Origin of the sequence: Streptomyces sp. MspMP-M5 (genome assembly GCF_000373585.1) — a bacterium.
Lineage (GTDB): Bacteria > Actinomycetota > Actinomycetes > Streptomycetales > Streptomycetaceae > Streptomyces.
This window is the reverse complement of the sequence record NZ_KB891906.1, coordinates 1-56988: the sequence shown is the minus strand read 5'-3', so window position 1 is coordinate 56988 and position 56988 is coordinate 1. Positions and strand designations below refer to the sequence as shown.

The window sequence follows — 56988 nt, the reverse complement described above, 5'->3', positions numbered from 1 at the left end:
GGATCTTGCGGTTGTCGGCCGTGATCTCGTAGTGGAAGCCGTCGGGAACACCGCGAGCGGGGGAGTCGCGGCCCGGGGCCAGGGCGCGGTGCGCCAGGGCCTCGAGATGCGTGGCGTCGGGCCGGCCGGAGGTGTCCAGCTCGGCCCGACGCTCGATGCCGGCGAACCCACCGGTACGGGTGATGACGATCCGCATGCCACCATTGTTGCCCGGTACGGACCGGGTTACGAGACGGAGACCCCACCTGGGCCCATGCCTTGTGCACCGCCCGGGTCTCGGCGCCTGCCGCCCTCCCCCAGAAGGAGAAGGAGGCTCGACTCCATGAGCCAGGCCCGCCTCGATCGCTGGTCGAACGGGCGGGTGGCGCTCGTCGGCGATGCGGGCTACTGCCCTTCACCACGCTCCGGCCAGGGCACCAGCATGGCCCTTGTCGACGCCTACGTGCTCGTGAGCCAACTCGCCGACAGCCACGGCGACCACCGCGTGGCCTACGCCCACTACCAGCAGGAGATGCAGGGCTAAGTCGGCAAGAACCAGCAGATCGCGCGGGACAAGGCCCAAGGCAGGACGGTCACGCCCGCCGACCTCGCCCGCGCGGCCAACGCCATCGCCCTCGGCGGCCTCCCCGACCGCGGCTGACAGCGACTGACGGCGAATTCCTCCTGAACGGCAACCGACTGGCGAACCTGCTTGAAGGAAGCGGGCCGACGGAGTGCGTGGGGTCCGACGGGATGGAACACCTGCCTGGGCCACGGGCACCTCACACCCTCACCGCCGCCGTGGCGCTTCACCCACCGACGCGTTGCCCCTCCGATTTCCCCCTAAGCCCCCTCGACCCCCCTAAGTGCCGCTTTACCCCCCTAACTTGAGCCACCAGGCATATCGCGGGGCCTTGAAGATCCTAGGATCGAACCTCTGTGCGTACGGCCCGCCTCGTTTCCGAAACCCGTGGAGAGCCTCCGATGGAGAACCTATGAGCGCCGCCCCGCCAGTCCCCGGCTTGGACCGGACGCAGCTGGTCGAAGTGGCCGCAGCCGACCTACCGCGTCTTGTCCCGCTGTTCGACCCCGACCATCCCAACCTGGCCTTCGTCCACGCGGTCGTCGACGGAGCCATCCCGGGCAGGGCCTGGGCGCACTTCCAGAACGACGTGCCGGTGTCCTGTCTGGTCGCCACCACTGCGCCGTTCTGCCTGGCCGCCGGGGCCATGACCCCCGCATTCTTCACTCAGGCCAAGGCACTGCTCGCCGGGCACGGCGAGGTACAGCTCGTCTATCCACCGGGCCCTGGCACCGGTGCCTGGGCGAAGCAGGCCGGCTTCGCTGCCGGTCGGCGAGTCCATTTCACCCGCACCCATTTCGCCTTCATCGCCCCCGCGCCGGCCGTCCCCGACGGCTACGCTCTGGTGCGGATCGACGGGGAGACGTTCTCCCGCCTCGATTCCCCGATGGCGCGGAGCATTTTCGGTACGCGTGCCCAGTACGCCGAAAAGGCGGTCGGCTTCGCCTTGGTCAAGGACGGCCAAGTGGCGGCAGACGGACACGGCGTCATCGGCGGCGGGCTGATCGAGCTCGGCGCCAACACCCACCCCGACCACCGCCGCAAGGGCCTGGCGTTCGTGGTCCTCGCCGCGGTCAGCCGGTGGGGCAGCGGACAGGGCCTGCGCTCCGTCATTACGTGTCACGCGGGCAAGACGCCGAGCATCGCGCTGGCCCGGAAGCTCGGCCTGACCGAGGAATTATCCTACCCGATAGCGAAAGCCACATGCTGAAACCCCATTTATCCGAGGCCATTTCACCCGCCTCGGTACGGCGCATGCGCGAACTCATCGACCCGCATATTCGCCGTACGCCGCTGTTGCAGGCGAATGCCCCGAGCCCGGTGGACATTCACCTGAAGTGCGAGAACCTTCAGATCACCAATTCCTTCAAGGCCCGCGGTGCGCTCAGTGCGCTGCATGCGTACCGGCGGTTCCGTCCAGAGGTATGGACCCGGATCGTCCGCGAAGGCGTCGTGACGGGCAGCTCGGGAAATTTCGCGCAGGGCCTGGCGCACGTGACGTCGGAGCTGGATCTGGCGTACACGGTGGTGGTGCCGGATTCGATTCCGGAGGCAAAGCGGTCGCAGATCCTGGCGTACAACCCCAGGACGCAGATCGTTGCCGTCCCGTACGCGATCTGGCGTCGCACCATGGTCTCCTCCTCCTTCCCCGACCTGCCGGGTTTTTTCCTCTCCTCGGAGAGTGATCCATACGTCTCGCTGGGCATCGCCACGATCGGAATGGAGATCCAGGACGATCTGCCGAACGTGGACGCGGTGCTGGCGCCGTACGGCGGCGGGAACCTCGCCTACAGCCTGGCGACCTACTTGAAGGTCCCCGTCTACGCCGTGGAAATCAGCACCGGAGCCCCCCTGTCCGCATCTTTGCGCGCGGGCCGCCCCACGGAAGTGCAGTACGAGCGCTCATTCGTGGACGGCATCGGCGCGAGTTTCGTCATTCCAGCACAATTCGAGCGGCTGAAGGACAAGTTGGCCGGGGTGTTCACGGTGACTCCGCAGGAAGTCGCGGAGGCGCTGTCGTCGCTGGCCTTCGACGACAAAATCGTCTGCGAGGGCGCAGGAGCCGCGGCGTACGCAGCCGCGCTGAAGCACTCCGCCTCGTACGGCTGGCGCAATCCCGTGGCCGTCGTCAGCGGCGGCGTCATCGATCCCGACGTCCTGCTGCACACTCTGTCCACCACCGGTCAGCCGCTGACCATGCCCATTTCGCAGTGAGGAGCAGTATCACCATGAGCAAAAGCCTGCCCGTCGTCGAGCCGGTAAGCCCCGCCATCGGGGCTCGGGTCACGGGTCTCGATTTGTCGCAGGAGCTTTCCGACGAGGCGTGGAAGACGGTCCAGGACGCCTTCCACCAGTACAACATCCTGGTCTTTCCGGGACAGGGCATCTCGGTCGAGCAGCAGAAGACGTTCACCGCGCGATTCGGGCCGCTCCTGACGCACAGTCACTTACTGCCGATGACCGTTGAGGGCCATCCCGAGGTGATGGTGCTCCACAACAACGAGCAGAAGCCGCCGGGGCTGAACGACTGGCACACCGACAACAGCGGCTGGGCCGAACCCCCGCTCGGCACGGCCCTCTACGCCAAGATCACGCCCAAGGTCGGCGGGGACACCCTCTACGGCAACATGTACCTGGCGTACGAGGCGCTGTCGGCGCCCATGCAGGAGCTGCTGCTCCAGCTGACCGCGACGCACGACGTGCGCAAGGCGTTCGGCCCGGACTACGGCAACCTCCAGAGGTCGCTGCGCAAGAAGGGCATCGACCCGGACCAGCAGTTCGGGGACCAGGAACCTGTGGAGCACCCGCTGATCCGTACGCACCCCGAGACGGGGCGCCGGGCGCTGTACATCTCCAACCCGTACGTGACGCGGATCAACGGCGTGACCGAGTCCGAGAGCCGAGCACTGCTGGCCTTCCTCTGCCGCCACATCGAGACCAACGAGCTGATCTACCGGCACCGTTGGACCCAGGGCGACCTGGTGATCTGGGACAACCGCTGCACTCAGCACCTCGCGGTCGCGGACTACTTCCCGCACGAGCGCCTGATGCACCGCATCAACATCGCGGGAGAGAAGCCCTTCCTGAAGCTCTGACCACCTCCCCCCTCCCCCACCCGCCACGTCGCGCCCCCACCCCACGCAGGGGCGCGACGTGGCCGGGGCTACGAGAGAGCCTCGTCAGGGCACCAGCGGCCAGGTGCCGGTCGGACGAGGTTCAGGATCGGTGTCGAGCTGTCCTGTGGAGGTGGATACCTCGAACGACAACAACAGCGGGCGGATGACTGCGGCCGAGGCGAGAGTTGGGGTGCAGTCACAGGACGGTACGAGGTGCCTGCGCCTTCGCTCATGACCGACCGTTTACCGGCCTCCCGTTTCGGGTGTGCGTCGCGGAAAAGTTGTCGTGCCAGGCAGCCTGGGCTCCCGAATCCCCGATGCGGTAGGTCTGCACGACCGCACCGGCCCCCAGCACCAGCGACAGCACAGGGCATCGCTCGCGGCCCTGTCCCCAAACGCAGTCCTGGAGCCATGGGGTCATGGGTCAGGCTTTGACAGGGACACCGGAGGCAGCCTCATATTGCCTGGCACCGCTCCCCTTACCTGTCGGCTGGGAAGTCGTCGCCGATCTGCTCGCGGAGCCATTCGTCGTCGTACACCTTGCTCAGATAGTTGCGGCCGGAGTCCGGAAGCACCACGACCACCAGGTCGTCCGGACCGAGCCCGGCGGCGACCCGGAGCGCCGCGGCCACCGCGGTCCCGGCCGATGCACCGACCAGCAGCCCCTCTTCACGAGCCAGTCGGCGGGCGGTCAGCAGCGAGTCGCGGTCGCTGACCCGCTCGAACCGGTCCACCACATCGGTGTGGAACGACTCCGGCCAGGAGTCGTCCACGGTCTCCGGATGACGGAACAGGCCGATGCTCTCCACTGCGTACGCGGTGCCGGGGCCGCCCGAGTAGACGGACGCCTCCGGGTCGGCGCCGATCACCCGTACTCGGCCGCCGCTGACCTCCTTGAGGTAGCCGCCGGAGCCGCTGATCGTGCCGCCGGTGCCGATGCCCGCCACCAGATGCGTGATCCGGCCCTCGGTCTGGCGCCACAGCTCCGGGCCCGTACCGCCATGGTGCGCCTGGGGGTTGGCGGGATTGTTGTACTGGTCGGCCAGCCACGCACCGGGAGTGGTTCGGGCGATCCGCTCGCCCGCCGACCTGGGGTGGTCGGGGTGCTCGCGGGGCACGTCGCCGGGGCAGACCACCACCTCGGCACCGTAGGCGCGCAACACCGCCACCTTCTCGGCGCTGCTCTTCTCCGGCAGGGTGAACACACAGCGGTAGCCGCGCTGGGCCGCCACCATGGCCAGCCCCACGCCGGTGTTGCCCGAGGTGGTCTCCACAATGGTGCCGCCCGGCCGCAGCAGCCCGGCGTCCTCGGCGGCCCGCACCATGGACAGCGCGATGCGGTCCTTGACGCTCCCGCCCGGGTTGACGTACTCCAACTTCGCGTAGACAGGCGCGGAAAGGCCCGCGGTGATCCGGTTGAGCCGTACCAACGGGGTGTTGCCGACCACGTCGACAAGGGATTCGTAGACGTCCATCGCAGCAGTCTGCCGGAAGGCCCGAAGCCGGAAGGCGACTCCCGGCCTTCGACGTCGAATGCATCGGGCAGGCGGTGTTGGCGGCCGCAATCCACGGAAGGCGGTTCTTGTCGGTCGTCAAGGCGGCGGCCCAGCAGCTCTTCGGTCACGTCGTGGGCCACTTGAAATATGCCGCGGTTTCGTGGAACCCCAGATCTCGATAGAAGTCGGCCGCCCTGCGGGTCGGTACGGTCACCTCGACGTCCTGTGCCTCGCGGGCCCTTGCCTGCGCGGCCCGGATCAGCGCGGAGCCCGTGCCGCGGCCACGCTCGGGCGTGTCCACGGTGAGTTCCAGCAGTTCGAGGATCGGTCCGCCGGCGAAAAGGGTCGGCATGCGCAGCGCGAGCAGGTAGCCGACCACGCGGAAGTCCTGCTCGGCGACCAGGAACTCGGCTTTGCCGTCTGCGGCGGCCTTGGTGATCGTTGGGCCGACACAGCCGGGGGAAGGTGACGTCGTCGAAGACCGCTCGTTCGGGCTGGTAGCTCGTCACGAAGCCGCTGAGCAGACGGTAGATGTCAGCGGCGTCCGCGGGTGTGGCGTCGCGGATGGTCATGCCGGCTCGTCCGCAGGGACGTCGGCGATCGGGGCCGTTTTGGCCGCCGGAACAGCGGCCAGGAGATGCGCCGCTTCGATCTCGATACTGCTGTCGGGCCGACCGCTGCCGCAGTGCACATGGCCGAGGCTGCTGACCGTCTCATCGAACACCACCACCGCAGCCCCGTCCGCGGACACCGGGCACACCCCGCCCGGCCGCATCCCCGCCCGCGCCAGCCGCCCGGCGTCGGCGGGGGAAAGGTCGGTGCGGCGGAGTCCGGCCGCGCGGGCGAGGGCGCCGTACCGCAGCCGTGAGTGGCCGGGCAGGGCCGCCAGCAGGAGGCGGTCCTCGGGGGTGACGAATGCCAAGGTCTTTACGGTCCGTTCCAGCGGAACGCCCAACGCGGCGCACACCTCTACGGGGGTGATCACATCAGGGTGCTCATGCAGCCGAAAGGAGATGCCGAGCGCGGCGAGGACCTCCGGCGGACCAAGGGGAGCGGGAGCATTCATCTCGCCGAGATTACCGCGATTACCGCGCGTGGGCGGGAGTTGATCCCCCGTTGCGGAGCGGCAGCGGACGCCAAGTGCTCCACGCTCGGCTCGGAGCGGATCGCTCTCGACGGCGTCCCGGGTGTGTGCCAGGGCGTACCGCAGTCCGTGCCGGCCGCAGCGGAGCACGTCATCACGCTCGGCCGACAGGTGCGGCTCGCCTACGAGCGGGTCGACGCCCAGCTCCACGGGGATCTGCTGCGCGCGGGCACCCTGGCCTTCGGCATCCTGCGCATGCCCGTGGACACCTCGGGCCTCCAGCTGTGCACGGTCAACGACGAGCCGCTCGGCATCGTCCTGCACGGCCGCCATCCGCTCGCCGGCCGACCGGCACTGACCTGGACCGAACTGCGCGGTCAGCGATTGCTGTGGTTTCCGTCGGATCGCGCGCCCGGCTGCGCGGCCGCCGTCCTGACACGCCTAGCGCGGATGGGCCCCGGACACGGTTCCCGACGACCACGGCAGCCATATGCTGTTCCGTCACCCGCTCATCGGCGAGGGCAATCTGGTCGCTCTTCGGCCCCGGAGCAGCTCGGCCGGTGATCCGGAGCTCGTCCGGCGCCCGGTCGGCCCGGAACCACCGCGTGAACGTCTGGTGCCGGCCGCGGCTGCCGACATCCCCTGGGGCCGGCAACTGGCGGCGAGGAGCACGGCGGCTCCGCCCACGCAGTAGCACGGCGTCGAACTCTCCGCCAGGTCCTGGCCGTGTGGTTGCTCGCGGTCATCGGCGTTGACTGCGCCGCCGGATAGGGTCGGGGCGTGGAGCACAGCAGTAGGCAGCCGGACGGCGATGCATTCGCCGGGGAGGCGTGGGGCGAGCCGTCGCGCCGGTCGGTTCGGGCGCTGTGGTGGGGGTCCGGCGGTCTGGTGCTCGTCGTCCTCGGTACCTCGGTGCTGATCGCTGGTGCGGAGCGCGGCTGGCGACTGCCCGTGGCCCTGGCCCTGGTTCTCGCGCAGGTCTGTGCCCTGAGGTGGCTGGTGCGCGCGCCGCTCGCCGTACTGGCCGTGAATGCGGCGACGGGGCTCGCGGTGTGGGCGCTGCTGTCTGCGGTGTCCTTGACGGGGGCGCTGCTCGCGGGGCAGGTCGCGTTGTGTGTGCTGTCTGCCATCAGGCCGCGGCGGATGTCGGTGTGGGCGCTCGCGGCGATGTGTCTGCCGGCGCCGCTGGCGTTCGGGGCGGGTGGTCCGGCGGGCCTGGCGGCCTATCTGCTGATGGTGGTCCTGGCGTGGACCGCGGGGCAGTGGCGCAGGGCGCAGCAGGATCGGACGAGGGCGGAGATGCGCCGGGCGGTGGTGGAGGAGCGCGCGCGGATCGCCCGCGAGGTGCACGACGTGGTGGCGCACACCCTGTCGGTGATGGTCGTTCAGGCGGGCGCGGCCGACGACGTGTTCACCGAGCGGCCCGAGCAGGCCCGTCAGGCGCTGCGGGCCATCGAGACCGGCGCCCGTTCGGCGCTCGGCGAACTGCGTCTGCTGTTGCGTGCGTTCCGGCCCGATGCCGGTGAGCGCGAGGCTGGCGAGGACGAGGCCGGCGAGCAACGGGAGCCCGGGCCCTCACTTGCGCGCCTGGACCAGCTGGTCGACACCGTGCGTGCGACCGGGATGACCGTGCATGTGCAACGGGAGGGCGTCACCGACGGGCTGCCGGCCGCGGTGGACCTGGCGGCGTACCGGATCGTTCAGGAGGCCCTGACCAACGCGCTGCGCCATGCGGTCGGTGCTGACGAGGTGCGTGTGCGAGTGCGTGTGCTCGTGGCGGCCGGAGGGAAGTTTCTGGAGGTCACGGTGGTGGACAACGGGCGCACCAGGCAGGGCGGTTCGGCCGCGGTGGGAGCGGGGCGCGGTCTGGTGGGGATGCGGGAGCGTGCACGGCTCGTGGGCGGCAGTCTGCGCGCCGGTCCGCTGTCCGGAGGCGGGTTCGAGGTGGCGGCGCGGCTGCCGGTGGAGGGCGCGTCATGACGCTGCGCGTGGTGGTGGCCGACGACCAGACTCTGGTCCGTACCGGATTCCGCATGATCATCGACGCCCGGGACGACCTTGAGGTGGTCGGTGAGGCGTCCGACGGCCAGGAGGCGGTGCGGTTGACGCGGGAGCTGGCGCCCGACGTGGTGCTGATGGACGTACGCATGCCTGTCGTGGACGGCATCGAGGCGACCCGGCAGATCGCCGAGTGCGGCAGTCGGGCCCGGGTGCTCGTGCTGACCACCTGGGATGTGGACGCGCACGTGGTCGACGCCCTGCGGGCCGGGGCGAGTGGCTTCCTGCTCAAGGACATCCGTCCCGCCGAACTCGTCGACGCGATCCGTCTCACCGCGCGCGGTGACGCGCTGCTGGCGCCGACCGTGCTGCGGCGCGTCCTCGACCGGTTCCTGCGGACCACGCCGGACCCGGCCCCGCCGCCCTCCCTCAAGGATCTTTCCGGCCGTGAGCGGGAGGTGCTCACCCTGATCGGGCAGGCGCTGTCGAACGCGGAGATCGCCGAGCGGCTGCGCCTGTCCGAGGCCACGGTCAAGAACCATGTCACCGCGGTGCTGCGCAAACTAGGTCTGCGCGACCGCGTCCAGGCGGTCGTCGCCGCCTACGACCACGGCCTCGTGCGGCCGCGCCGCCCCTGACGGCCCCCCTCCTCCTCAGGGAGGAGACGGGGCGGCGGTCCTCCTGTGTTCCCAGTGCCGGTCCGTTCCCCAGGCCGATCCGTGGTCCGGGTGCCCGGCCGTAGCGTCGAGGTGTGACCGACGACCTGGCCTGCCTCATGTATCTGCTCGCCCACGACGGGGCCGAAGGCCCTTATGACCGTTCCCGGACGGAGCTGCTGGTGCGTGCCGCCGCTCTGGTCGACCTCGCCTTGCGCGGCCGACTGCGGGAGGACGGCGGCACCGTCACCGTGTCCGGCACCGAACCGACCGGCGATCCCGTCCTGGACGGTGTCCTGCGTGATGCCGCCGACGGGCACGGCTGGAAGCAGCTCGTGCGCCGCCACCGCAAGCGGACCCTGACGGAGGTGGAGGACCGGCTCGCCGCGAAGGGGCTCCTCACCGTGGAGGCGCCCCGCACCCGCTTCGGCACGCGGCGGCTGACGGTGACGGACGGCGCCGTGCCCGCCGCACTCCGCGCCCGGGTGTCCACGGTGCTGCACGGCAACGGTTCCGTGCAGGAGATCCCCGCCGCCGACACCGCGCTGCTGGCGCTGGCCGCGGCGGGCGGTATCCGCTCGGTCGTCTCCCGGCAGGACCAGAAGACCTTCCGGGACCGGATCGGCGCCTGCACGGGGAGTCTGGCCGCCCTCGCGCCCGGACTGGAGAAGACGGTACGCGCTCTGCCGATGACCATGATCGCCGCGCAGGGCGGCATGGGCGGCAGCTGACCGGACGGGAGCGAGAAGTCGTAGAGAGGCCGAGGTAGGGGGATGATCAGCATGCACCGGGTCCTGACCACCCTGGGCTGCGCCCTGACCGCCGTGCTCGCGGCGGCCTGGCCCGCAGCGCCACCGACGCAGTCCGCCCGGCCCGCCGCGGCCACGACGGTACGCACCCACGACGGCTTGGTGCGGGGCGCCGCCCACGACCGCTGGGCCGTCGGGGCCGGATACCGCACCTTCGAGGGCATCCCCTACGCGGCGCCCCCGGTCGACCGGCTGCGCTGGGCGCCGCCCCGCCGCGCGGCGCCCTGGACCGGGGTACGGGACGCGACCCGGCCCGCGAACGCCTGCCCGCAGCTGGCCGGCGAGGTACCCGGCGGCAGCACCGACGAGGACTGCCTCCACCTGAACATCACCACGCCCGACGGCGCAGGACCGACCCGCCCCCGGCCGGTGATCGTGTGGCTGCACGGCGGCGGCTTCACCACCGGAGCGGGCAGCTCCTACGACGCGCATCGCCTGGCCACCCGCGGCGACGTCGTGGTCGTCACCGTCAACTACCGCCTCGGGGCCCTCGGTTTCCTCGCGCACAGCGGGCTGCCCGGCTCCGGCACCTTCGGCCTGGCCGACCAGCAGGCGGCGCTGCGCTGGGTCCGCACCACCGCAACCACCCACCCCGCCACCGTGACCGAGGAGTACCGGCAGCGCCTGTCCCACGCCTACGACTCACCCGCCGCGGTGCAGCACGCCCTCGGCCAGGTCCTGACCGCCCCGCCCTGCCCGCGGCGGTGCGCGCCACTGCGGTGCGCAACAGTCTCGCGTCCCGGCCCGCGGCCCGGCAGGAGTGGCCCCTGCACGGCATCGCACAGGACACCAGCCGCGCCGTCCGCAACATCGAGGTCCCGGTGACCGTACTGGCCGCCGAGAACGACGTGGTGGAACCCCCGCAGGTCCTGCGCGACCACCTCCTGGCCCACATTCCGCACGCGACCCTGACGACTGTCCCTGACGCCCGCCACCTGCTGCCTGCGGAAGCACCCCGCACCGTGGCCAGAGCCCTCACTGAGTTCTCACGCTCCTTCAGCACTGACTGACCGCACGGCAGCACCCCTCACCGTGCCGGGGTCAGGAGGGCACGGGGCCCTCGGCACCGGCTCCGGTGCGGGCTCGCACGGTGTGCCGTCGCCCGGCTGCCTCCACCCACGGGGAGCGCGTGCCGGTGGCATCCACCTGCATGCCTGCGCGCCCCTGGGGACAGGTGTCCCGGCTGGTCGCGCCCCTCGTTCCGTTGTGTCAGCTGTGTCAGCCCAGCAGCCCGGCCAGCACCGCCGTCGTCGCGTTCAGCAGGTCCTCGGCGGCCGGGCCGCCCGCGGCGGTACGGGCGAGCAGGCCCTCGCGCGCGGCCAGGATCACCTCGGCTGCCTGCTCGGCGGAGGCGCCGGGCGGTACCAGCTCCGGCAGGACCCGCTCCAGCAGTGCCGCCAGCGCCGCGGTCACCGTGCGGTCGTGTGCGGCGACCCGCTCGGCGAGCACGGAGGTGCGGGCGGCCAGCAGGCGGAACTCCAGGAAGAGCAGAATCCACCCGGTTTCGGCGGCCTCGACCCGTAGCAGCGCCTCGACCAGGCGCTGCGCCCGCTCCTCGGGCCCCAACTGTTCGGCTGCGGCGGCCAGTTGCGCCAGTTCGGTCATCCGCTCGGCTGCCTGTTCGTCGAAGAGCGCCAGCAGCAGGTCCTCCTTGGTGGCGAAGTTCGAGTAGAAGGCCCCGCGGGTGTAGCCGGCCGTGGTGCAGATGTCCTCGATGCTCGTCCGCGCGTATCCCGCGGACAGAAACAACTCGCCCGCCGCCGACAGGATGCGGGCTCTGGTGTGGACGCGGCGCCGCGGGGGGCGGGGCGCGGAGGGTTCGACCGGAGAGGGATTCACAACATCACGATACATGGTGTATTCAATACGGGTCGTATTGAAACGAGTTCGTGAAAGGACTCCCGCCGTGAGCCGACTGCTGATCACCGACGCCCACCTGCTCCACCCCGAGACCGGCACCCGTACCGACCCGGCCTGGATGGAGGTCGCCGACGGCCGGATCGCCGCCACCGGCACCGGCCGCCCGCCCGCCGCCGGCCAGGACGTGCAGGTGCTCGACGCCGCCGGCGCGACCGTGCTACCTGGTCTGATCGACGCCCACGTCCACCTGTTGGTCACCTCCCTCGACCTGTCCGCCATCGCCTCCTGGACCCCCGGATATCTGACCGTCCGGGCCCTGGCGGAAGCCGAACGGATGCTGCGCCGTGGCTTCACCACCGTCCGCGACGTCGGCGGCGCCGACCACGGCATGGCCCAGGCCCTGGCCGAGGGGCTGGCACTCGGCCCGCGGCTCGTCCACGGCGGGAAGGCGCTCTCCCAGACCGGCGGCCACGGCGATCTGCGCCCGCTCGGGGACGACTCGGTGCCCTGCTGCGAGAGCCGTCCGAACTTCGCCCGGATCGCGGACGGCGTCGATGCCGTCCGCGCGGCAGCCCGGGACGAGTTCCGCAAGGGCGCCGCCCATCTGAAGGTGCTGCTCTCCGGCGGGGTGGCCTCGCCGCACGACGAGATCGCGGCGGTCCAGTACAGCGAGGAGGAGATACGCGCCGCCGTGCAGGAGGCGGAGAACCACAACCGCTACGTCACCGCGCACGCCTACCATCCTCGTGCCATCGACCGGGCCCTGCGGGCCGGCGTGCGCTGCGTCGAACACGGCAACCTGATCGACGACGCGACCATCGCGCTTCTGCTGGAGCACGACGCCTTCCTGGTGCCCACCCTGATCGCCTACGAGCAGACGGCGAAGCTCAGCCGGCAGTCCGGCCTGCCGGAGTCCTCGTACCGCAAGCTCACCGAGGTCCGCGACCAGGGGCTGGCCGCCCTGGAGAAGGCCCACCGCGCGGGCGTCAACCTGGTCTACGGCAGCGACCTGCTCGGGCCCCTGCACTCGGCCCAGTTGGAGGAGTTCACGCTGCGTGCCGAGGTCCAGCCCGCCGCGGAGGTGATCCGCTCCGCCACCAGCACGGCGGCCCGCCTGCTGCGGATGGAGGGCGAAATCGGCACCCTCACGCCGGGCGCGCACGCCGACCTGCTCGTCGTCGACGGCGATCCGCTGGCGGACCTGACCGTCCTCACGCGTCCCGAGCGGCATCTGCGACACGTGGTCAAGGCCGGTGACCTCGTCCTCTGAGCAAGCCGACGCCTCGCGCCTTGCGGGCGCGTTCGGCCGGTTCTGCGCATCCGGGGTCTGGCCATCGGGGAACTCCAGGGTCACCTGGGCGCCACCGCCAACGGCGTTGCGTGTCCAACCACGATGCAGCGGCGGCTGTCCGACCGTTGACCCTGGCTTGGGTGGGCCGGCACGTGGGCAGCGACCTCCTGGGGCCCGGCGGATCTCGGTGTGGCGCACTGCTCCACCAACCTCGCACTGCTGCACGGCACGGCGTGGGGTCTGCGGTTCGCCGAGGCGTACGAGGAAGCCGGCGGGGTGCTGGCCGCGGCCGCGAGCGCGCGACTGTACTGGCAGGTACGGGACGCGCTGGCGTGCTCAGAAGAAGTACGGCAGGTCGCGCAGCCATGGCGGGAGGCAGGCAGGCCAGAGCTGACGGCGCAGGCCGTGGAGGAACGGCTGAATGGCTATGTCATCGCCCTGATGAACGCGCTGGGCTGAGCCGAAGCAGCCCGGCGCGCGGGCACGTTGGCGAGCGCCGGGCCCGGCTGCCGGTCACTTCACGAGGTCGGCGTAGAAGATGATGTTGGCTGAGCGGTGGCCGTCGACGATCTCGCCACCGCAGGTGAGCAGGCGCAGCTCCGGGCGGTCGGTGTCGCCGTAGACCTTCTGGGTGGGGAAGGCGTCCTTCTTGACCTGCTGGCGTTCGCGGATCTTGAAAGTGGCGGTGGAGCCGTCTTCGCGCAGCACCTTGATCTCGTCGCCGACCTTGATGTTCTTGACGTTGCGCATCAGGGCCGGACCGTTCTTGGTGTCGTAGTGGGCGACGATGACGGCGGCGCCCTTCTCGCCCGGGGTGGGGCTCTTGGTCCACCAGCCCGGCTGTTCGGCCTTGTCCACCGGCGGGACGCCCAACTCTCCGTCGCTGCCCACCTCCAGCGGGACGAACGGTCCGGCGTTCACGCCTGCGGAAGGGATCTGCAGGCGCTTGGGCTTGGACGGCGCCATGGGCGGGGCGGTCTCCTTGGCCGGGGTCGTCGCGGCGTTGTCGACGTTGACATCGGGACCGGGGGTGTCGCCGCTGCCACAGGCCGTCAGCCCGCCGGCGACGGCGAGGGCGAGCGCGGCACAGATCGCGGTGCGACGGAGACGGAAGTCAGGAGGAGTGGTCACGGCGGCTCCAGGTGCAGGGCAGGGCGACGGTAGAGCAGGGGGCAGGAAGTGGGCGGCCCGCTCCGGTGAGGGAAGAGCCGGCCGCCTCAACTCCTGTGAGAGGTAGGGGTGATTCAGGCGTTGTCGCCCGACTGACGTGCCCTGCGGCGGTGCAGTGCGGTGAAGCCGAGGCCGGCGGCGGCCGCGGCCGCGCCGCCGCCGGCGAGCAGCATGGTGTGGTCACCCGACCCGACACCTTCGGCACCGGCCTTGACGCCGCCCTTGGGGACGGCCTTGCCCTGGTCCTGCTTGCTCTGGCCCTGCCTGCCCTTGGCGTCCTTGTTGCCAGGCTTGTTGCTCTCCGGCTTCTTGTTGTCCGGCTTCTTGTTGCCGTCCTCGACCCAGGAGGTCATGGTGCCGTCGGGCTGCAGGACGAAGTGGGCACCGTTGTGCTGACCGTAGGCGGGCTTGCCGCCGCGGGTTTCCAACGTGTCGTACTTGACGAGCTTGCCGGTGTCGGGGGCCTTGGCGTACATGTCGGCCTGGTAGTGGTTCTGGCCGAGCCGGTAGACCTTCGCGGTGAAGCCACCGGCCAGGCTCTGGGCGCGGACGAATTTCCGCTCGCCCTTCTCGCCCTTGTCCCTCTCCTGGCTGCCCTTGGTGTCCTTGTTGCCGTTACTGCCCTTGCTGCCCTTGTCCTGGCTGTTCTCGTCCTGGGCGGCCTGCTTCTGGCCGCTGTTTTCCTGGCCGCCGTTGTCCTGGTTCCGGTCGCCGTCCTGCTTCTTGCCCTGTTCGGCATTCGAGGTCCCAGCGCTCGAAGGAGCCGGGCTGTCGGCGAACGCGGCGGCAGCCGGAAGCAGCAGCGCCGAGCCCGCGACGGCGGATATCGCGGAGGTGCGTACGAGGTTGCGGCGGCGCGTTGCCGTGCGGTGGGAAGAAGTCATCGGGAGTTCCTTTGCAGGTCCGAGTCGTTGTCGTCATCCGCTCTGTTCGGCGGCGACGTCAGGAAAGTTATTCATCCCACATCACGGCAATCCGTCGGATTTGTAACAGCAAGCCGAAGGCGAGTGCTCGGTGACAGAACCGCGACATCTCCCGGGACTTTAGTCCCGAGGAGTCCCGAGCCGCTTTTGAATTCCCTCGGCCGAAAGGCGGAGAAACACCGAGCGACGGTCAGGAATTCAAGTAAACATCCACACGGAGAAGTGGTTGATGTTTCATCCAGCTTCTCGGGGATTCCGGTTGGTCCCCTCGGTGAGCCGGCCGAAGCCCCGGTCCAGGGCGGCGTCGGGCAGCAGCCGTGACAGCAGCGCGGCCGTCCGGGCGTCGTTGCCGACGCAGTAGCGGGTACGGGGCCGGGCGGCGGTCAGTGCACGGAAGACGGTGCGCGCAAAGTCCTCCGGATGGGTGTTGCTGGTTTGTGCCCGGTGTTCGTTCATCCGCAGGAATTCTTCGAAGGGCGCTCGGTAGAGTTCGGCGATGTCCTGGGGAGTCTCGTCCAGGATCTTCCGGCCGGTCTCCCGCACCTTGTCCCATATCGGGGTCGCGATCGCGCCCGGCTTCACGACGGAGACGGAGATACCGAAGGGGCGCAGTTCCCGGCGGAGCGCGTCGCTCATTGCCTCCTTCGCGAACTGACCGGTCGCATAGGCACCGAGGTAGGGAATGGCTACGCTTCCCAGCCCCGAGGAGATGTTGACGATGCGCCCGCGACTGCGGCGCAGTTGCGGGAGGAATGCCTGGGTGACGGCGACGGCACCGACGACGTTGGTGTTGAGCTGTTGCTGCAGCCATACCGGCCGCACGCATTCCAGGGGAGCAGAGACGCAGGTGCCGGCGTTGTTCACCAGGCCCCACAGGCCGCCTTCACCTACGGACTCGGCGACTTCGGCGGCGACAGTGCGAATGGAGTCCTCGTCGGTCACGTCGACGAGGACGGGCTGCAAGCGCGCGGAGGACGCTTGGGCACGCAGCTTTTCGGCGTCTTCGGTTTTGCGGACACCGGCGAAGACGCGGAAGCCGCGCTGTTCCAGTTGGAGCGCGCAGTGTTGGCCGAGCCCGGTGGAGGCTCCGGTGATGACGACGGTGCGGCCGGCGGGGTGCAGGGGCTTGGTTTTGTGGTGCAGCATGTGGGCCTTCTTCCGTGGTGGGGTGTGTGCTCGCCGGTCTGCTGGCGCGTCTCCTTGTCGGGGCCTGTCCGGCCCCGATGTGCCGGCAGTCCTAGTGACCGGCGTCGGAGGCGTCGGGGTTGTCGGGGGTCTCGGGGTTGTCGGGGGCCTCGGCCGAGATCGCGGCGCGCAGGATGTGCAGGGATGCGTCGGCGATCCGGTGGGCTCGGGGGGTGGGGACGATGTCGTCGATGTAGCTGAAGTTCCAGGCGAGTTGACCGTGGGCGGTGAGGGTGGTGGCCACCATGGCGCCGGTGACGGAGATGCCTGCGACGAGCTGGGTGTGGGAGACGCGCCAGGGCCCTATGTGGTCGGGGAAGTCATATCGGCCCAGGTTGGAGAGGGTCAGGTTGAGTGGGCCGTGTTCGTCCATGTAGCGCATGAACGCCTCGCCGTCGGCTGAGGTCCTGGGTCCTGCCTGCTCCAGGAGGTTGACCAGGGTCAGGTGTTCCTCACGCTTACGGCGGTCCACGAGGTCCTGGTTGATGGCGCGGGCCATGGGCCACAGGGGCGCCCCGGGCCGGTACAGGACGTGGGTGGGCAGCGTGGCCGCGTAGGTGCCGGCCTCGTCGTGAGAGACGGCCGGGTCCAGGTCGGAGCGGAAGTCGAGCGGTGAGCCGATGGAGAAGTGGGCCGGTTCGTGGGTGTCCGTCTCCTGGGCGACGGCAGTGACCATGGCGGCGGCGAGGGCTCCGTGGACGGTGGACTCGTGCCGTTTGCAGGCGCTCAGCAGGAGGTGCAGTTCGTCGGTGCTGAGGGACCTGTGCACCATGCGGGTGCGCCGCAGGTGGAAGGGGACGGGTTGGCCGGGGGTGAGGCGCCGTGGGCGCAGGCGGCGGCGTTGCTCTTCGTCTCGTTGTAGGAGGGCAGTGAGCTGGGTGTTCCCCGCCTGGCCGCGGAGGTGGCGCGGGAGCAGGTCTTCGGCGGCGGGCAACGCCCGGCGTGACGTGGCCGCCGGTTCCGCTCCGGTGGTGAGCCCGGCGGCGATGTCGAGCCATTCCCCGAGCAGGGACAGTCCCGTCATGCCGTCGGCGATGCAGTGCGATGAGGTCACGAGCAGGTCGTGGATGTCCTGGTCGCGCTCGGTGCCCGTTCGTGTGATCACTACGGCGCGCAGCAGCGGGCCGGTGTGCCAGTCGATGCCTTCGGTGAGTTCGTGCGCGTTGACCTCCCGTTCCCAACGTGTGTCGGCGTCGGGGTCGTCGGCCGGCACCTGGACGTGCCGCAGGGGTATCGGCTGCCCGGCCAGCGGTCGGAACGCGGCGGGCGCTCCCTCGTCGTCGCCGCTGATCGCGGCGCGCAGCAAGGGGTGTCGGGCCTGCAGGACGTCCAGGGCGCGGCGCAGGAGTGGGAGTTCCAGGTGCCCGTGGAGCCGGGTCCGGATGATGCCGTTGAGTGGTGAGGTGCGGTCGGCGATCCAGTACCAGCGTTCCAGGGGGCTGAGGTTGCGTCGGATGCGGGGTTGGGGAGAGGGGATGCCGGGGAAGGTGAGTGCTTGGGCGTTTTGGCGGGCGAGTTCTTGACGGGGCGTCAGGCGAAAGTAATCGTCCCGCGCTTGGCGAGTTTCGGGGGTGTCGGCCTGTTCCAGGTCGCTCATCGCCCGGGAGGTGGCGACCATGGCGCGGGTGCGGTCGCGGCGGCGTTCTTCGTAGGTGCGCAGGGCGAGCGGCAGGTCATCGCGGGCACCTGGCTCGGTGAGGGTGTGTGCCAGGACCACGGCGTCTTCGATGGCCATGGCGGAGCCCTGGCCGAGGGTGGTCAGCATGGGGTGGGCCGCGTCGCCGAGCAGGGTGACGGGGCCCTCTCCCCAGCGTTCGCGGAAGGTGCGGTCCCGGGAGGGCACGGCGAGGATGGCGGTGGGCGGGGTGGCTTCGATGACCGCTTGCACTTCGTCGGCCCAGCCGGCGTATGCCTGGGTGATCTCGTCCTTGGTGCCGTCCCAGACATGGGAGCGGGCGGTGGGCATGTTCTTGGTGCCCCACCAGTAGACGCGGCCGTGGCCGATGTCGATGAGTCCAAAGCGCTGTCCACTGCCCCAGTAGTGGCGTACGCAGCCGGGGGTGAGGTGGGGGTGCTGGAAGGGGATGATGCCGAGCCAGCAGATGTAGCCGCTGTCCTGGGAGGTTTCGGGGCCGACGAGTTGGGCGCGGATGGCCGAGTGGAATCCGTCGGCGCCGATGAGGAGGTCGCCGTGTGCCGAGCGCCCGTCGGCGAAGCGGACGGTGACGCCGGTGTCGTCGGTGTGGAAGCCGGTTGCGGTGGCACCGAGGTGGAGGGGGCTGTCCGCGGCCGCGTCGAGCAGGGCGTCCTGGAGGTCGGAGCGGCTCAGGCAGACGGTGGGTGCGCCGGCCTGGTCGCAGACCTCCTTGAAGGGCAGGTCCCGGATCATTCGACCGCGGTGGTCCATGACTGTGAAGGACTCGACGGCCTGGCCGCGCTTGTCCAGTCCGAGGTCGATGCCCAGTGTGGCGAGTGCGGTGAGGGCGTTGCTGGTGACCGAGAGGCCGGAGCCGGCGGCGCGCAGTTCGGTGGCGCGTTCGTACACCGCCACGTCGATGCCGACTTTCCGGAGTGCGGCGGCGCAGGTCAGTCCGCCGATTCCGGCGCCGGTGATGATGGCCTTGAGGGGCTGTTGCCTGGGCATGGTCAGTTCTCCTGGTGGGGTCGGACGGGGTCGGTGCGGATCAGGTCGGCAACCGTTTTCGCCACGTGGTGGACGTGCGGTTCTTCCATGATCGTGAGGTGGTCGCCTGGTACGTCGATGACGTGGAGCGGGCCGTCGGTCATGTCGCGCCAGCCGTTGGTCGCGTCGGCGTGGCGGCTGCCGGCCGCGCCGTGCATCGTGGCGAGGACGTCGGGCAGGGGCTCCCTGGCGCGGATCAGGGTGAGTTCCTGGTCCGTTGCCTGGGGGCGGTAGTCGAGTGCGGCCTGCCAGTTCGCCTGGTAGACGCGGAAGAGTCGGCGGATGACGGCCCCGGAACTGCCGGCCGGAAGCACACCGGCCTCGGTCGCGAGGCGGGCGATGAAGTCGAACTTCTCCGTCAGCGAGGTCAGTTCTTCCGGTATGGCCTCCAGGGGCGAGTCTCCGCCGCGTTCCAGCCAGAGCAGTTCCCAGAAGAACCAGCCCAGCAGCGCGTCGTCGTCGTGGTGCTGGCGTTGTCCCCGGCTGAGTGCCGTGGTGTCCAGGAGTACCAGGTGGTCCACTGTCTGGCCCGCTGACCGCAGTTGGCGGGCCATCTCGAAGGCGACGAAGCCGCCGAAGGACCATCCGCCGATGGTGTAGGGGCCGTGCGGTTGTGCCTTCCGCAGGGCGGCGAGATAGCTGCCGGCGATCTCTTCGACGGTGCGCAGTGGTGTGGTGCCTGGATCCGCGCCGGCCGCCTGGAGAGCGTGGAGCGGCTGATCGCCGGGGAGGTGCTGGGCGAAGCGCAGGTAGCACAGCACGTTGCCGCCCATGGGGTGGACCATGAACAGCGGCGGGCGGGTGCCGTGCGGGCGGATGGGCACCAGGGGGTCGTAGGTGGCGATCGCGTTGCCTGCGCGCAGGCGTGCTGCGAGCCCGGCGACGGTGGGGGTGGCGATGAATTCGGACAGGGGGATGTTCACCCCGTAGCGCTGCTCGATCTGGACCACCAGTCGCATCGCGGTGAGCGAGGTGCCACCGAGGTCGAAGAGGCTGTCGTGTACGCCGAGGGTGGGCTGGTGCAGCAGGTCCGCCAGCATCTGCGTCAGGGTGTGTTCGTAGACGTCGCGCGGCTCGGCCGTGGTGGCCTCGGTGGTGGTGGCGGACAGGGGGAGGTGGCGCAGGGCGGCGTCGTCCCGTTTCCGGCTGGGGGTCAGCGGGAGGTCGGGTATCCACTGCAGGTGGGAGGGCATCATGTGGTCGGGCAGGACTGTGCGCAGGTGGCGACGGAGGGCGGTGAGGTCCGCGCCGGTGTCGTCGCCGACGAGGAAGGCCGCGAGGAGGCAGTCGCCGTTGTCGTGCTGCCGGGCCACCACCGCGGCGTCCCGCAGGCCCGGGTACTGTGCGGCCAGGCCGTTGAGGGCCAGTTCGACTTCGGCGAGTTCGACGCGGTGGCCGCGCACCTTGACCTGGGTGTCGGCCCGGCCGGCGTAGGCGATGGTCCCGTCCGGCAGGACCAGGCCGAGGTCACCGGTGTCGTAGAGCATCTGGTCGCCGCCGGCGAAGGGATGGGGAACGAAGCGTTCTTTGGTGAGGTCGGGGCGGCCTTCGTAGCCGTCGGACAGGCAGGTGCCGCCGAGGTGGATCGTGCCGCGTGCTCCGGCGGGCACCGGGCGCAGCCGGTCGTCCAGCACATGGGCCTCGGCGCCGTCGATGGGACCTCCGATCGGGGGCAACGTCGCGAACGTGGCTGGGTCGCCGGTGAGGGTGAAGGCGGTGGCGACGTGGGTTTCGGTGGGGCCGTACTGGTTTTCCAGGACGACGCCGGGGAGCGCGGCGCACAGCCTGCGGATCTCCCGGGTGATGCGGAGTTGTTCGCCGGAGGAGATCAGCACCTTCAGCGCCCGCGGGGTGATGTCCAGTGCCTGTGCGGCCTCGGCCAGTTGTTGGAGGGCCACGTAGGGCAGGAAGACCCGCTCGATCCCCTCGCGGTCGATGCGTCGCAGCAGTTGGGGCATGTCGCATCGCTCGGCATCGGCCACCAGGTGCAGCGTGCCGCCGGAGCACAGAGTCGAGAAGATCTCCTGGAAGGAGACGTCGAAGCTCAGGGATGCGTACTGCAAGGTGGCGCCGCCCGGGGCACCACTGGCGGCGCCGGTCTGCCAGGCAACCAGGTTGGCCAGGGAGCGGTGCGGCATAGTCACGCCTTTGGGCCGGCCGGTGGAGCCGGAGGTGAACAGCACGTACGCGGTGCCGTCGGCGGAAGGGTGGGCCGGAAGCTCCACAGCCGAGCCTGGGACCGCCTCGGTGACGGACTCGGCAGGCAACCGCAGGGCGGGGTCGGGGACGAGGTGGGCATGGGCGGCGTGGGTGATGACGCGGAAGGGCTGTGCCTGTTCGAGCAACTGGGCCAGGCGCTGGGCGGGGTAGCCGACGTCCAGCGGCACCACCGCCCCACCGGCTCGCAGCACGCCCAGGATCACCGCGATCGTCCAGGGCGAGCGGTCCATGGCGATGCCGATACGGGCCTGGGGCGGGGCACCCAGCGCGCGCAGGTTCCGAGCCACGGTGTCGGCTGCCTGGCCCAGTTGCCCGTAGCTCCACCGCTCCTCCCCCATCACCAGCGCTGTTGTCTGCGGGGTGCGGGTGACTTGCCGGGCGAAGCGCGCGACGACAGTGGGACGGGGTGCGGACGCGGCGAGGACCGGCTCGGCTGCGAGGAAGGCCAAGTCGGGCTGGGCATGCGGCTCCTGCACCATCGTGCGCAGGATCTGCGGGTAGGTGCGGGCATAGAGGCGCAGCTGCTCGATGGAAAGGGCGCCGCCGGCACCGTCGATGCGCAGCCACACGCGCCCGCCGTCGGGGTCGGTGATCGCGTTGACCAGGAGCCGGAAGTTGGTCTCCTCCCAGGTGCGGAAGGACCGCAGGCGCACCTCGGGCAGGCCGAGGACCTCGGCCAGTTGGTGGAAGTGCACGTAGTTGAAGGCGGTGTCCAGGACGGGGCCGCCGTGATCCTCTTGGACGGCGCTGAGCGGGTAGCGGCGATGGGGGTGGCTGTCCAGTTCCTGCTGGAAGGCTTCCCGCGCCACGTCCAGCCAGGTGGCCTGTGCGACGTCGAGCCGCAGGGGAAGGGTGTTCAGGAAGAGTCCGGCGGTGCGTTCGGCGTGGGCGAGTTCGGGCCGTCCGTGGGTGACCAGTCCGGTGGTCACGTCGTGGGTGCCGGCGAAGACGGCCAACGTCAGGCAGTGCGCCGCGAAGAGCACGGACTTCACCGGCAGCTTGCGGTCGGAGGCGAACTTCCTTACCTGGGCGATGAGTTCGTCGGGCAGGTCGGCGTGGTGCGTGTCCGGTGCGTGGCCGGTGGCGGGCAGGTGCGCGGTGAACGCTTCGATCTGCGGTGGTTCACAGCCGGCCAGCTTCTCCTTCCAGTACCGCTGTGCGCGCGGGGAGTCCAGGGCGTCGCGCTCGCGTTGGACGAAGGAGGCGGCGGAGGGTGGTTGCGGGGCCTCGACGGGGCCGATGGGCAGTCCCAGGCCGTGGGCGTAGTCCTGGAGGAGTTCCTGTAAGAGGTTGGCCACGCTTCCGCCGTCGAGGAGCGCGTGATGGAAGCTGAGGACCAGGTCGACGGTGTCGGGCCGGAGGTGTACCCGGAAGAGATACAGCGGCGTCTGGTCGAAGGCGTAGGCGTGGCGGCGGCGTTCGTCGATGTGCGCGCGGATCTCGGCGTCGGCGGTGGCGCTGTCCAACGGGCGTAAGTCGACGATGTCCAGGCCGCCGGGTGCCTGGGGATGGACGATCTGCAACGGCTCGGAGCAGCCGGCCAGGTCGAAGGCGGAACGCAGGACCGGATGGCGTGCCACCAGTCCGTCGAAGGAGCGCCGGAAGCTGTCCTCGTCCCAGGGGATTTCGAGGGTGTAGCGGAAGACGTCCTTGTAGGTGGCGGAGGTGGCGTGCTGACGGCTGTGGTAGAGCAGGCCGAGCTGGAGGCGGGTGAGCGGCCAGGCATCCTCGGCGCCCTCCAGGCGGGCACGGTCCACGCCGGATATCAGGCCGAACGGAGTGGGAGCCTCGTTCTCGACGGGCGTTGCCAGGCTCTCGGTGCATGTGGCCAGTCCCGCGACCGTGGGGTTGCGCAGGAGGTCGGTCAGGGAGAACCGCAGTCCCTGCGCCTCGGCGCGGGCGCGCACCTTGAGCATCAGGATCGAGTCCCCGCCGAGGGCGAAGTAGTCGTCGTGCACGCCGACGGTCTCCCGGTCCAGCACGCCGGCCCAGATCTCGGCCAGCAGGGCCTCGGTGGGGTTGCGCGGCTGTTGGCCGCTGGTTGCCGTCTCCTGCGGCAGGGGCAGCGCCCGTCGGTCGGCTTTCCCGTTGGGGGTCAGGGGAACGGCGTCGATACGTACGAAGGAGGCCGGGACCATGAACGCCGGAAGTGTCCGTGCGAGCAACTCACGCAGGTGTGCGGGGTCGAGGACGGCATCGGAGACGTAGTAGCCGATGAGGTGGATGCCGCGAGCAGGTGTGGTGTGGTCGGTGACGAGGGCGTCGCGGACGCCGGGGACCGCGCGCAGGGCGCTGGCCACCTCCCCCACTTCCACGCGATTGCCCCGGATCTTCACCTGGCCGTCGATTCGCCCGAGGTACTCCAACGTGCCGTCCGCCAGCCATCGTGCGAGGTCACCGGTGCGGTAGAGGCGTCCGCCTGGAGTGAACGGGTCGCGGAGGAACTTCTCGGCGGTCAGTTCCGGGCGGTCCAGATAGCCTCGTGCGACCCCGACGCCGCCGATGCACAGCTCACCGGCGACGCCCACCGGCTGCGGCAGGCCGTCGGGGTCCAGGACGTAGAGCTGGGTGTTGTCGATCGGCCGGCCGATCGGGATGCGCTCAATGCTGCGGGCGGGGGCGCCGGGGCAGTCGTAGTACGAGACGTCCACGGTGGCCTCGGTCGGTCCGTACAGGTTCACCAGCCGTACCGGGCACTCCGTACCGGCAGCCCCGAAGAGGCCGTTGAACTGCTCGACGCGCTCGGGTGGCAGGGCCTCGCCGCTGCAGAAGACGTACCGCAAGGAGCCCAGGTCTGTGCGCGCCTGTGGCGTTGCCTGGAGCAGGTCGAGGAACGGGGCGAGCATCGAGGGCACGAAGTGCACGACGCTGACGCGCTGCCGGCGGATGGTCTGCAGGATCTGCCGGGGGTCCTGCTGGCCACCGGGCGGAAGCAGGGCCACCGTGGCACCCTCGATGGCCCACCAGAAGAGTTCCCACACCGAGACGTCGAACGAGACCGGCGTCTTCTGTAACAGGACGTCGCCGTCGTCGAGCGGATAGCGTCGCTGCATCCACGCCAGGCGGTTGACGACGCTGTGGTGTTCCACCATCACGCCTTTGGGCCGGCCGGTCGAGCCGGAGGTGTAGATGATGTAGGCCAGGTCGCGGGAGGTGCTCAGCGGTGGGAGCGGGGCACCGCTCGGGTGCCGCAGTTCGCCGATATGCCGCACGTTCGATCCCGCAGGCGCAGCGGCGGCAGGCTGTCCGTCATCGAGGATCACCACCTTGGCGCGACTGTCGTCGAGCAGGAACCGCACGCGGTCGGCCGGGTAGCCGGGGTCCACCGGCACATAGGCACCCCCGGACTTCAACGTGCCGAGGAGCGCAACCAGCAGCTGGGGCCCCCGCTCCATCATCACCGCGACCCGGTCGCCCGGCCCGACCCCCTCCGAGCGCAGGGCCCGGGCGACGCGGTTGGCCCGTTCGTCCAGTTCCGCGTAGGTCAGGCTCCGGCCGGTGGCATCGACGACGGCCGGCTGCCCCGGCCGGCGCCCGGCCTGCTCCTCGAACAGGCCATGGAGCGTGGCCCGGTCCGCATAGGGCACGGTCGGGCCGTGACTGCGCACCGACGTGAGGTCCTCGTGTTCGGCGGGTGTCAGCATCGACAGGGCCGTCACGGGCTGGTCCACCATGTCCGCACCGTGCGCGAGCAGCGTGCCGAGGTGGCCGGCGACCGAGGTGACAGGCAGGTCCTGATCGAAGACGTCGAGGGCGTAGTCCAGGTCGATGTGGAGGTCGGCCGTGTCGTCGAAGGCGGACACGACGACGCCCAGGGCGTGCTGTTCGTGCGAGGGGGCCATGATGGCCGTGTGTCGCGCGATACCCGGTATGGGTGCCGGCCGCGACCAGCGCAGGTAGGAGAGCGTTACGTCGAAGAGCTGGCGGGGACCCGCGCTGTTCGTGGGCAGTTCGCGCAGGGCATCCCCCAGCGAGAGCCGTTCGTGGTGCCGCAGTGCAACGATCGCCGCCTGGGCGTCGGCGACCAGCTCTCGCACCGTCCGTCCGCCATGCGCCGCCAGTCGCAGCGGCAGCGTGTTGGCGAACTGCCCCAGGATGTCCTTGTGGTGGCCCTCCGGCCGGTTGAGGAAGGGCACACCCAGGACCACCTCCTGACTGCGGTGCAGCCGCGTCAGCCAGGTACCGAACATGGCGGTGAGGTAGGCGAACGGCGAGAGACCGGCGGCCCGGACCTGTTCGACGATGCGGCCGTCGACGACGAACGAGTGGCGACCGCGGCCGCCCCCGCCCGGTGTGCGAGTGAAGAGCGCGGGCGCCACACCGGCGAGAGCCTCCCGGTGGAAGGCACGGTCGCGGTCCCCCTCGGCACCGGCACGGTAGGCCGCCTCCTCTTCGAGGAACGCGAGGTACGAGGAAGGACTGCGATGACCGACGCCGCCGCCCGGCCAGGCACCCACGGCCCGTGCGTAGTCTTCGAGGACCTCATGACTCAGCCGATTGATGGTCCATCCGTCGGCAACGATGTGATGGGCCTTGATATGCAGATGTGCGACCTCTGCGCTCTCCCGAAGCAACGTGGCTTCGACCAGGGCCCCGCCCTCCACAAGCGGCAGCGCCCTCGCCATCGAGCGTCGCATCCACTCAGCACAGGCCACCTGCGGTTCCGGCTCGCCTGCGAGATCGACCCGACGGACCTGGATGTTCTCGCCCGACACCCACTGAAAGGGGGTGCCTTCCTCATCCCCGAACCGCAGCCGGAAGGTCTCGTGTCGGCGCAGCGCGTTCTCGACGCATCCGGCGAGCCGGTCGTGGTCGACGTCACCGTGCAGACGCTCGTGGAGAACGCAGTTGAACTGCGGCGATTGCGGAGCCTGCGAACCCGCTGCCCAGACGTCCCGCTGATACGCCGTCAGCGAGGTCCGCGGGTGTTCTTGCACCTGGGTGTCCCGGGGTATTGCTCCGGCAGCCGCTGTCCTGATCATGATCAACATCATGCCTACTCGCGAGTAGAAGCGTGACAGGCACAGTCGCGCCCCAGGCGAAGAGTGGCCAATTCACGCCAACCACCATGAGCTTCCGAACCCAGCGCACACCCCCACCACCTCCACGATCCACCACAGGATCGCTTCCATCAGCCGCAGCGAGGGCCCTCCCGACACATCCGACTCCGCGCCGGAAGTTGTCCAAATCCGCAAAGACCGCGAGCCGTACCTGCGGCCTGCTCATCGAACGCGACGGCTGCCGGAGAAAACCGTGGACGACCGAGACCCCGGCCGGCGCGTGCTCCAAGCCCCCGACCGAAGCGCGGCGCTGCACATCGCGGCATGCAAAGCATGCCATCCCCATCACGACGACCCAGGAAAACAGCGGACCGCCAACTGCCCGGGATGCGGGATGGTTGGGACGGTTGGGGTGGAGCATCCCGCCTCGGCGGTGTACTGCTCTCCCCGCTGCCGCAAACAAGCCCGGCGCAGGCGCTCCCCGCAGCAGCGCGGGGTCGGGGCCGCGCGCATCCGGCGTGCCACAACGTAGTGGCCTGCGCGCCTGACGGATGGCCGAAACCCGCCGGATTATCTGAAGTGCCGGGCCCGGTAGTGGAGTTGGCGGCATGAAGGATGTCGCAGCCAGGGCCCGCATCTCGCCTCTCGCAAGGAGTGGAACAGTGCCCGTGAACCCAGTCAACCTCTACGTGCGTCCGCAGTCGATCACATTCGCCACCCCGCCCACCCCGCCGTCGGGCACGTTGACGATCACCATCGGGAATTTCTCCAGCACCCCCACCACCTCGCCGGTGCAGGTGACCGTGGTGCTTCCGCCGTACGTGCGGTGGAATGGTGTCAACCCGCATGGCATCACGATCACGAACGTCTTCGTGTACAGCAACCCCGCGGCTCCACAGATCCTGCGCTACAACGACCCGACGATGCTCAAGAGCGGCGGGACGCAGGAGCACTCGGTGGCGATCGGGGTCACGGTCAGCCTGCCGACCAACGGCGCGGTGCCCGACCTGTGGCCCTACGGCGTGGTGAATGCGCTGCCGACGGGCAACGACAGCGACACCAACCTGTCGCGGAACATCAAGACCTACTCTGCGGAGGCCCCGCCACTGCCCGTGACGCCACCGCCCGGGTCCAACCTGGTGGACCTGTACTTCCTGCACCGCACGTCCACGTTGGTTGGCACGAACCCCGACACCACGGAGTTCGATTTGTACAACAACCTCGGGGAGACCACGGCGAACGCCCTCTTCTTCTATGTCGCCGGGCCGTTCTACACCATCACCGCCCTGCCCCCCAACGGGTCGTTGATCCACACGCACCGGGACTTCGGCGACTACGACATCGCCCTGGCCCAGGTGCCGCCACCGCTGCCGCCATTGCCGCCACTGCTCCAGTCCGTCGCGGTGAGGTTCGGGATCCAGGCCAACACCTACACCGGGCCGGACGGCCAGATGCACTCCGGCCCAGACGGGCCGCGTGACGCGCTGGCCATCATCGTGTCTACTGGCAACGACTTCGACACGAATACCAACGACAGTAGCCGCGTGGCGTCCATGACGGCCTTGAACCAGTCGTCGTAGCCGGCCGCCGCGGATGGTCGCCGATCCCCGACGGTGACGACCTTCTGCGGACAGCGCAGTGCGGTGCGGGCACAGCCCAGAGTCTTGGGCGAGCGGATGCGCAGGGTCGGAGTGGAAGTCCCGCACGGAGGCCGGCAGCAGGGAGCCACGCTCGTTCTTCACGTCGAGTTCTCTCCCCGCCGCCGACTCAGGGTGTGAGCGCGAGCCGGAGAGAGCGCACCGGAGGTATGTGTACCTCAGCCGGCGTGGAGGATCCGAAAGCGACCGGGTTGCGCCGGATCCCGGTCAACGACTCGGACGGGCGCCCAAGCCCATTGCCACATGCTGATGCCTGGCGTGCGGGAGAACCGAATCTGCCCGCGAGTGCGTAGACCTGCCAGCCGTGCGACTGTGCCGGGGCCACGCGCGCAACCCCTTCCGTCGGCTCCTCGGTGAGCGCATCGATCACCGCTGACGAGCACAGGAACGGCAGGCCCAGGGCGTCGGCCCTGGCGGCAGCCGTGCGAGCGACAACGCTGCGGTACTCCCCCACCAGGGCGGCAACGCCCAGGTCGGCCAATTCCTCCACGGTGGCCGCGGCCCGCTGCGGATCAGCCGCGGTGTCCCGGACAACCAACTCCAGCGGCTCTCCGTCGATCCCGCCGGTGTCATTGACTTCGCCAACGGCCAGCTCAAGTCCGGCGAGCAAGTGTTGGCCCGCCTCGACCCAGCCAGGCCGCGTCAGCGGAACGAGACCACCGACCTGGACGGGCGATCCCTCAGTCCGCTCCGCTTCGGACGGCAATGGTGGCGTATTCATGCGCGTGTGTCTTCCGTATGGCCAGGGCTGATGCGTTCTCAGATGGCGAGATGAAGGGTCACCGGGTTCGGTGGACGGGGTCAGTCTGGGCCCGGCGTTCGAGACGAACTGGGCTCGTCGTACCCCACCGGGGTCGCGTCCACCCCGGAGCCGACAGGGAAGTAACCGCGTGCAGCTCGGCATCGAAGAATGGCCGGGCCCCACCCGTCACCCGCGGTGAGACGGTCCCCCAATCTTCAGCAGTTGCCCGGCGCGTGGCCGCCGGCCTTTCGCCGCCGTACCGTGAGCCCTGGTACTGCCGCCGCCCTCCTCCTTCATTCGCCGGTCACGGCTGCGCTCCCGTCGGGCAGTTCACTGCAGTCGGCATAGACGACCAGCGTCAGTTCCGGCTGCTCGGCCAAGTGAAAAGCGGTGTACGCATAATCGATCGCTCCCCGTTGCGGGTGTCGTAGCCGTTTGTGACCGCTGTGCCGGGCCTGCACCTCGTACTGCGGCCACCAGTCCCGCACCTCGGGGCTGCCCTCGTTCAGCTCCTCGATCAGCCGGGTGTACCGCGGGTCGCCGGAACGGCGTGCCGACAGCGTCCGAAGCCGGCCGAGCAGGCCACGTGCTTCGGTTTCCCAGTCGACCAGAACCTCCCGGGCCACCGGTTCGAGAAACACCCAGCGGACGAAGTTGGCGGGCCGGTCCGCATCAGTGATGAGCCTCGGGAACAACTCGTCGGCTGCCTGGTTGTGGCTGAGGACGTCATAGTTGCCGCCGATGATGTACGCCGGGTTCGGCTGGAGCAACAGGGGGACGGCACCCGCCTCGGCCGGGAGCGGCTCGCGTTCCTCGGCTTCGGCCGCAGGCGCGTGACCGGCAAGCTGGAGAAGATGATCGCGCTCGTGCCGGTCGAGCCGCAGCGCCGCGGCGAGGGCGTTGAGCACCTGTTCGGAGACACGGATCTTTCGCCCCTGCTCCAGGTACGTGTACCAGGTGGCGCTGATCCCGGCCAGCAGGGCCAGTTCCTCTCGGCGAAGTCCCGGAGTCCGACGGCGACCGGTCTGGGGTAGGCCCACCTCGTCAGGAGTCAGGCGCTCCCTCCGGCTGCGCAGGAATTCACTCAGCTGACGCCGTTGGTCCGGCTGCGTGGGCATGACGGATGGCACCTTCAGTTCCAGAATAAATACGGTCTGGATACCAGGCTAAGCCCATCGGAGACTGGTGTGCGAGCACGGGCCGCGGCATGACCGACGGCCTCACACGGTCATACCGGCACCCGGCCTGCCAGTGCGCAACGGCTTGGCGGACGCTCCTCCAGGGCCTGCTAGCACTCGGCACCCCGGCCCCGGTGCCGAAGATGGAAAGGGCAACTCATGTCCGGAATCAAGGGCAAAGTGGTGGCGATCACGGGAGCCAGCAGCGGCATCGGCGAAGCGACCGCGCTGCTGCTCGCCGAACGCGGCGCGCGACTCGTCCTCGGCGCGCGCCGGTCCGAACGCCTGGCGGAACTGGTGGCCCGGATCGAGAAGGCAGGTGGCACGGCCGTGCAGATCCGCACCGACGTGACCCGGCGGGACGACCTGCAGGCCCTGGTCGCGCTGGCCAGTGAGTGCTTCGGCCGACTCGACGTACTCGTCAGCAATGCCGGAGTCGGCACCATCTCGCCTCTCGACGATCTGCGCGTCGAGGAGTGGGACCACATGGTCGACGTCAACGTGAAGGGCGTGCTGCACGGGATCGGCGCCGCGCTGCCGGTCTTCCGGGCGCAGGGAACCGGCCACTTCATCACCACCGCCTCCACGGCCGCGTTTCGCATCGTGCCGACCATGGCCGTCTACGCCGGCACCAAGTTCGCGGTCCGGGCCATCTGCGAAGGACTGCGCCAGGAAGCCGGCGACTCCTTGCGGGTGACTACCGTCTCACCTGGTGCGACTGCGACAGACTTCGCTGAGGCGTCAACCAACAGCCAGGTCAGAGCAGAGATCACAAAGATGCGGGACGACATCGCGATCCCGCCCGACGCGATCGCCCGGGCCATCGCTTTCGCGATCGAACAGCCCGCCGCGGTCGACGTGAACGACATCGTCGTCCGGCCCACCGCCCAGAGCTGATCTCTCCCACACTTCCGTGCGGACACGCGCACCCGCCGGACTGTTCCACGGGTCGCACGGCAACACAGACCCGCTGGCCCATGGCGTGGGTGGCATGGCCGATGGGAAACGACGGGCGCGACGCCAGATGATCAAAGTTGCTGAGACCGAAGATCGACCTGGAGCCGCGTCCGCGTGCACTCTTCCCTGATCAGCGTCCTCACGCGCCACTTCGAGGACGCAGCCGTGCCATGTCCACCCACGGACTCTCTGAACTGGCCACGCTGGCCAGTTGTGTTCGACCGCCTCCCCGGTTTACGCCGGGTACGAGGACGCCGCTACCGGCTCGGCTCACTGCTGGGGCTGTGCCTGGTCGCAACGTTCGGTGGCGCGCGGTCGCTTGCGCAGATCCCCCGCTTCGCCACCGACGCGGCGCCTGAGGTGCACGACCAACTGGGCCTCCACCGGGCCACCCCGAACGCCTCCACCCTCGGACGCCTGCTGGCGCGGCTGGACGGGGACACGGTTGATGATGCGGTGGGCGCCTGGCCGGCCCGCCGCGCCACCGACCCGGTCGACGAACCCGACCGGCTGACCGGGCTGGCTGTCGACGGCAGACAGTCCGCGGATCGCGCACCGACAGCCACGCCGTGCACCTGCCGGCCGCGGCCCTCCACGACAGCCAGACCGTCATCGCCCAGCGCCAAGTCGCAGCCAAGAGCAACGAAATCCCCGCCTTCACCCCGCTGCTGGAGAACCTGGACCTGAGCGGCGTCGTCGTCACCGCAGACGCCATGCACACCCAGCGCGAGTACGCCCACCACATCGTCGCGGCCGGCCGCCACTATCTGCTGGTGGCCAAGGGCAACCAGCAAAAGCTCCGCAAACAGATCAAACGCCGCCGCGTGAACCACCAGACCGGCAGGAACCAGACGAAGACCGTCTACGCCGTCACCAGCCTCACGCCCGAGCAGGCAGGCCCCGCACGTCTGGCCGAACTCGTCCAGCACCACTGGTCCGTGGAAGCCCTGCACCACGCACGAGACGTCACCTACAGCAAAGACATCTCCCGGATCCGCACCGGCACAGCACCCCGCCTCATGGCCACCCTGCGCACCCCCGCCATCGACCTGATGCGCCAGGCCGGCCGGCACAACATCGCCGCCGCAACGGATCACTACCGGTCACGCCCTCCGACGACTCCCACATCGCATCCGTCCTCATCGGCGACGACGTCACCTGCACGGCCGCCGCCGCTCGGCTCCTCGATCGCTACGGCATCTACGTCCAGGCCATCAACGCCCCCAGCGTCCGCCCCGGCGAAGAGATCCTGCGCCTCGCCCCTTCCGCCGTCCACACCCCCACCGACGTCGAAGACCTGGCCACAGCCCTCCACGAGGTCTGGCACGCCATCGTCGTGCCGCTCCACCCGTCGACCTGACTGACACGCAAGGCGTGGTGCAGGCGGCGACCGCGCCTTGCTCACCCTCTCCACCCTTGGCCGCGGCAACGTCGTGTTCGTCGCCGCGATCAGCTTCGGCGCGCTCGTTCAGCGGTGCGGCGGCGGGGGACTGGGACGGCAGGGAGCCGGGAACCGTTCCGCCCACGGCTTGTTGTCCTCCCTCACGGTTCCCGGGTGGTCCACGACCTACCGCCCAACGCTTTCCTGGGCGAACCACCCCACATGACTTGCGCAACATCTAAACTGAGTGGCCGGGCAGGCAACGCCACTCCAGGCGGCGGAGCCGAACAGCGCCTCAGGGCGGCGAAGGCGAGGATGACGTGGTGGACCGGTCCGCCGAGGTGCTGGACGAAACCGCCGCCGTGTTCGGATTGCTCGGCTCACCGCCGCGCCTGCGCATCGTCTGGACACTGCTCCACGGAGAAAGCGATGTGACGGGCCTCGCAGAGCGGGCCGGTGGCACCCTTGCGCTGCCCACGGTGAGCCAGCATCTGTCGAGGCTGAAGCGTGGTGGCCTGGTGCGCTCCCGGCGGGAGGGCCGACGGATCGTGTACTTCGTGGACGACCCCGATGTTGTCGCGGTGGTACGGCTCCTGGTCGCTCAGCTTTCCGCCCGCTCCGCAGTGGCCTCGCGGACGAAGCACCACCGCTTCCGTTCCTGAACGCCAGGGCTCGCACAGCCAGACGCAGTGCTGCTCAGGCCGCCATCAGGGGCTGGCCCCATCGAGGCCGTATCGCAGGGGCGCCTCTTTCACCCGGAAGTCGCGCCGGTAGATGTAGAGCGCTTCGGCCCGCACACCGGTCGCGGACGCGCCCTCCAGTGCGCACGGATAGGTGACCTGGATGACCGCAGGCCGATCAGTGACCCGCATACGCAGTCCGTCCGCCGGGCCCCCATCGAGCACCGCCGCCTCTGCACGTCCGTTGTCGTCAAAACCCATGACTTCACTTTAGAGGTTGCGCAACTTGGAAAATAGGGCGGATGGGATAACCCACGCCACCACACACATGGCCCTCACCGGGCACCGGGGCCTTGCCCGTTGCCAGCCTTCCTGCCACACACCCGCGTAGCTGTTGCACATGTCGGCACGACAGCTGGGCGCGTTTCACTCCAGGAACGGTGACGCAACGTCAGTTCCTCGCAGGGGCGGAATACCCATAGAGGGCCGCTAGTCACCGTTTGGAGCCCGATGTCGATTCGTGATTCGGATGGTACGAAAAGAGCGCGATTCGCTCTCTGGGGTGCCCTTTGCTCATGGGAGGCTTTGACGTTCGCCGTGCGGGCATGTCCATGTCGTAGGGATCTCAACAAGCCCGATTGTTACAGCAGTTACGCGCACGACGGTCCGGTGCACGGCCCGGCGCGGATGCCTGGGGATTCCAGTCACCACGGAATTGTTCGAACCCGGGATTGAGCTGCACTCGTCTCACTTCACTGGCCTTCTGCCACGACCGGAACACTGCGGGCCCGGTCCAGTCTGCGGTCGGCAACCCACAACGCCCTGGAAAGCCGTGGTGACACTGGAGCCGGACCGGGCGCCCCGACCCACCGCTACCGGCGAGCACTGCACACCCAACCGTCTCTGCCCGCTGCTCCCCGCAACCGGCAACCGGCAACCGGCAACCGGCAACACAGGCTCTGACACACACGAACGTCGTGGCACCGCAAGGGCGTGCCACGAGCACAGAAAGGAAACAACCCATGGCAGACATCACCAAGATCTCTGCGCAGATCACCACGGCCGACGTTCATGCGGCCGGCACCGACGGCTGGGTCTACCTCGGGATCGCCGGCAGGGAGTTCGTACTGAGCTCCGGTGGCGACGACTTCGAGACCGGCGCGGAGTTCACCTACCTCCTGGGTGACGAGTCCAATGTCGCGGAGCCCGAGGTCAACGACCCGCGCAAGCCGCAGCTGGATACCGACGACCTCGACCGGTACCCGGCCTACATCCGCCTTGAGCCGGAAGGCACGACCCCGGAGTGGTGCCTGGAACGCGTCACGGTGACAGTCAACCCCGACTCCGCCGTCCCGCACCGGTTCGACAACCCGCGGCTGGTCGGCCCTGGTGAAGAGCGCCGCATCTGGCTGAGCCAACAAGGCGGCAAGCAGCTGTATCTGAAACGGTACGACGGCTGACCTCACCTGCCTGAAAGCGGCCGGAGTCAATGCAGCTGGCTCCGGCCGCCCAGACCGCACTTTAACTCAACCCTCGACAGGCGTAGCTGTCTGTTCATCGTGGTGGTCACGGAACATGCGCGCCGCAGTAGTGGGCCTTGAAGGTGACGGGCCCGACCGCCCTCGTCGGGCACCGACAGGCGGGCTTCTGGCTGAGCAGGTCGACGCCGGCGCCGATGACTTCCCCCATCAAAATGCTTCGACAGTAGGGATATCCGTCCGCCTATGCTCGGCGCATTCCTTCCGGGGATCCTCCGGAGACCGAGATATGCGAGGCATCGACAATGAATCTTCGTGCATTCCCACGCGCCGCGGCATCGGCGCTTTCTGTCACCTCGCTTGCGGGCGCTGCACTGGCCTGCACCGCCGGAACAGCCGTGGCCGCTGCGGACGGCGGATGTACCGGCCCGACGTCGAAGCAGGCTTGTGTCAAGGTGATAGGCGAGGGCGACCACGCCGGCGACATCCTCTTTGAGGCCCGTGGTGACTTGCCCGACGCCGGGCGCAACTGCCGTATGAGGTTGGTGTCCGTTGACGACTTCACCGGCTGGCGTTTCCACGGTGAACTGCGTCGCTGCGACCAGCCCCTGAACCAGGAATTCAATCTTCCCAACCCGACAGTCGGGCACCAGTACCGGGCCGAACTGCAGATCCTTCCTAACGGTAAGAACTTCACGAACGCCGAGTTCGTAACTTCCCCGACCCTCACGTACCGAGAGCTGTCCCGTAAGTGATCGGCGAGTCGACGGCCTTGAGCATCCAGGATGCCGCTGCGGGCCAGTTGAGTGAGGGTACGGTCAATCACTTCCAGCACGGTGCCCTTTGGGCGTGCGAGAAGCAGAATCGCGCCTTTCAGGCTCGGCAGGCCGCCTCTGATTTCGGTACGGACGGCGTCCAGGTTGCCACCGAACAGGGTGATCACGACAGCGGAGCCGTCATGTATAACCTGTTTCAGCAGGCTGAAGTCGAGCGAGTCAGTTCGGCAAGTCGAACTCGAACGGCCCTTTAGCGCACCGAAGTACGAACACCTCGGGCAGTCCCGCTACTTGACCAGGAGTCCTGACATGGCCAGTAAGTTCACCGAACTTGCGATCGACTGCGTCGATCCCCACGGTCTCGCCCACTTCTGGTGCGCGGTCCTTGACTACGAGGTGCAAGACGAAGACGACGCAATCGTCACGATCGGTCCCCCTGAGTTGTCCGGCAAGAACCACCGTGGCCCAATGCCACCGAGGTTGACCTTCGCACACGTCCCCGAGGGGAAGACCATCAAGAATCGGCTCCACCTCGACGTCAACCCCACCGACCGAGAGCAAGACGAAGAGGTCCGTCGCCTGCTCGATCTCGGTGCTCGACATGCCGACGTAGGCCAAGGCGACGAGAGTTGGATCGTACTGGCCGACCCAGAGGGCAACGAGTTCTGCGTGCTTGCGAGCCGCCGCCCCTGACCGGAAGCCAATCGATGAGCTCCACGCCTGGTTCGACGAGCTGATCGATGCGATGCCTACGACCCACGGGGCACTTCACGCGGCACGCTCGACGGACCGTCGTCGGCACAGTGGGCCGAGTAACACGCCGACGACGCCCGTCGGTTGCTCGAACATATCGCCGGGACGGATGAGCCGGTGCGGGTGTTCGGAGGTGGTGCGGGTGGTCTGACCGCGCTTGAACTCCTGACCCGCCATGAGAGCCGGGTCGAGCTGGCTGTTGTGCACGAACCGCCGGCGATGCGCCTGTTGCCGGATGCCGAGGATCAGGTGACAGTCTTCGACAGCGTTCACGATGCCTACCGCCGGGAGGCGATGTCGTGCGCCGGCCGGCGGACGTCGTCGCGCAGCGGCTCATCCGCGAACTGGTGGAGTTCCCCGGCGGGCACCTGGGTTACACCTCATTCCCGGCCGCCTTCGTCGAGCGGCTCGTCGAGGTTCTTGCCCTGCCGGCGTGCGGATGACGCGATGCACCCCAAGACCCCTCCCTTGTATAGGTGAGCAGGCCGACGATCCGGCCGGCCATTCCGCTCGGCCGACAGGGCCGACAGGGCCGACAGGGCCGACAAGACGGCCCCTCGAAACTGTCGTTCCGAGGGGCCGTTTGGCGCGGTTCAGACGGTTGCGCCCGTCCTCCCGTCCTGCGGGCGGTGAGGTCAGGTCAGGTCAGGTCAGGTCAGCAGAAGATGGTCGTGTAGTGGGCGCCCGGGGTTGTGGAGTTCCAGTGCCACCATGCGACGTCGTTGGCCGCGATGGTGCGCGGCGGTGCGACGTAGCCGTCGGTGAGGTTCTTGGCGCAGACCGTTACCGCGGAGTCGGCGCAGTTTTTGTAATACTGGTCCATCGGCTTGCCCTCCGGGTTCTCGGGCACGAACGACGTCCAGCACGGGTGGGCGGCCAGTGCCGGGGTGCCGGTGGTCGCGGTGCGAACGGAAGCGTTTCCGGTGGCCCTGCCCTGAGCGGGCGTGGCGGATGCGGTGGTGGAGGCCGCCAGTATCGCGCCGACCGCCACAGCGGCCATCGCGACCGCGGTGGCACCCTTGCGGGTCTTCATCGTGGTGTTCCTTTCGTGTGTGGTGTGTTCGGCACGGGCTACGGCATGATCCGTGCCGGGCCGGCGCGGACGGCGTCACTCCGAGTGCTGTCCGGGCACGTCCCCAAGGGGGTGCGGCGCCCGGGGTCAGTAGCTCGGCTCCCCCGTCGTCAGCCGATCCGCAGCCAACTTTGAGGCACCGTCGGGTTGTTGGGCAGCACGTTTCCTGTGCACAACAATCCGCGGGCGGCGGCCGGAACGGGTCGCATCCGGCATGGGCATGTCTTGTGGGGCGTGACGGGACGTGCCTAGCGTGGCGGGCAATCAGGACACCGCGGGGGACGGGGAACAGCGTGGGGCGTCGTGAGAATCCGGTGGACCCGACGGCCGGGCCGGTGCAGCGGTTTGCGTTCGAGTTGCGCAAGTTGCGGCAGGGGGCGGACGGCATGACCTATCGGGAGATGGCGCGGCGGGTGCCGTACTCCGTGCCCACGCTGTCCCAGGCGGCCGCGGGCGAGAAGCTGCCGTCGCTCGCGGTCACGCTGGCCTATGTGGCGGCGTGTGGCGGGGACGCCGAGGAGTGGGAGCTGCGGTGGCGCCAGGTGGGCGAGGAACTGGCCGCGCGGTCGGCCGGCGGGGACGGTGCGGGTGCGCCGTATCGGGGACTGGCCCGCTTCGAGGCCGATGACCACGCGCGGTTCTTCGGCCGTGACGCGCTCACCGGCGCACTCGTGCAGTTGGTGCGCGAGCACCGGGTCGCGGCTCTCTTCGGCCCCTCCGGGAGCGGCAAGTCCTCCCTGCTTCGTGCCGGGCTGATCCCGCGTCTGCAGTGCACCGACGACTCCGGTCTGCGGCCTGCCGCGCTGCGGATTCTCACCCCGGGGCCGCATCCGGTGCGCAACCATGGACGGCTGTTCGCCCCGTCCGAGGCGGATGGGGAGGTCTGGCTGATCGTCGACCAGTTCGAGGAGTTGTTCACCCTCTGCACTGATCCAGAGGAACGCAGTCGGTTCATCGACCTGCTCCTGGCCGCGGAGGATCCCGGTGGACGACTGCGGGTGGTGCTGGGCGTACGTGCGGACTTCTACCCCCGCTGCGCCGAGCACCGAGGGCTGGTGACCGCGCTGCAGCACGCGACGCTCATGGTCGGTCCCATGAGCCCGGCCGAGTTGCGCGAGGCCATCGTCAGGCCCGCCAGGGCCGAGAACGTCGTCGTCGAGCGGGCGCTGACCAGTCGGCTGATGGACGAACTGGCGGACGCACCGGGCGGGTTGCCCTTGCTGTCCCACGCGCTCTTGGAGACCTGGCGTCGCCGCCGCGGCAGGACCATGACGGTGGACGCCTACGAAGCGGCGGGCGGTGTGCACGGCGCCGTCGCCCAGACCGCCGAAGACGTCTACACCGGGCTCTCCCCGACCCAGGCACGCCTGGCCAGGCGTATCCTGCTGCGGCTCATCGCTCCGGGCGAGGGGACGCAGGACACCCGACGCCCCGTTCCGCACGTCGAACTCGACACCGGCGACCCGGCCGGCACCCGTGTCGTCCTCGAACGGCTGGCCAGCGCCCGGTTGATCACCCTTGATGACGGTATCGCCGACCTCGCCCACGAAGCGCTGATCACCTCGTGGCCCCGCTTACGCGGCTGGATCGAGGAACAGCGCGACCGACTGCGCGTACACCGGAAGCTGACCGAGGCCGCCCAGGCATGGCAGGAGCTGCGGTGCGACGTCGGGGTGCTGTACCGCGGAGCCCGTCTGGCCACGGCGAAGGACGCCTTCGCCACTCCCCCGGCGCGGGCCGAACTGACCGAGCTGGAAGGGAAGTTCCTCGATGTTTCGATCGCCGCCGAGGAAGGCGAGCGGGCGGCCGCTCGTCGCCGTACCCGTCGCCTTCGTCAACTCGTCGCGCTGCTCACCACCGCGGTCCTGGTGGCCAGTGTCAGCACCGTGCTCGCCTTCCGCGCGCAGCGGTCCTCCGACCGGGAACGCGACATCGCGGTGTCGCGGCAGGTGGCGATCGAGGCCATGGCGCAGCGGGCCACCACTCCTGCTCTGGCAGCGCAACTCGGCCTGGCCGCCTACCGCCTGGCTCCCACCGCCGAAGCCTTGGGCGCCGTGCTCAGCACTTTCGCCACGCCCTACGCCCACCAACTGACCGGCATCGCCAATGCCGCGGACTTCAGCCCGGACGGGCGCACCCTGGCCACCGCGACCGAGGGCCACGCGGTGCGGCTGTGGAACCTCGCCGGCCCGGGCGGCCCGGTGGGGCTGGCCACCCTCACCGGGCACTCGGACACGGTCCGGTCGGTGCGGTTCAGCCCCGACGGCCACCTTCTGGCCACCGCCGGCGTCGACCGGACCATCCGCCTGTGGGACGTCACCCATCCCCAACGCCCCCACCGCCTGGCAACCCTCGGCAATCACACCGACAATGTCTGGTCGGTGGCGTTCAGTCCCGACGCGCACACCCTGGCGGTCGCCAGCGACGACCGCCGCACCGTCCGACTGTGGCACGTCGCCGACCCCCGGCACCCCGACCGACTGGCTTCCCTGGTCGGTCACGCCGACACCGTGCTGTCGGTGGCGTTCAGCCCCGACGGCCAGACCCTGGCCACCGCCGGAGACGACCACACCGCCCGCCTGTGGGACGTGGCCGATCCCCGCCATCCCCACGGCCTCGCCACTCTGGACGGCCACACCGACACCGTGTGGTCGGCCGTCTTCAGCCCCGACGGACGCACCCTCGCCACCGCCAGTGCGGATCGGACCGTACGCCTGTGGAACATCTCCGATCTCGAGCATCCACGGCCTCTCGCCACCCTCTGGGGACACACGGACGCCGTCCGTACGGCGGTGTTCAGCCCGGACGGGCGCACGCTGGCCACAGCCGGCAACGACCACACCGCCCGCCTGTGGGAACTCGCCGACCCCGAACATCCCCACCACCTCGCCACGCTCACGGGCCATACCGACAACGTCGTCCAGGCGGCCTTCAGCCCGCAACGCCACACCCTGGCCACGGTCGGCGACGACTCCACCGCACGGCTGTGGGACATTCCCGGCCCGATCCTCACCGGCCACACCGACGGCCTCTACGGCGCGGCGTTCACTCCCGACGGCCATGCCCTAGCCACCGCAGGCATCGATCACACCGTGCGTTTGTGGAACGTCAACGACCCCAGCCATCCGCAACAACTCGTCACCCTCACCGGCCACTCCGGAACCGTCCGATCGGTCGCCTTCCGTCCCGACGGCCGGCTGCTCGCCACGACGGGCGACGACCGCACCGCGCGGCTGTGGGACGTCACCGATCTCCGGCACCCGCGTCCCGTGGCCACCCTTCATGGCCACAGGGACACGGTCTGGAAGGCCGCGTTCAGTCCCGACGGGCACACCCTCGCCACCACCAGCGAAGACGCCACCGTCCGCCTGTGGGACGTCGCAGACCCACACCACCCCACCCCGACGGCGGAGCTGACCGGGCATCACAACAACACCGAAGGGGCGGCCTTCAGCCCCGACGGCCACCTCCTGGCAACGACCAGCCAGGACCGTACCGTCCGCCTGTGGGACATCGCCGACCGCCGGCACCCGCACAGCCTCGCGGTTCTGACCGGCCACACCCAGTCCATCCGCTGCGCCGCCTTCAGCCCCGACGGCCACACGCTCGCCACGGCCGGCCTCGACGGCACCGCCCGCCTGTGGGACGTCACCGATCCGCATCACCCCCACCGCCTGTCCGTCCTCACCGGCCACACCAACGCCGTCTACGGCGTGGCGTTCAACGGCGACGGGCGCGTCCTGGCCACGGCCAGCGCCGACAACACCGCACGCCTGTGGAACGTCGCAGACCCCGGCAGACCGACGGCACTGGCCACACTCACCGGCCACACCGACCGCATCTACGGACTGGCCTTCAGCCCCGACGGCCACACCCTGGCCACCGCCGGCGCAGACGCCACAGCCCGCCTGTGGGAGACCGATCCCCACCGCGCCGCCACTCGGATCTGCACCACCGCCCACCCCACACTCACCCCCTCCGACTGGAACCGCTTCTTCCCCGGGCTCCCGTATCACCCACCCTGCTAGGACCTGTCCGGGGTCCGCAGGAAAGGAGCCGTAGCCAGTCCTGGATCTGGTCGACAGCCCCGCACTCCTTGCACGTCCATGCACGGATGTGGAGGGGCTTGGGGTCGTCCTTGACGCCGCAGGCCGAGCAGACCTGGGAGGTAGGATCGAAGCGTTCGATCCTACCGAAGTACCGGCCGTGCCTGGCGGCCTTGTATTCGGGCATCGCAACGCATACGGACCATCCGGCGTCGTGCACGCTCTTGGCGAGGCGGGTGCGCCCGAGGCCGGACACCGCGAGGTTTTCCAAACTGACGAGCCAGGCGTCATCAGTAGACGATGGACACGACCTGGCACGCAGCTTCGGCGAGTCGGCGCTCTCCTTGGACGTGGGCTCGGCCAAGGGCGGTGGCGGGGTCGATGCCACGTGTGCACAGGCGCCAGGCGGTTTCCGTATCCAGCAGTACCGATGCGGTCGGCCGGCCGCTGGGCGGTTCGGCCAGTGACCAGCGGTCCGCAGTGGCGGTGACGGTCCACCTGCCGCCGACCGGCCCCTCGACGAGCACTTGGATTTGGGCCCCGGCAGGTGCTGTCGTATGACGCAGGGTGTGGGGCAGGGCCCGCATGAAGGTGTCCAGGACCGTGGACAAGGCATGCGGTTCCGGGTCGGTTTCGCTGCCGATGGCATGGCGGATCTGCTGCCGGTGTGTCCAGTACTCGGTGAACTCACGGGCGATGTCCAGCCATCCTGGCGTCGGGTCGGCTCCCGCCCACGACACGCCCAGGGCGGGCGCTTTGAGGTCGGCGGTGGCGAATCGCTGGGCGAGCTGAGTCCCGGCTACCTCCAGGGCATCGATCAGCGAGGCGGGGCTGTCATCGGCGTGGAGTTCGACCCATTCCTGATTGGTGCGGTGGATGAACGCTTCCAGCGTCTCTCCAGGCATGAAAGCACGCCGGTATCCGCCTGGGGTGCGCCCGAGGCGTCCGTAGTAGTCGCCGAGGATGTGGGAGGCGAGGTCATGCACGGTCCAGAGCGGGACTGCCGTCTTGCTCCAGTCGGCGGGCCGCAGGCCACGCAAGGTGTCGAGGAGTGCTCCCAGCTCCGAACCGAACAACGGGCGAGCGTCGATCGGGTCGCCCAGCCAGGAAGTTCCGGACGTGTCGTTGGACTCGGGACTCATGGTCCAAGCCTGTCAGCCGGGAGCCCCGGGCTGCCATCGAATACTCCGCGCGTCGGAACGAGGGGTTGTGCCAGTCATCCGTCCGAGACCAGACCGGTGCCGGCCAGGCAGCCGTCGACCGGGTCGGGGCGGTATGGGACCTGCTCGAGCCTGCGCACACAGCATTCCCACGCCCCACAAGCCCACCGCCACAAACCACCCGGGACGTTCCTCGGCCAGCGGCCCCGCGGAGACACTCAGGCCCCAACTGCCGCCCAGCGCCCAGTAGAAATGCAGCACACCGAAAGCGACCGCCCACGCACACGCGCCGCGCCCCCACAACCCGGGCGTCGTCTTGTCCTGCGGATCTTCATGCATAGCCAGGAGCATGCCACGGTCGTGGCACGTCCCCACCAGCACCGACGAGAAACCAGCACGCCCCGTCCCTGTGACCGTCAAACGCGACTGCATACATCGGACTTGATCGACCAGATGCGTCGTGGCCCTCCAAGTCGTCACGAGCAGACCTGGGCTCCCGCTCCGCAGTGCTCGACTCAATCAATTCGCGCAGCGGGATGTCAGGAAAATGACATGCGACAGTGCCAACCACTGCCAGTTACTGCCAGCCACTCCGATGACGGAATGACTCACGATTCTGCGAGACGCAGACGGACCGGTGCTTCCACGCGGGTCATTGGGCCGGACTGTCCCCACCTTCCCTCGCAGCACGCCATCACTGCCCACGACGAGGCCAGGCACACATCCACCTTCAGCAGTCGTTGACCGGCGACCGGGCGTGGTGACGGCGGTAGTACGAGAAAGTGACGGCAGCAAGCAGCGGGCCCCAGAGGACCAACGGTTGGTAGAGAATGCCGACGACGAGGTTCCCGGCGCGCGTCATGTCAGCGTGCGGGTATGTCCACCACAATGGGACATTGGCCCAGAGCAGGGTCAACGCAACCGCGCCGAAAGCGGCAGGGACGACGGCAGCCATGGGACGGACTCTCCGTCCCCCGATCAAGGGCACCCACCCCGGCACGACCTCGCCCCAGGGCCGTACCAGACCGATCGTCAGGAAGGCACCCAGCTCGCAGAGCACACTGAGTGTCAGCATCCACGCCTTCGCCCCCACCGTCTCGAAGCCGGCGAAGCCGGCAGCGCTGTATCCGGCCGGGTATCCGAGCACCAAGGCGATGCGCCACAGACCACTCGGCAAGACCACCAACGTGGTCACATGCGCGGCCCAGACCGCCCAACGAGGAGCCGGCACTGCGGGTGTGACAACAGTGGACGGGTTCGCCTGGATGCTCATGCGAACCATCTTCACGTGCTGCGCAGAACGTGCCATCAGCCTGCGCGGCTGTCCCCGCTAGCCACGTGGCACGAGACCTGGAGGACGCGATCAACCGCGCGGGGGAACCACCGTCATACTCCGGGACGATGGACTCAGCGAGGACGTCGGAACCGCCCCCCGATGCCACCTCCCCCGCACCGAGGACGGCATGATGGCCAACCCGCCCTGATATCAGCCACGTTCCGGCTCTCAACCTATTCCGGTGACCGTCGAGGCCACGGAAAGGATCAGGGCACCGAGCGTGCCCACAACGCTGTAGAGCGACAGCTTGCGCCGGTCGTCGCGGTGGCGGACATAGAGCGCGGTGGCGCCGGCGAAGGCCAGGCCACCGGCGATGAACCACGGGCCCCACAGATAGAGGTACCAACCAGTCAGCGCAGCCAGATCCGGCTCAACAGAGGCGGCCCCGGTCTCGACCAGCACCCCGTGGACAACGAACAGGCCACCATGCCACGTGAGCAGGGTCGCCGCGCCGGCGCCGCAGAACACCATGAGTCGGCTGGTCCGCAAGCCCCGTGGTCGCGTCAGGCCGATGCCGACCAGGGCCCCGAAGAGCTTCAGGACGCCGGTTACCACCAGGACGGCCAGGAACCACGGCACGCCGTCGCGAGCGAGGTTCACCAATGACGGCGACACCGTCGACTGCGCACCGAAGGTATTGCCCGTCGCCCAGACGAAGCTGGGTACCGCGAACAAGAACCCCCATGCCGCAGCGGCGTATCCAGGCCATCTGCTCAGGTGGAGGCGTGCTGCCCGGGACGGGACGGGACGCGCTGTGTCATCCAAGGAACGCATGATTGACATGACTCGATCATGACTTGACATGTGGCGATACGCCTCGTCCGTATGGATGATCTGCCTTCCCACTAGAGCTGGCTCTCGGCGCCCGAGCTGCGGGCGTCCCACGGAAGGGCGGAGGGCGGCTGCCGCCGGCACTGATCGCGGCGCGTAAGCGAGCGCCGTCGCCCGTGTAAGACCGATCGGTCCGCGCTTGGCAGTCGCATACGCCGCGAAGTAGCGGTACCCGGACCAGTCCTCCTCGGCAACCGACACAGCTCAAGCCCGGCTGGGTGGCAGACCAGCCGCGGACACTGCGCGGAGCGCACTACGGGGCGCACTCCCACGCTCCAGGGAACACCAGTCGCAGTGGCCAATCACCCCTGAACCGGGCGGTATACGCCTAACATCCCACCATGCGCCACAGGTTTGCCGTAACAGCCATAGCAGTTGCCGTGCTCGCCGGGCTGGCTGCCGTGTCGGGTTGTGCCACCGACGACGTACCGGCCGTGAGCACTCTGGTCTCCACATCTCCCTCGCCCTCCCCGCTCGCCAGCGCCACCGGGTCCGCGCACCTCTGGTCCGCGCAACGGATGCGGAGCGCCCGGCCGTTCCGCCACCAGCCGGGGGTCTCGCACACCCCGCCGCCCACCACGTCCAACGCCCGTGTGGGCGCACTGTTCAGCCATGGCGGCAGCGGTGATCACTTCTGCACCGGGAGCGTCGTGGACAGCCCCGGCAAGTCCGTGGTGATCACTGCTGCGCACTGCATTCACACCGGCAAGGGCGGCGGCTACCAGACGGACCTGGCATTCGTCCCGGGCTACCGTGACGGGCAGACACCCAACGGCACCTGGCCGATCACGAAAATGGTGGTGGACGACCATTGGGCGCAGTCCTCCGACCCCGGATACGACGTGGGGTTCGTCATCGTCGGCAAACTCGACGGCAAGGGGATCGCCGATGTTCTGGGCGCCAACAGCTTCGGCTACAACGTCGGTTACGGCAACGACGTACGGATCACCGGCTACCCGGCCAGCGGCCAGGACCCCATCTCGTGCGTCAACAAGTCCACGAAGTTCCAAACGGGCCAGATGAAGGTGAACTGCACCGGCTACAGCGGCGGAACCAGCGGAAGCCCCTGGCTGACCCACTTCAACCGCGCCACGCGTACCGGCGAGGTCGTCGGTGTCATCGGCGGCTACGAGACCGGCGGTGACACCGACGACACCTCCTACAGCCCCTATTTCAACGACGCCATCAAGTCCCTCTACGACAAGGCCGTCAGCGAGGAGAGCCAGGTAGTCGGCGCCCCTTCGAACACACCAAAACCTTAGAGTTTCTGACGAAATAATCAGGATGCGGTGCGCAGGCCGGTCGGCGCGGGCCGGCCCGGCGGAGCCAGCTGCTCCAGTCATGGCTCAACGAACATAAGAGTTTGCTGTGAAGGCGAAACCGAACCACAACTCCATGTGCCTCAGGGGCGTTTGGTAGCTGAGAGGTGCTATTTCAGGCACCCGTAAGGCCCTAAGGACAACATCATGAAGCGTGTCTACCGCCTCGCTGTCGCAGCCGCCCTCAGCACCGCGGCCGTCACCGGAAGCGCGGCAGCTGCTGTCGCCGCCCCGGCGCCCGGCGCCCTCGTGGCCGCCGCCCACCACCCGCTCCACAAGATCGCCAAGCCCGCCAAGGTCACCGTGACGGCGGCGGCCAACAAGCACAACATCCGGGCCGGGCAGGAGCTCCGCATCACCGGCAAGGTGACCGGCGTCCGTCCGGGCACGAAGGCCCGCCTCCAGCAGCAGGACCACCGCCGGTGGGTCAACCTGCCGGTCACCGCCACCACCCAGAAGCACGGCGCGTACCTGCTGCACGTCAAGCCCACGCACAAGGGCCGCACCGTCTACCGCGTCGCCGCTGGCGGCGCCGTCTCCCACGACGTGATCGTCACCGTGCGCTGACCTGATCACACCCCATAGCGCAACGGCCCGGAGGAGAGGCGCCCTCCTCCGGGCCACGGCCAGCCGCCTCGGTGGAGATCGGCACGCGCGAACGCACGGTTGACCAATCCAGTGTCCTGCGTGAAGTGGGCGTTCCACTTCAAACCATGGCGTGTGCAATGAGTGAAGGGTGTGACGTTTCGTTCTTCACGTCACACCCGAGCGTGCAATCTGGCGCATGCGGGGGGCCGTTCAAGGGCTCCCGCTCGCCGTGCACCACGCATGGCGACCCATCAGAGAAAAAGGACGCCCGTCACCATGAGCAACACCTCTGGCATCGAGACCCGCGAGATAGCCGACGACGACCTCGACAACGTCGCCGGCGGCCTCTCCGTCAGCGGCACCCTCGACGGCCTGACCGCCAAGTTTGTCCCCGGCCCCAACGGGGTGCCGGTCCTCTCCGGCGGCTCCATCAAGTCCCTCAGCGTCACCGTCTCGGACATCCCCCTGGGCCCGATCGGCGGCTGAGACACAGCGATCGCTCCCTGCGCCCATGGCTCGCCCTTTTGTGACCTCTGCCTGCAGAACGGCACTGCCGGTTCACGGGCCGAGCCAGGGCGTTTCGTCGGATTCCTTCGCCGACGTGGCGCCAGCCCGAACGGGGCTGGCGCCTTCTCGCTTCACTGCGTTCCCCTCGCCGGCCGCGTCCCGGTGCGCTTCCCCTGGCCACAGACACCGCGGGGATACGTCCACAGCAACACGCGGCTCAGGCAGGACCGACTCGCATCGCGCCACTCACGGGTCTGCCCACTCCGCGATCGAATCGCCGAGATGTGCCTGAGAGACGCCGCACGGTCCAACTCCCTGGTCACACGCGAAGAACACATGCGGCCGCTGTCACCTCGCGGTCGGACAAGACAGCCACCCGGGCCGAGGCGGGGCCCTCGCACCGTCGCGGGTCAGACCTTCGCAGGAGTGCTCGCCATCGACCCGGCGGGCGCATCATGAAGACGTCGATCGCGTCCTGGGCTTCCACGACGAATCCGTGGCGCTCGTAGAGTCGACGAGCACCACTACTCTGCAAGACGTTCAAACCCCTTCAGGAAGCTCGAGGGCACTGTCGCAAGCGGCGACAACGCCTCCGCTGGTGGGGCGTTCCGCCATGACGTGGTCTACGCGGTCCAGTGCCCAGCGCAGTGGCGGAGTGCGGTCAGCGGCCTTGAACTGGAGGTGGAACTCGGTGACGTTTTCCTTGTCGCGGACCGTTTCCGCGCCCTGAACCGCCTTGAGGATGCCGGGCCCGGCGGTCAGCAGCGGACCGAGGCGCCGCACTTGGGCTGCGGGCTCTCGGTGAGTTCGTCGAGGACGCCGGCGTGCCAGCCGAGGGTGTAGCTTTCCATGTCGACCCCGTAGACGTGGCGGGTCAGTTCGCTGATGCGGTCGCCGGCCCGGCGGGTGTGCGTCTCGATGACCCGGGGGCCGTTGGCGGTGAGCATCAACTCGGTGTGCGAGGCACCCTCGTTGACGCCGAGTGTGTCCAGTACGCGGCAGACGAACGCGAACAGTTCGGCGCGCTCGTACGGGGACACCTCGGCCGGGCTGAAGTGCGCCATCTCCATGAAGTCGGCATTGAACTCCTTGTCGGTGAAGCCGAGCAGGACGTGCCGGCCGTTGAAGGTGAGGACCTCGGCCCCCATTTCCCGGCCTTCGAGGAACTCCTCGATGAGGAAGGTGGAGAAGTCCAGGGCGGTGAGTCTGTCCCAGACGGTGTCGATGTCCTCGGGGGTGTCGATCCGGAAGACTCCGTAGCTTCCCGAGGCGGCGATCGGCTTGACGAGGAAGGGATAGCCGTAGCGCGCGGCGAAGTCGACGACGTCGGCGCGGTCCCGGCCGCGGCTGGCGCCCACCTCCCCCACGCCGGCGGCGTTCAGCTGCTCGCGCATGGCGAACTTGTCCATCACCAGTTCCACCGTGCGCGGGGAGACGCCCGGCAGTCCGAGGGCCTCGTTGATGTGGGCGGTGGCGAGCTGCGCCCACTCGGTGAGGGTGACGGCCGCCGCGAACGGGCGGAAGGCGTAGAGGCCGCGGGCCACCTCGACGGCCTTTTCCACGTCCTTGTAGTCCAGGAGGACGGTCAGGTCGGTCAGTTCGGCCTGGTCCGGGGTGAACTCCTTGGCGAGTTGCAAGTGGATGACCTGCAGTCCGAGCTTCTGTGCCTTGCGCAGGAGGGAACCGTTGCCGCCCAGGAGGAGGACGGTCTTGTCCGCTGCTGTCATGGGAAAAAAGCCTCCGCGGAGCTGCCGTCTAGGGCTCCGTAATTGTCGGGTCGGTGTGTCGGTGTGTGTGGTGGCGGTGAAGGACGGGTGTCGGTCACCGGACCGAGGTGATGCGGTGGACCGCGGGCGCGCCGATCAGGCTGATGGCCGCGGCCGCGAGGAAGAGCAGGCGGTAGCCACCGCAGGCGCCGATGAGCGCACCGGCCACCAGGGGCTCCAGGGAAGACGGCCGTCCTTGATGAAGAACAGCAGACAGCTGTTGGCCAGGACGTTGGCGAGATTGATCAGCAGCGGGCTGCCGAAGGCCAGGCGAACTCGGTGCCGAGCCGCGGGTGGTGCGCCGGCGGTGCGGCAGGGGTTGGGCGCAGTGGTGCGGCGTCGCGCGGCCGGTGCACGAAGGGCCAACCGAAAGCGATGACTCCCGGCGCATGCGATCCGCCGGGCGTTCCCGGGTCCGGCGGGGCGTCGCCGCGGAGCGGTCGGACGGGGTGGATGCTTGTGTCACTTCACGACCGCTCCAGGGACGACGTTCAGCGTTCCGTACGCGTTCCGTACGGACAGGCTTGCCGTGACGGGAAGTTCTCCAGGAGTTGAACAGAGGGAAAATGCGCGGCAACACCCCTTCCTTCCCCCTAAGACCCCCCTCATCGCGGCACCCCCTACGTGCGGGACGGCGGTGTTGCCCAAATGTTCCTCAATCAACTCCGGAACGGTGAGCTGCCCGGCGTGCCGTGCGGCGACCGGGATGTACAGTCCGCGAAACCTTATGAGAAAGCACCGGTCACCCGGCGAGCATCTCGGCAAGACCGATGAGAACGGATGGACATGCCTGTTTTTGATCCGCTGCCCGCGGCGCCTGCGGTAGGTGATCTTCCACTGCACCTGTGGGACGCCGCAGAATTCACGGTGGTGCCGTGGCCGGCGGACACCTGGGAAATCGGCTACAACTCGCACACCTGGTTGCTGGAACGCGACGGCGACCGTGCGGTGTTGAAAGCCGTACCGAAGGGATACGGCGTCAAGTTCGCCTCCGGTCTCCGGGCGGCGGAGCTGGCGGAGCGGGCGGGCATACCCTCCGCGGCGCCGCGCCGCACCCTTGCCGGCGAGGTCGTCGCGGAACAGGGCGACTGGTGCTGGGGGCTGTTGGAGTACCTGGACGGCCGGCCGACCAACACCGACGAACCAGCTGAACTGGCCCTGGTGGGCCGGACGTTGGGTCGTATTCATGAGAGCCTGCGCGCGGTGCCTCCGCTGCCGGAGACGATGGTCTGGTCGCGGATGGAGTGGCTGCTCGAACCGCAGCCGTTCCTGGCGGACCTGGAATGGATCCAGCAGGCGATTCGCGAGGGCTTCGCCGCGCTGCCCGAAAACCTGTCGGACGGCATCATCCATTGCGATCCCCGGCTGACCGAGTTCCGCTTCGACGGCGCCAAGGTCGGGCTGCTCGACTGGGGCGAAGTCATGCACGGGCCGCACATGTTGGACGTCGCGACCACCTTGAGTTTCACGAAGCCGGAAATCGATCCGACGCCGTTTCTGCGTGGGTATCTGGAGACGTCACCGGCCGGCGTCGAGGAATTCGCGCAGCTGCCGACCATGTTGAAACTGCGGGCCGCCATCGAAGGGTGGATCTACGCCCGTCGACGGCACTTCGATGTCGATCTCGGGCAGGTCCGCGAGCACACGAACAGCACGTTGATAGAGCGGGCGCGGGAGAACATCGCGGCCGCCGACGCATTGCCGGCGGACCATTACCTGATCTGATGCGCACCGTAGCCGCCGGGCGCCGTCCGCGTCGCGCCCGGCGGCTTTCGCTGTGCGCGGCTCCTCACCCGGGTCGCAGTGCCGCGACGGCGTCGCGAACGGGTACGTCGCCGGTGGAGACGGCCAGTGTTCCGCACACCGGTACCGGACCGGTCAGTATTTCGCAGAGGGTCGCGGCCAGGTCGGTCCGGGCGATCCGTCCGTCGGGGCGGGGGTCCGCGCCGGTTCCCATCCGGATGCGGCCGGTCGCGGGGGCGTCGTCGAGGGTTCCGGGGCGGAGTACGCACCAGTCCAAGTCACGGGCGTGCAGGGCATGTTCGGCCTGCTGCTTCTCCCGGAGGTAGGCCGGGAGCCGGTCGCCCAGTTCGGCGCGGACCGTCTCGTCGGGCAGCAGCGCGCTCACCATCACGTAGCGGCGCACACCGGCCCGTTCCGCGGCTCGGGACAACAGCTCGGCCGGGGAGGCCGCGGTGGTGGCCGCGCCCAGTGAGCCGGGGCCGGTGCCGGTGCCGGCGGCCAGGACGACGGCACCGGCACCGGCGAGGGCCTGCGACAACCCGTCGCGCACGCCGTCACCGTCGGTGTCCAGCAGGACCGTCTCCACGCCCGCCGCCCGTAGTGGCTCCCGCTGCGCGGCCTTGCGGATCAGTCCGACCGGCGTGCACCCGTACGCCGGCAACGCCTGTGCCAGTCGGGCGCCGAGAGCCGTGGTGATGCCCAGGACGACCACGCGCATCGTCAGCCCGCCTCTCCGGCGGCCCCGGCGAGACCCGCTCCGGGTTCGCCGGACGCCTCGGGTTCCTCGGTGCGCTTGGGCAGGGTGAGGGCCAACGCGGCGGACAGCACGGCGGCCACGGCGCCGGAGCCGAGGGAGGCCGCGGGGCCGGCGAGGTCCAACAGGCGGCCGCTCAGCGGCAGCATGGCGGCGGCGCCGGCGGTCGTCGAGGTGGCCAGCCATCCGAACGCCTCGGCGCGCCGGTGTTCCGGTGTCAGGTCGCCGATCCGGGAGTTGCTCGCGCCCAGGCTCGGCGAGACCACCGATCCCGTGACCGTCATCACGAGGGCCAGCAGCCATACGGGAGTTGCGTCGGTCGCCGGTGGGAACAGGAGGGCGAGGACGCCGATGCCGACCGCCAGGCCGCCGATGCCCAGGGCGCTGCTGCGCTGTCCGCCGCGGCCGACGACCAGCAGCCCGCCGAGTGCGGAGCCCAGCGCGAAGAGCGCGATCAGCACACCGGCGATGCCCGGTGTCCCGCGGTCGCGGCCCCAGGCCACCACCGAGAGGTCCACCGAGAACAGCGCGGCCATCAGGAAGAACGGGACGAGGATGGCGCGTACGAAGACCTGGTCGCGCAGGAGCGAGCGCTGCTTGCCGTGCGTGGCGGGTTCGGAGCCGGTCGTGGCGGGGGGNGCGGCGCGGTCCAGTGCGGCCGCGCGCAGTACGAGCCCGAAGAGCAGCGAGCCGCCGGCGGCGAGCACCGCGCAGACCACCACGGCCGCCGGGCCCCCGGCGAGGGTGACCACCCCGGCCGCCAGCAGGGGGCCGGCCATCGCCACGATCTCGTAACCGGTGGCCTCCAGCGTGTAGAGCGACTCGCGGACGTCCCCCTTGGCCAGTCGGGGCCAAAGGGCCCGGGATATCTGGGAGATCGGGGGCAGGGTGAGTCCGGTGAAGAAGGCGATCGCCACGGCCACGGGCCAGGCGCCGGCGGGCAGCAGCACCGCTGCCAGGATCAGGGCGACGAGCCCCACGGCGTACCCGCCGCCGGTGACGAACAGCAGCGTGCTGGCCGAGCTGCGGTCGGCGACCCGCCCCCGGATCGGGCCGGCCACCGCCTGGCCGATGGCCATCGCGCCGGTCACCAGGCCGACGGTGGTGTAGCCGCCCGTCCAGCCGGCGATGAGGAAGGACAGCGCGACCGGCAGGCCGCTGAGGTGGATGCGGCCGAGCAGCGACAGCGGGAGCAGCGTCTTCAGCCGTGGGATATTGGACAGCGCGCGTAGCGGACTCGACATTCCTGACTCTCCTTGTGTGGTGCGTTCAGCCGTCAGGCGCGAGCCGCGTGCTGCACCATGCCGTCCAGTGCGTCCCTGATCAGGGCCAGAACGTGCGGGCGCTGCTGCTCGAAGAAGAAGTGACCGCCGGTGACCTCGTGCACCGTGCAGGGGCCGGTGGTGTGCGCACGCCAGGCGGCGGCGTCGGCGGACGAGACGCGGGGGTCGGTGGTCCCGGTCAGCACGGTCAGCGGGCAGGGGACCGCCGTGCCCGCCCGGGGCACGTAGGACTCGGCCAGCCGGGAGTCGGCGCGCAGGGCGGGCAGGACGAGTTCCAGCAGGTCCGGGTCGCGCAGCAGGGCGGGGGCGGTGCCGCCCAAGGCGCGCATCTCCTCGATGATCTCCGCGGTGCTCAGCCGGCGACCGCCGCGGGGCGGGCGGACCGAGGGGGCGCGCCGGCCCGAGACGATCAGTCCGCGCAGCGGACCGGCGCCGTCCCGCAGCGCCAGGGCGGTCTCGTACGCGATCAGGGAGCCGAGGCTGTGCCCGAAGAGCACCAGCGGGAGGGGCGGACCGGCGCGCAGCACGTCGGTGACCGCGCCGACCATCGCGGTGAACTCCTCCACGGGTGCCTCCCGGTGGCGTTCCTGCCGGCCCGGGTACTGCACGCACAGCAGCTCTCCCTGCGGAGGCACGGCGGCGCGCAACCACGGGTAGTACGCGGCGGAGCCGCCGGCGTGCGGGAAGCACACCATGCGGAACTCCGGCTCGGGACAGGTCCCGTAGCGCACGAGCCAGTTGTCGGGTGAGGGCGCGCTGGGTGGCGTCACCGGTTTCCTTCCTTGCCTGCCGCGGCACCGGTCACAGGACGTTCACCCGTGCTCCCAGTTCGGAACGGCGGCGGATCTTGAGCTTGCGGTAGATGCGCGTCAGGTGCTGTTCGACGGTGCTCGCGGTGACGTACAGCGCGTTGGCGATCTCCCGGTTGGTGTATCCCTCGGCCGCGAGCCTGGCGACCTTTCCTTCTGCGAGGGTGAGCGCCGGTCCGCCGGCGGCCCAGGGGGCCTGGGCGGCGGCGCTCTTGTCCTGCGCCGCGGTGGTTCGGGCGGAGGGCTGTGCGGGGTCCGGCGGGCGGACGGCGGGGCCGGGCGAGGTGGCCGGGGTGTGCCGTGCGGCGAGGGCCCGGATCTCCTCCAGGGCCCGGACGCCACCGCATTCCCGGGCGAGTCGCTCCGCGCGGCGCAGTGTTCTGCGGCCGTAAGCCAGGTCGCCGGTGAGCTGGTAGGTCTGTGTCAGGGCGCCGAGCGTGCGGGCCAGTTCGAGCGGGTCGCCGCACCGTTCGAGCACCATCGCCGACTCCCGCAGGCCCGCCGCGCGCCGTCCCATCGGGGAGGCCATGGCGCGCAGCCGGAGCGCGATGCCGCGGCTGCGGGCGTGGGGGGCCGGGAAGAGGTCGAGGTGTTCGTCGATCCGGACCCGTGCCTCCTCCCGTTCCCCGAGGCGCAGCAGGGTCTCGGCGAGGTCCAGGCGCCACGGCACCAGGCCCGGCAGTTCCATTTTCCAGGACCGCAGGATGTCCCCGCAGCTGCGGAAGTCGTCGAGGGCGGCCCGCAGGCCACCGGTGGCCAGGTGGTGTCGGCCCCTGGCGCGCAGGTGGACCAGTCCGTAGGGGCTGCGCGCGTAGAACGCCGGCATGGGCTGGGACAGTTCCTTCTCGACCTCCTGGTGCCGGCCCTGTTCGGTCATGGCCAGGAGGTGGAGGCCGCGCGGGAGTCCGAGCAGGATGCCCCACTTCGGGGCGTCCAGCAGTTCCAGTGCGGTTTCCACCGAACGCACCGTGCCGGCCGGGTCCCCTCGCGTCAGGTCGACGACGCCCTTGGCCACCGAGAGCATCGCGGTCCACAGTGCGGGCACCGGTGTGCCTCCGGCCTCCACCGCGGCCTGGATGGACCAGAGTCCGTCGGCGTCCAGTTGTTCCGCGGCCAGCAGCGAGAACAGGGCGACCTGTGCCGCTTCGAGGTCGGCGTGGTCGGGCCGGGCACGTTGCAGGATCTCTTCGGCGCGGCGCGCCACGGGCTCCTGCCCGCCGCCGGTGAGCAGCCCGGGCAGTTCGCTCGCGCTGCGCAGCCACGGGAATCCGCCGATGACCATCTCCGGGTTCAGCTCGCATCCGTCGCAGGCCGCGGCGTGCGGCCTACCGGGGAACACATGACGGATCCAGAAGTCGGTGATGGCGAGTTCGATGCGGGTCTCGGGATCGCTCGGGCGGCCGGCCCTGGCCATCGTGAACACCTCGTCGGCCTCGTCGGCGCGGCCCTGCCAGGCGAGGCGCCGGGACAGCCGGGAGAGCCATCGCCCGGACAGGCAGCCCTCGCGGGCGCTGGCCACCAGGGAGTTCAGGCGCCGGGAGACCAGGGTGGGGTCCACCCACCAGGTGGTGTCCAGCAGTTTGGCGTGGACCTCGACCCGGGTGAGGTCGTCGGTGCAGCCGTCGGAGGCGAGTTTGAGCAGGGCTATGGCGTGCTGGTAGTCGTAGCGCCGGGCCGCCTGGTCCGCGGCCTCGCACAGCATGCCCACCGCCCAGGGCTGCGGTGCGGCCTCCGCCGCGAGCAGGTGCTGTGCGATGTGCTCGGCCGGTGCGCCGTCCTCGTAGAGCACCTCCGCGGCGCGCAGCCGTAACCGTCGGGCCGCCTCGTGGTCCATGGCACCGGTCAGCACGTCACGGACGCGGGGGTGCAGCACCCGCCCCGGGGACAGCACGCCGCCGGCGGTCAGTCCGTCGAGTACGTGGTGCAGGTCGCGGGGCGCCAGTTCGACGAGGCGGGCCAGTCGGTCCTGGGTGCAGGACGGGCCCAGGACGGCCGCTGCCGCCACGACGTCGGCGGTGGCCGGGCAGTTCGAGGGACGCAGGCGGGTCAGGACGGTGTGCGCGAAGGAGGGGCCGTACACCGGTTCGTCCCGGTCGTCGCCGCCCGCGGTCACGATGTCGTCCAGCAGGGCCTGGAGGAGCAGTGGGTTCCCGCCCGTCACGGCCAGCAGTTCGTCGACCAGCGTGACCGCGGGGGCGCGGTCGAGGCGGCTGCGGACCAGTGCGACCACGCCCGAGCGGGTCAGCGGCCCGAGGATGAACGAGCGGCGGCGGGAGCGCGGGAAGAGGGGGACGGTGTGCCGGGAGTCGTGGGAGCCGGCGGACGGCCGGAAGTCGGAGACCAGCACGTGGATCGGTGCGGAGTCGAGGTGCCGGGCCAGTTCCCGCAGGAACGTCGTGGAGTCCGGGTCGGCGAGATGGGCGTTGTCCACGACCAGTAACAGCGGCTCGGCCGAGGCCAGGGCGACGAGATGCCGGGCGAGCGCGGTGGGGGCGGTCGGCGGCTCGGTGGCCGTGGTGTCGCGCAGCGCGTCCCGGACCGTTCCCACCACGTCGACCACGGCCGGCCCTTCCGGCTCGGGGCCGTCAACGGTCAGGACCCGCCGGCCCTGTGTCCGGGCATGCTCCGAAGCCGCTTCGAGCAGGGCGGACTTGCCGCAGCCGACCGGCGCGCTGACGGCGAAGAACTCTCCGCGCCCTGCCGTGTTTTTCGGCCCCGTGCGGTCGGCAAGCTCGCGCAACGGTGCTTCCCGCTCGACCAAGTACATTCCGCCTCCTGCGATGGGCATCGCCCAGTTCCCGTACGGCCAGGGCGCACTCCGTGGGAAGTCGCATTCGGAGGACCACGTCGTCGTCAGAACCCGCCTCCTCGACCGGTGAGGGTCGTGGCGTGTGCATGTGCAACAAGCCTTGCTCGGGCGACTTCCCCCCGGCGCCGAGCAACTCATTACGGCATCCGACCACAGTCCGCCCGATTCGCTCAAGATCGATCAGGCGATCCTGACCGATACCAGTCATTCCTACAGTCATCCCTACAGTCATCGCTACGGTCGCCGGCCGCGCGTCAGGAATCCGTAACCCGTCACGATCGCGTTCCCCCACGTCACAGCCTTCATCAAGCCACTGAACAACGCTTTCCGGCCGACCATTTGACTGATGCGCTCCCATTGGCCACACGCTCGCCAACCGTCCCGTAAGGGCAACCGCCGGATTCCGGATACCCGCCCGGTGCGGCGCGGCCGACCGTCAGGACCGGTGTGCCACAAGGGGACGAAGGCAAGCAGGAGACGGGAGTTGTTTGCAATAGCGCCTTCCGCAAGCAACTCCGCGCCCGCGGCGAAACGGAAGTGGGGGGTGCCCTCGACGTACCTGCCGAGGGCATCCCCCACCATGTGTCGTACTACCACCGTCTGGCGTGCCGGTCCGCCCAGGACGGGTCCTGGAGCGTACGGCGGTCCAGTTTTCCGCTGCCGGTGCGGGGCAGCCGGTCGAAGTGGTGATGGACCGTGGGCAGCATGTACTGCGGCAGCCGGGCGGCCGCGTGGTCGCGCACCTGCTGGGGCGACAGTCCCGCCGGCCCGGCCACCGCGGCCCGGAGCACCGCGACGGTCGGAGCGGGGCGGTCCACCACGACGGCGCACTCGCTGATGCCCGGGAACTCCAGCAGCACGCCCTCGATTTCGCCGAGGTCGATGCGGATGCCCCGGATCTTCACCTGGTCGTCCGCGCGCCCAAGGAACTGCAGCTCACCGGAGGGCAGCCAACGACAGATGTCCCCGGTGTCGTACATCAGCCCCGGTCCGCAGCCGAGTTCCCGCACGAAGCGCCGGGCGGTCAGCTCCGGGTCCCCCAGGTACCCGCGGGCGACCTGGACTCCCGCCAGGAACAGTGTGCCCCACACCCCTACCGGCGCCGGGCGGCCGTAACGCAGGACGTAGGCACGCGTGTTGTCCACCGGGCGCCCGATCGGCACGGTGCCCTCGCACGGGCCCGGCGGGCAGTCGTGCGCGGTCACGTCGACGGTGGCCTCGGTCGGCCCGTAGAGGTTCACCAGCCGGGTGCCCCGGTCCTCGAAGACCTCGTTGAACGAGGTGACCGCGGCCGGCGACAGGCTCTCGC

At 69.5% G+C, this 56988-nt stretch carries 49 protein-coding genes and 7 pseudogenes (1 of these 56 only partly in view); 28 read left to right on the top strand and 28 right to left on the bottom strand.

Annotated features, from left to right (window positions below; genetic code table 11):
* Positions 1-196: the 5' portion of a protealysin inhibitor emfourin gene (locus B073_RS0124660; protein ID WP_018540755.1), read on the bottom strand. It extends 71 nt beyond the left edge of the window; the window shows 196 of its 267 coding nt (coding positions 1-196); it begins with the start codon at positions 194-196; its stop codon lies off the left edge, out of view.
* 126 nt (positions 197-322) lie between these two features.
* Here B073_RS0124660 and B073_RS48125 point away from each other — a divergent pair, with 126 nt between their 5' ends.
* From B073_RS48125 to B073_RS0124640, 4 genes are all read left to right on the top strand, one after another.
* Positions 323-523, top strand: coding sequence for an FAD-dependent monooxygenase (locus tag B073_RS48125; RefSeq protein ID WP_018540754.1), 201 nt, complete (start codon positions 323-325; stop codon positions 521-523).
* Positions 524-974: 451 nt separating this feature from the next.
* Complete coding sequence (locus B073_RS0124650) at positions 975-1772, top strand: GNAT family N-acetyltransferase (RefSeq protein ID WP_018540753.1); 798 nt, start codon at positions 975-977, stop codon at positions 1770-1772.
* A gap of 44 nt (positions 1773-1816) precedes the next feature.
* Positions 1817-2776, top strand: a complete 960-nt coding sequence (locus B073_RS0124645) for a threonine ammonia-lyase (protein ID WP_161195958.1) — start codon at positions 1817-1819, stop codon at positions 2774-2776.
* Positions 2777-2790: 14 nt separating this feature from the next.
* Entirely contained in the window at positions 2791-3657 is an 867-nt protein-coding gene (locus tag B073_RS0124640) for a TauD/TfdA dioxygenase family protein (protein ID WP_018540751.1), read from the top strand.
* A gap of 500 nt (positions 3658-4157) precedes the next feature.
* Here B073_RS0124640 and B073_RS0124635 read toward each other — a convergent pair whose 3' ends face one another.
* From B073_RS0124635 to B073_RS46630, 3 genes are all read right to left on the bottom strand, one after another.
* Positions 4158-5153, bottom strand: coding sequence for a pyridoxal-phosphate dependent enzyme (locus B073_RS0124635; protein WP_018540750.1), 996 nt, complete (start codon positions 5151-5153; stop codon positions 4158-4160).
* A gap of 145 nt (positions 5154-5298) precedes the next feature.
* On the bottom strand, positions 5299-5613 hold the full coding sequence (locus B073_RS41010; RefSeq protein ID WP_078508160.1) for a GNAT family N-acetyltransferase: 315 nt from the start codon (positions 5611-5613) through the stop codon (positions 5299-5301).
* Between the two features lie 129 nt (positions 5614-5742).
* Entirely contained in the window at positions 5743-6240 is a 498-nt protein-coding gene (locus B073_RS46630; RefSeq protein ID WP_158690206.1) for an aminoacyl-tRNA deacylase, read from the bottom strand.
* A 39-nt stretch (positions 6241-6279) separates the two neighbouring features.
* On the opposite strand from B073_RS46630, the gene B073_RS41000 reads away from it, so the two are divergent.
* The 6 genes from B073_RS41000 (at position 6280) to B073_RS48120 (ending at position 10731) form a co-directional block, all read left to right on the top strand.
* Positions 6280-6822, top strand: a complete 543-nt coding sequence (locus tag B073_RS41000) for a LysR substrate-binding domain-containing protein (protein ID WP_158690205.1) — start codon at positions 6280-6282, stop codon at positions 6820-6822.
* Positions 6823-7038: 216 nt separating this feature from the next.
* Positions 7039-8238: a sensor histidine kinase gene (locus tag B073_RS0124615; protein ID WP_018540747.1), complete on the top strand. Its 1200-nt coding sequence runs from the start codon at positions 7039-7041 to the stop codon at positions 8236-8238.
* On the top strand, positions 8235-8894 hold the full coding sequence (locus tag B073_RS0124610; protein ID WP_018540746.1) for a response regulator: 660 nt from the start codon (positions 8235-8237) through the stop codon (positions 8892-8894). Before B073_RS0124615 ends, B073_RS0124610 begins: the two co-directional genes overlap by 4 nt.
* A 113-nt stretch (positions 8895-9007) precedes the next feature.
* Positions 9008-9643, top strand: a complete 636-nt coding sequence (locus B073_RS0124605) for a GOLPH3/VPS74 family protein (protein WP_018540745.1) — start codon at positions 9008-9010, stop codon at positions 9641-9643.
* Between the two features lie 42 nt (positions 9644-9685).
* Positions 9686-10546, top strand: a complete 861-nt coding sequence (locus B073_RS40995; protein ID WP_018540744.1) for a carboxylesterase family protein — start codon at positions 9686-9688, stop codon at positions 10544-10546.
* Complete coding sequence (locus B073_RS48120) at positions 10543-10731, top strand: alpha/beta fold hydrolase (protein WP_018540743.1); 189 nt, start codon at positions 10543-10545, stop codon at positions 10729-10731. Before B073_RS40995 ends, B073_RS48120 begins: the two co-directional genes overlap by 4 nt.
* A gap of 208 nt (positions 10732-10939) precedes the next feature.
* Here B073_RS48120 and B073_RS40985 read toward each other — a convergent pair whose 3' ends face one another.
* Positions 10940-11560, bottom strand: a complete 621-nt coding sequence (locus B073_RS40985; protein ID WP_018540742.1) for a TetR/AcrR family transcriptional regulator — start codon at positions 11558-11560, stop codon at positions 10940-10942.
* 67 nt (positions 11561-11627) lie between these two features.
* Between B073_RS40985 and B073_RS0124590 the strand changes: the two genes are divergently transcribed.
* Both B073_RS0124590 and B073_RS0124585 read left to right on the top strand, forming a co-directional pair.
* Positions 11628-12851, top strand: a complete 1224-nt coding sequence (locus B073_RS0124590; protein WP_018540741.1) for a metal-dependent hydrolase family protein — start codon at positions 11628-11630, stop codon at positions 12849-12851.
* 174 nt (positions 12852-13025) lie between these two features.
* A pseudogene (locus B073_RS0124585) lies at positions 13026-13331 on the top strand (aminoglycoside phosphotransferase); the annotation flags it as partial.
* A gap of 54 nt (positions 13332-13385) precedes the next feature.
* On the opposite strand, the gene B073_RS0124580 reads toward B073_RS0124585, so the two are convergent.
* From B073_RS0124580 to B073_RS0124560, 5 genes are all read right to left on the bottom strand, one after another.
* Positions 13386-14003, bottom strand: coding sequence for a class F sortase (locus B073_RS0124580; protein ID WP_018540739.1), 618 nt, complete (start codon positions 14001-14003; stop codon positions 13386-13388).
* Between the two features lie 113 nt (positions 14004-14116).
* Entirely contained in the window at positions 14117-14926 is an 810-nt protein-coding gene (locus tag B073_RS0124575; protein ID WP_018540738.1) for a hypothetical protein, read from the bottom strand.
* Between the two features lie 273 nt (positions 14927-15199).
* A complete protein-coding gene (locus B073_RS0124570; RefSeq protein ID WP_018540737.1) occupies positions 15200-16111 on the bottom strand; it encodes an SDR family NAD(P)-dependent oxidoreductase in 912 nt (303 codons plus the stop codon).
* 91 nt (positions 16112-16202) lie between these two features.
* Positions 16203-18794, bottom strand: coding sequence for an FAD-dependent monooxygenase (locus B073_RS49100; protein ID WP_018540736.1), 2592 nt, complete (start codon positions 18792-18794; stop codon positions 16203-16205).
* Between the two features lie 2 nt (positions 18795-18796).
* On the bottom strand, positions 18797-26035 hold the full coding sequence (locus B073_RS0124560; RefSeq protein ID WP_078508164.1) for an amino acid adenylation domain-containing protein: 7239 nt from the start codon (positions 26033-26035) through the stop codon (positions 18797-18799).
* Positions 26036-26721: 686 nt separating this feature from the next.
* On the opposite strand from B073_RS0124560, the gene B073_RS0124555 reads away from it, so the two are divergent.
* Positions 26722-27633 carry a hypothetical protein gene (locus B073_RS0124555; protein WP_158690204.1) on the top strand — a complete coding sequence of 304 codons (912 nt, stop codon included), beginning with the start codon at positions 26722-26724 and terminating at the stop codon, positions 27631-27633.
* Positions 27634-27997: 364 nt separating this feature from the next.
* Here the strand turns inward: B073_RS0124555 and B073_RS40975 are convergent.
* A pseudogene (locus B073_RS40975) lies at positions 27998-28432 on the bottom strand (ABC transporter substrate-binding protein); the annotation flags it as partial.
* Positions 28433-28746: 314 nt separating this feature from the next.
* Positions 28747-29571, bottom strand: a complete 825-nt coding sequence (locus B073_RS0124545; protein WP_026247693.1) for a helix-turn-helix transcriptional regulator — start codon at positions 29569-29571, stop codon at positions 28747-28749.
* A gap of 219 nt (positions 29572-29790) precedes the next feature.
* Here B073_RS0124545 and B073_RS0124540 point away from each other — a divergent pair, with 219 nt between their 5' ends.
* From B073_RS0124540 to B073_RS0124520, 5 genes and pseudogenes are all read left to right on the top strand, one after another.
* Positions 29791-30528, top strand: coding sequence for an SDR family oxidoreductase (locus tag B073_RS0124540; RefSeq protein ID WP_018540732.1), 738 nt, complete (start codon positions 29791-29793; stop codon positions 30526-30528).
* Positions 30529-30702: 174 nt separating this feature from the next.
* Positions 30703-31044 (top strand): annotated as a pseudogene (locus B073_RS49350) (transposase family protein); the annotation flags it as partial.
* A gap of 8 nt (positions 31045-31052) precedes the next feature.
* Positions 31053-31574, top strand: a pseudogene (locus tag B073_RS48110) (ISAs1 family transposase); the annotation flags it as partial.
* Positions 31520-31948 (top strand): aminotransferase class I/II-fold pyridoxal phosphate-dependent enzyme, encoded by a 429-nt coding sequence (locus B073_RS49095; protein ID WP_158690208.1) that lies wholly within the window; start codon positions 31520-31522, stop codon positions 31946-31948. The pseudogene B073_RS48110 and the gene B073_RS49095, both read left to right, overlap by 55 nt.
* Positions 31949-32292: 344 nt before the next feature.
* Positions 32293-32631, top strand: coding sequence for an ArsR/SmtB family transcription factor (locus B073_RS0124520; protein WP_018540728.1), 339 nt, complete (start codon positions 32293-32295; stop codon positions 32629-32631).
* 45 nt (positions 32632-32676) lie between these two features.
* Here B073_RS0124520 and B073_RS0124515 read toward each other — a convergent pair whose 3' ends face one another.
* Positions 32677-32910, bottom strand: coding sequence for a hypothetical protein (locus B073_RS0124515; protein ID WP_026247692.1), 234 nt, complete (start codon positions 32908-32910; stop codon positions 32677-32679).
* 761 nt (positions 32911-33671) lie between these two features.
* Between B073_RS0124515 and B073_RS0124510 the strand changes: the two genes are divergently transcribed.
* From B073_RS0124510 to B073_RS0124495, 4 genes are all read left to right on the top strand, one after another.
* Complete coding sequence (locus B073_RS0124510) at positions 33672-34109, top strand: hypothetical protein (RefSeq protein WP_018540726.1); 438 nt, start codon at positions 33672-33674, stop codon at positions 34107-34109.
* Between the two features lie 323 nt (positions 34110-34432).
* Positions 34433-34882: a hypothetical protein gene (locus B073_RS0124505; RefSeq protein ID WP_158690202.1), complete on the top strand. Its 450-nt coding sequence runs from the start codon at positions 34433-34435 to the stop codon at positions 34880-34882.
* Entirely contained in the window at positions 34879-35157 is a 279-nt protein-coding gene (locus B073_RS0124500) for a hypothetical protein (protein ID WP_018540724.1), read from the top strand. Before B073_RS0124505 ends, B073_RS0124500 begins: the two co-directional genes overlap by 4 nt.
* Positions 35158-35212: 55 nt before the next feature.
* Positions 35213-35596, top strand: coding sequence for a VOC family protein (locus tag B073_RS0124495; protein WP_018540723.1), 384 nt, complete (start codon positions 35213-35215; stop codon positions 35594-35596).
* A 75-nt stretch (positions 35597-35671) separates the two neighbouring features.
* Here the strand turns inward: B073_RS0124495 and B073_RS42955 are convergent, their stop codons facing one another.
* On the bottom strand, positions 35672-35929 hold the full coding sequence (locus B073_RS42955) for a hypothetical protein (protein ID WP_018540722.1): 258 nt from the start codon (positions 35927-35929) through the stop codon (positions 35672-35674).
* A gap of 26 nt (positions 35930-35955) precedes the next feature.
* On the opposite strand from B073_RS42955, the gene B073_RS46620 reads away from it, so the two are divergent.
* Positions 35956-36099, top strand: a complete 144-nt coding sequence (locus B073_RS46620; RefSeq protein WP_018540721.1) for a hypothetical protein — start codon at positions 35956-35958, stop codon at positions 36097-36099.
* 212 nt (positions 36100-36311) lie between these two features.
* Here B073_RS46620 and B073_RS46615 read toward each other — a convergent pair whose 3' ends face one another.
* Positions 36312-36689: a hypothetical protein gene (locus tag B073_RS46615; RefSeq protein WP_018540720.1), complete on the bottom strand. Its 378-nt coding sequence runs from the start codon at positions 36687-36689 to the stop codon at positions 36312-36314.
* Between the two features lie 425 nt (positions 36690-37114).
* Here B073_RS46615 and B073_RS0124475 point away from each other — a divergent pair, with 425 nt between their 5' ends.
* Positions 37115-40756 carry a WD40 repeat domain-containing protein gene (locus tag B073_RS0124475; RefSeq protein WP_234025158.1) on the top strand — a complete coding sequence of 1214 codons (3642 nt, stop codon included), beginning with the start codon at positions 37115-37117 and terminating at the stop codon, positions 40754-40756.
* A 52-nt stretch (positions 40757-40808) separates the two neighbouring features.
* Here B073_RS0124475 and B073_RS44335 read toward each other — a convergent pair.
* The 5 genes and pseudogenes from B073_RS44335 to B073_RS0124455 form a co-directional block, all read right to left on the bottom strand.
* Positions 40809-41051: pseudogene (locus B073_RS44335) on the bottom strand (zinc ribbon domain-containing protein); the annotation flags it as partial.
* 13 nt (positions 41052-41064) lie between these two features.
* Entirely contained in the window at positions 41065-41916 is an 852-nt protein-coding gene (locus B073_RS0124470) for a maleylpyruvate isomerase family mycothiol-dependent enzyme (protein ID WP_018540718.1), read from the bottom strand.
* 207 nt (positions 41917-42123) lie between these two features.
* Positions 42124-42273, bottom strand: a pseudogene (locus tag B073_RS49345) (hypothetical protein); the annotation flags it as partial.
* A 391-nt stretch (positions 42274-42664) separates the two neighbouring features.
* Positions 42665-43216: a hypothetical protein gene (locus B073_RS0124460; protein ID WP_026247691.1), complete on the bottom strand. Its 552-nt coding sequence runs from the start codon at positions 43214-43216 to the stop codon at positions 42665-42667.
* Between the two features lie 222 nt (positions 43217-43438).
* Entirely contained in the window at positions 43439-43945 is a 507-nt protein-coding gene (locus tag B073_RS0124455) for a DUF3995 domain-containing protein (RefSeq protein WP_234025157.1), read from the bottom strand.
* Between the two features lie 497 nt (positions 43946-44442).
* Between B073_RS0124455 and B073_RS0124450 the strand changes: the two genes are divergently transcribed.
* The 3 genes from B073_RS0124450 (at position 44443) to B073_RS0124440 (ending at position 46494) form a co-directional block, all read left to right on the top strand.
* On the top strand, positions 44443-45363 hold the full coding sequence (locus B073_RS0124450) for a trypsin-like serine peptidase (protein WP_202487640.1): 921 nt from the start codon (positions 44443-44445) through the stop codon (positions 45361-45363).
* 204 nt (positions 45364-45567) lie between these two features.
* On the top strand, positions 45568-45987 hold the full coding sequence (locus B073_RS40965; RefSeq protein ID WP_018540714.1) for a hypothetical protein: 420 nt from the start codon (positions 45568-45570) through the stop codon (positions 45985-45987).
* 297 nt (positions 45988-46284) lie between these two features.
* The gene (locus B073_RS0124440; protein ID WP_018540713.1) at positions 46285-46494 is read left to right on the top strand and encodes a hypothetical protein; all 210 of its coding nucleotides are present in this window, start codon (positions 46285-46287) and stop codon (positions 46492-46494) included.
* A gap of 460 nt (positions 46495-46954) precedes the next feature.
* On the opposite strand, the pseudogene B073_RS48100 reads toward B073_RS0124440, so the two are convergent.
* The 3 genes and pseudogenes from B073_RS48100 to B073_RS40960 form a co-directional block, all read right to left on the bottom strand.
* Positions 46955-47059, bottom strand: a pseudogene (locus B073_RS48100) (N-acetyltransferase); the annotation flags it as partial.
* A complete protein-coding gene (locus tag B073_RS49340; RefSeq protein ID WP_018540712.1) occupies positions 47056-47298 on the bottom strand; it encodes a hypothetical protein in 243 nt (80 codons plus the stop codon). The gene B073_RS49340 and the pseudogene B073_RS48100, both read right to left, overlap by 4 nt.
* The gene (locus B073_RS40960; protein ID WP_018540711.1) at positions 47274-48242 is read right to left on the bottom strand and encodes an ATP-grasp domain-containing protein; all 969 of its coding nucleotides are present in this window, start codon (positions 48240-48242) and stop codon (positions 47274-47276) included. Before B073_RS40960 ends, B073_RS49340 begins: the two co-directional genes overlap by 25 nt.
* Before the next feature lie 819 nt (positions 48243-49061).
* Between B073_RS40960 and B073_RS0124425 the strand changes: the two genes are divergently transcribed.
* The gene (locus tag B073_RS0124425; protein ID WP_234025156.1) at positions 49062-50006 is read left to right on the top strand and encodes a phosphotransferase enzyme family protein; all 945 of its coding nucleotides are present in this window, start codon (positions 49062-49064) and stop codon (positions 50004-50006) included.
* Between the two features lie 64 nt (positions 50007-50070).
* Here B073_RS0124425 and B073_RS0124420 read toward each other — a convergent pair whose 3' ends face one another.
* The 5 genes from B073_RS0124420 to B073_RS40950 all read right to left on the bottom strand — a co-directional run.
* The gene (locus B073_RS0124420) at positions 50071-50742 is read right to left on the bottom strand and encodes an NAD(P)H-binding protein (RefSeq protein ID WP_018540708.1); all 672 of its coding nucleotides are present in this window, start codon (positions 50740-50742) and stop codon (positions 50071-50073) included.
* Positions 50743-50744: 2 nt separating this feature from the next.
* Entirely contained in the window at positions 50745-52022 is a 1278-nt protein-coding gene (locus B073_RS40955) for an MFS transporter (protein ID WP_018540707.1), read from the bottom strand.
* A 32-nt stretch (positions 52023-52054) separates the two neighbouring features.
* Positions 52055-52831 carry a thioesterase II family protein gene (locus B073_RS0124410; protein ID WP_018540706.1) on the bottom strand — a complete coding sequence of 259 codons (777 nt, stop codon included), beginning with the start codon at positions 52829-52831 and terminating at the stop codon, positions 52055-52057.
* Between the two features lie 31 nt (positions 52832-52862).
* The gene (locus B073_RS0124405) at positions 52863-55637 is read right to left on the bottom strand and encodes a helix-turn-helix transcriptional regulator (RefSeq protein ID WP_018540705.1); all 2775 of its coding nucleotides are present in this window, start codon (positions 55635-55637) and stop codon (positions 52863-52865) included.
* Between the two features lie 632 nt (positions 55638-56269).
* Positions 56270-56988: AMP-binding protein (locus B073_RS40950; RefSeq protein ID WP_158690200.1), on the bottom strand; the 719-nt coding region annotated here is incomplete at its 5' end.

Excerpts from the sequence above, each read along its gene's own strand:
- B073_RS48125 (WP_018540754.1), top strand. The coding sequence starts at position 323 with ATGAGCCAGGCCCGCCTCGATCGCTGGTCGAACGGGCGGGTGGCGCTC.
- B073_RS0124650 (WP_018540753.1), top strand. The coding sequence starts at position 975 with ATGAGCGCCGCCCCGCCAGTCCCCGGCTTGGACCGGACGCAGCTGGTC.
- B073_RS0124645 (WP_161195958.1), top strand. The coding sequence starts at position 1,817 with ATGCGCGAACTCATCGACCCGCATATTCGCCGTACGCCGCTGTTGCAG.
- B073_RS0124640 (WP_018540751.1), top strand. The coding sequence starts at position 2,791 with ATGAGCAAAAGCCTGCCCGTCGTCGAGCCGGTAAGCCCCGCCATCGGG.
- B073_RS0124635 (WP_018540750.1), bottom strand. The coding sequence starts at position 5,153 with ATGGACGTCTACGAATCCCTTGTCGACGTGGTCGGCAACACCCCGTTG.
- B073_RS46630 (WP_158690206.1), bottom strand. The coding sequence starts at position 6,240 with ATGAATGCTCCCGCTCCCCTTGGTCCGCCGGAGGTCCTCGCCGCGCTC.
- B073_RS0124610 (WP_018540746.1), top strand. The coding sequence starts at position 8,235 with ATGACGCTGCGCGTGGTGGTGGCCGACGACCAGACTCTGGTCCGTACC.
- B073_RS40995 (WP_018540744.1), top strand. The coding sequence starts at position 9,686 with ATGATCAGCATGCACCGGGTCCTGACCACCCTGGGCTGCGCCCTGACC.
- B073_RS0124575 (WP_018540738.1), bottom strand. The coding sequence starts at position 14,926 with ATGACTTCTTCCCACCGCACGGCAACGCGCCGCCGCAACCTCGTACGC.
- B073_RS0124570 (WP_018540737.1), bottom strand. The coding sequence starts at position 16,111 with ATGCTGCACCACAAAACCAAGCCCCTGCACCCCGCCGGCCGCACCGTC.
- B073_RS49100 (WP_018540736.1), bottom strand. The coding sequence starts at position 18,794 with ATGCCCAGGCAACAGCCCCTCAAGGCCATCATCACCGGCGCCGGAATC.
- B073_RS0124560 (WP_078508164.1), bottom strand. The coding sequence starts at position 26,035 with ATGATCAGGACAGCGGCTGCCGGAGCAATACCCCGGGACACCCAGGTG.
- B073_RS0124545 (WP_026247693.1), bottom strand. The coding sequence starts at position 29,571 with ATGCCCACGCAGCCGGACCAACGGCGTCAGCTGAGTGAATTCCTGCGC.
- B073_RS0124540 (WP_018540732.1), top strand. The coding sequence starts at position 29,791 with ATGTCCGGAATCAAGGGCAAAGTGGTGGCGATCACGGGAGCCAGCAGC.
- B073_RS0124515 (WP_026247692.1), bottom strand. The coding sequence starts at position 32,910 with ATGGGTTTTGACGACAACGGACGTGCAGAGGCGGCGGTGCTCGATGGG.
- B073_RS0124510 (WP_018540726.1), top strand. The coding sequence starts at position 33,672 with ATGGCAGACATCACCAAGATCTCTGCGCAGATCACCACGGCCGACGTT.
- B073_RS0124505 (WP_158690202.1), top strand. The coding sequence starts at position 34,433 with ATGAATCTTCGTGCATTCCCACGCGCCGCGGCATCGGCGCTTTCTGTC.
- B073_RS0124495 (WP_018540723.1), top strand. The coding sequence starts at position 35,213 with ATGGCCAGTAAGTTCACCGAACTTGCGATCGACTGCGTCGATCCCCAC.
- B073_RS46615 (WP_018540720.1), bottom strand. The coding sequence starts at position 36,689 with ATGAAGACCCGCAAGGGTGCCACCGCGGTCGCGATGGCCGCTGTGGCG.
- B073_RS0124475 (WP_234025158.1), top strand. The coding sequence starts at position 37,115 with ATGACCTATCGGGAGATGGCGCGGCGGGTGCCGTACTCCGTGCCCACG.
- B073_RS0124470 (WP_018540718.1), bottom strand. The coding sequence starts at position 41,916 with ATGAGTCCCGAGTCCAACGACACGTCCGGAACTTCCTGGCTGGGCGAC.
- B073_RS0124460 (WP_026247691.1), bottom strand. The coding sequence starts at position 43,216 with ATGGTTCGCATGAGCATCCAGGCGAACCCGTCCACTGTTGTCACACCC.
- B073_RS0124450 (WP_202487640.1), top strand. The coding sequence starts at position 44,443 with ATGCGCCACAGGTTTGCCGTAACAGCCATAGCAGTTGCCGTGCTCGCC.
- B073_RS40965 (WP_018540714.1), top strand. The coding sequence starts at position 45,568 with ATGAAGCGTGTCTACCGCCTCGCTGTCGCAGCCGCCCTCAGCACCGCG.
- B073_RS0124440 (WP_018540713.1), top strand. The coding sequence starts at position 46,285 with ATGAGCAACACCTCTGGCATCGAGACCCGCGAGATAGCCGACGACGAC.
- B073_RS40960 (WP_018540711.1), bottom strand. The coding sequence starts at position 48,242 with ATGACAGCAGCGGACAAGACCGTCCTCCTCCTGGGCGGCAACGGTTCC.
- B073_RS0124425 (WP_234025156.1), top strand. The coding sequence starts at position 49,062 with ATGGACATGCCTGTTTTTGATCCGCTGCCCGCGGCGCCTGCGGTAGGT.
- B073_RS0124420 (WP_018540708.1), bottom strand. The coding sequence starts at position 50,742 with ATGCGCGTGGTCGTCCTGGGCATCACCACGGCTCTCGGCGCCCGACTG.
- B073_RS0124405 (WP_018540705.1), bottom strand. The coding sequence starts at position 55,637 with ATGTACTTGGTCGAGCGGGAAGCACCGTTGCGCGAGCTTGCCGACCGC.